Genomic DNA, 55,336 nt, shown 5'->3' with positions numbered 1-55,336 from the left:
CCGGGAGCGTCCAGCGCTGGTTGGCGCCGGCGAAGCAGTCCCAGATCTGCAGTCGGGTGCCGTCGGCGGAGCTGTTGTCGGTGGCGTCCAGGCACTTGTTCGACTGCGGGTTGCGCAGCGTGCCGTTGGACTGTGCCTGCCAGACCTGGGCGCCGCTGCCGTTGCAGTCCCAGAGTTGGACCTTCGCGCCGTTGGCGGTCGAGCCGCTGGTGATGTCGGCGCACTTGCCGAGGGCGCGCAGCGTGCCGTCGCCGGCCACGGTCCAGGTCTGCGCGTTGGTGCCGTTGCAGGTGTAGAGCTGGATGGCGGCGCCGTTGGCGGTGCTTGCCGCGGCCACGTCGACGCACTTGCCGCCGATGCCGGTGATCCGGCCGGTACGACCGCTCGGCGGGGGCGTGGTGCCGCCCATGATGGTGTCGTACATCGCGCTGAGCAGCGAGGTGGAGCCGCTGGTGTCCTGGCTCAGCTCCCAGTTCATCACGCCGCCCGCGTTGGCCAGGGCCCACTGCGTCTTGCGCTTGACGGTCGGGATGCCGTTCCAGCACTGCTGCGAGCCGTTGATGGTGGCGCAGTCGCGGTTGGCGTTCGCCGGGTCCAGGCCGACCAGGTACGAGTAGTTGTAGTAGACCGGGCGGCTGTAGAACGGGATGCCGAGCACGGCCTTGCCGGCCGGCAGGCCGCGGGCCTTCCACCCGTTGACGGCGTTGATGGACCAGTCGTAGTTGGCGTGCGGGCTGCCGCCGTCGTAGGCCATGATGTTGAGCCAGTCGACCAGGGGGAAGACGGCCGTCTGTACGCCCTGCACGGTGGTGCCCTCGCTGACCACGGCGGCGGTGAGCAGCTTGCCGCGACTGCGCATCGCGCTGCTGAGCTGCGTCATGAGTGCGGTGTAGTTGCTGGCCGACGCGCCCGGGTCGGGGTATTCCCAGTCCATGTCGACACCGTCGAGGTTGTACTGGTTGACGAAGTTGACCAGGTTGTTGACGAAGGCGGTGCGGCTGGTGGAGTTGGCGGCGAGAGCTTCGAAGGCGGAGTCGTTGCCGTCGTTCCAGCCGCCGACCGCGATCGAGACCTTCACGTTGTTGGCGTGCGCCTGGGAGACCAGTGAGGAGAGTCGCGCCCCGTCGACACCCTGCAGGCTGCCGTTACTGTTGGGCAGGATGAAGGCGTAGTTGATGTGGGTCAGCTTGTTGTACTGAATGGTGTTGATGTTGCCGGCCCAGGAGGGCAGGTAGCCGACGCTCTTGAAGTTGTTCGGCAGCACCACGGCCTGCGCGGCGGTGGAGGTGACGGTGAGGGTGGCGGCTGCGGTGGCCAACGCGAGCAGGCCGGCGGCGAGGGCGCGGCGCAGTGGTGAGGACATCGGGGGCCTTCCCGTGGGCGGGGGACGACGCCGCCCACGCAGGGTTGTCGTGGGCGGGAGGTGCGGGGACGCAGGAACGGGTGGGCCTCGAGGCAGCCAAATCTTAAAGAGTGTTAACTGTCCGAGTCAATCAATGCCGGTGGATTTCCTTCGTGCCGGTTGTCCGGATTCCGCACTGGCCCAAACGACCGTTAAGCTGACGGCGTGGGAACCGACGAGCTGTATCCGCCGGACCGGCTGACCGCCGCGCAGCGCGCCACCGCCGCCGCCGGCCTGGACGCCCTGCTGCTCGCGCCCGGCTCCGACCTGCGGTACCTGACCGGGTACGACGCCCACGCGGGGGAGCGGCTCACCTGCCTGGTGCTGCCCGCCGAGGGGGAGCCGACCCTGATCGTGCCGAGACTGGAACGTCCCGCGGCGGAGGCGTCCCCCGCACCGGCCACCGGGGTACGCATCGTCGACCACGTCGACGGCACCGACCCGTACCCCCTGGTCGTCGCCGCCCTCGACGGCCCGGTCGCGGCGGTCGGCCTGGCCGACCGGATGTGGGCCGAGCAGGTCCTCGCGTTGCGCGCGGCGCTCCCCGACGCCGCGCAACGGCTCGCCGGTGACGTGCTGCGGGAGTTGCGCATCCGCAAGTCGGCGGCGGAGGTGGCGGCGCTCGCCGAGGCCGGCGCGGCCATCGACGAGGTGCACCTGCGGATGGGTGAGTGGCTGCGCCCCGGCCGCACCGAGGTCGAGGTCGCCACCGACATCGCCGCGGCGATCCGGGCCACCGGGCACGTGACGGTCGAATTCGTCATCGTGGCGTCCGGACCGAACGGAGCCAGCCCGCACCACGGCACCTCGGACCGCCCGATCGGCGTCGGTGAGCCGGTGGTGGTCGACATCGGCGGCACGATGCCGTCGGGCTACCGCTCCGACTGCACCCGCACCTACCTGGCCGGCGGGTCCGCGCCGACCGACTTCCTGGACTACTACGCGGTGCTGCGCGACGCCCAGCGCGCCGCCGTCGCGGCGGTGCGACCCGGCGTCACCGGCGCGCAGGCCGACGCCGCGGCCCGGGCGCCGATCGCCGCCGCCGGCTACGCCGAGGCGTTCCTGCACCGCACCGGTCACGGCATCGGGCTCGACGGTCACGAGGAGCCCTACCTGGTGGCCGGCAACGACCGGCCCCTGGAGGCCGGGATGGCGTTCTCCATCGAACCGGGCATCTACCTCGCGGGCCGGCACGGCGCCCGCATCGAGGACATCGTCGTCTGCACCCCGGACGGCGTGCAACGGCTCAACACCACCCCCACGGAGCTCATCGCGCTATGACTGTCGACCGGATCCTGCCCACCGACGAGGCCCACGACCTGCTGGGTCTCGCCACCGAGCTCGCCGACCGCGAGCTCGCGCCGAAGGCCGCCGCCTTCGAGGAGCGCGCCGAGTTCCCCCGCGAGGTGCTGCGTACCCTCGGCCGGGCCGGCCTGCTGGGCCTGCCCTACCCCGAGGAGTACGGCGGCGCGGCCCAGCCCTACGAGGTGTACCTGCAGGTGCTGGAGATCCTGGCCAGCCGCTGGCTCGCGGTCGCCGAGGCGGTCAGCGTGCACACCCTGTCCTGCTACCCGGTGGCGGCGTTCGGCAGCGACGAGCAGCGCAAGCTGCTGCCGGACATGATCGGCGGCGAGCTGCTGGGCGCGTACTGCCTCTCCGAGCCGCAGGGCGGCTCCGACGCGGCGTCGCTGAGCACCCGGGCGGTGCGCGACGGCGACGCGTACCTGGTCTCCGGCACCAAGGCGTGGATCACCCACGCCCGGACCGCCGACTTCTACAACGTCTTCTGCCGCACCGGCGGGCCCGGCCCGAAGGGGATCTCCTGCCTGCTCGCCGACGCCGGCACTCCCGGCATCGCCCCGCAGGCCGCCGAGCGGACGATGGGTCTGCGCGCCTCCCCGGTGGCCCAGATCGCCTTCGACGACGCGCGGGTGCCGGCCGACCGGCTGATCGGCGGTGAGGGGGAGGGCTTCACCATCGCGATGTCCGCCCTGGACTCCGGCCGGTTGGGCATCGCGGCCTGCGCGGTCGGGTTGGCCCAGGCGGCGCTGGACTACGCGGTCGGCTATGCCCGGGAGCGGCAGCAGTTCGGCCGGTCCATCATCGACTTCCAGGGGTTGGGCTTCCTGCTCGCCGACGCGGCCACCCAGATCTCGGCGGCCCGCGCGTTGACCCTCGCGGCGGCCCGGCTGCGCGGCGCCGGCCGCCCGTACGCCATCGAGGCGGCCAAGGCGAAGCTCTTCGCCACCGACATGGCGATGCGGGTGACCACCGACGCGGTGCAGGTGCTCGGCGGCGCGGGTTACGTCGCCGACCACCCGGTGGAGCGGTACATGCGCGAGGCCAAGGTGCTGCAGATCGTGGAGGGCACCAACCAGATCCAGCGGATGGTGATCTCCCGGGCCCTGGCGCGCGGCTGAGGACGACGGGTGCCGGCGCGGCCCACGCTGGCCGCGCCGGGTACTGCGTCGCCGTCGGGCGGTTTTCCCGGTAGGTTGCACGCCGTGGAGGAGATCGACCGCGCTATCGTCGCCGCGCTGACCGCCGACGGCCGTCTGTCGTACACCGACCTGGCCGAGAAGGTGGGGCTGTCGGTGTCCGCCGTGCACCAGCGGGTGCGCCGGCTGGAGCAACGCGGGGTGATCAAGGGGTACGCCGCCCGGGTGTCGTTCGAGGCGCTGGACCTGCCGCTGACCGCGTTCGTGGCGATCCGCCCGTTCGACCCGTCGCAGCCCGACGACGCGCCGGAGCGGCTGGCGCACCTGCCCGAGATCGACTCCTGCTACTCGGTGGCGGGGGAGGATTTCTACCTGTTGCTGGTGCGGGTAGCCGGCCCGACCGACCTGGAGCGGGTGTTGCAGGAGATCCGCACCTCGGCGAACGTCACGACCCGCACGACGGTGGTGCTGTCCACCCCGTACGAGAACCGGCCGCCGAAGATCAGTGCCGCGGCGCCGGGTCGGTCGCGGTCCCGGGCGCCGGAGGAGCCGGCTGGTTCCACCGCAGGATGACCTGCCGGCCGTGCTCGTGACCGAGCGCGCTGACCGTGGCGGTCTCCAGGCGTAGCCGGCCACCCGCGGACGGGGGCAGGCCGATCCAGCGGGCGCCGAGCACGCGCAGACTGTGCGCGTGACCGACCAGCGCGACGGTGCCCCGGTCGAGCAGTGGGGTGACCCGCTGCAGCACCCGGTCGACGCGCTCGCCGACCTGCGCGGGGGACTCCCCGCCGGGGCAGCCGTCGGTCCAGATGTTCCAGTGCGGCTGGTCGGCGTGGATGTCGACGGTGGTGCGGCCCTCGTACTCGCCGTAGTTCCACTCGCTGAGGTCCTCGTCGACGGCGTCGACGGTGAGGCCGGCCAGTTGCGCGGTGCGTAGTGCCCGGGAACGGGGGCTGGCCAGCACGGTGACGAACCGCCGGCCGGCCAGGAACGCGGCCAGGGTGCGGGCCTGTCGCTCGCCGTCGGGGGTCAGCTCCAGGTCGGTGTACGAGGTGTGCCGCAGGCTGGCGCTCCAGGTGGTCTCGCCGTGCCGGATCAGCAGGAGCTCTCCCATGCGGCCAGTTAACCACCGACCGCACCGTTATCTCGCGGCCCTCGCCACAACCTATCTTCCTAGGATGCCCTAGCGGGTGTGCCGACCGGCACCGCCGGTTTCGGCACCCGGAAGCCGGGGATGCGAGCGGGGACAGTCGCCAGACCGAGGAGGCGCGATGAGCTTCACCGAGAAGGCAAAGAACAAGGTCGAGCAGATGGCCGGCGCGGCGCGAGAGCGCGTCGGCGACATGACTGACAACGAGCGGATGCGTGGCGAGGGCGCCAGCCAGCAGAGCGACGCGCGCGCCAAGCAGGCCGGTCAGAACGTCAAGGACGCCGGTCGCAACATGAAGGATTCCTTCACGAAGTGACCTGAGCGGTTCGCGGGTCCCCGGGCGCAGCGTCGCCCGGGGACCCGTCGTGTTCGGCGGTTAGGGTCGCCGGGTGACGGTGCTTCGTTCCCTGGTGTTGTTCGCGCTGGCCGCGCTTGCGGAGATCGGCGGCGCGTGGCTGGTGTGGCAGGGCTGGCGGGAGCAGCGTGGCCTGTGGTGGATCGCGGCGGGGGTGGTGGCGCTGGGCTGCTACGGGTTCGTGGCGACGTTCCAGCCGGACGCGAACTTCGGCCGGATCCTGGCCGCGTACGGCGGGGTGTTCGTGGCCGGGTCGTTGGGCTGGGCGATGGTGGTGGACGGCTTCCGCCCGGACCGGTGGGACGTGACCGGCGCGGCGCTCTGCCTGCTCGGCGTCGCTGTCATCATGTACGCCCCGCGTGGGATTTCCGCCTGACCCGCGTTACGACGCGGGGGCGTGTCGCTGTTGAGCGATATACCGCAGAGGCATAAATATGACTCTGAGGTATATCGCTCACGCGAGCGATACCTTCCCGCGCGGTCCGGAGAGGCACTCCCGCGCGATGCCCCGACCGCAGCACGCGGGGACAGTGAGACGCTTTCGCGTCTGCGATGATCTGCGGCGTGATCCGAGCTGGGCTTCGCCCGTTTCTTGGCGTGCTGGTCGTGGCGGCTCTCGGCGCTGCCGGGTGTGAGGCGTCCCGGGTGCCGCCTGCGGACCAGCCGGTCTTCGTCGGCTCGTCCGCCTCGTCGAGCCCGTCCACACCGTCCGTCGCGCCGTCGGTCGGTGCCTCGTCGGCGGCGCCGTCCACAGGTGCCGACCCGGCCGTGCCGTCGGCAGGTGCCCCGTCGCCGTCGGCTGTCACCTCGGTGCCGGGCGCGACGCCGACCGGGACCAGGGCGCCGGTGGTCAACCACGGTCCGCGGACCGGTGACAAGGTCGCGTTGACCTTCGACGCGGACATGACCGACGCGATGTTGGGCAACCTGCGTGCCGGTCGGGTGAAGTCGTACGCCAACCTGCGCATCCTCGACCTGCTGGAGCGGGAGCGGGTTCCGGCCACGTTCTTCCTGACCGGCAAGTGGGTGCAGCGGTATCCGGACGTGACCCGGCGCATCGCCGGCAATCCGCGCTTCGAGTTGGCCAACCACACGTACGGGCACGCGGCGTTCACCGGTGACTGTTACGACCTGCCCTCGAAGCCGGTGACCGAGTTGCGCGGCGACGTGGCGAAGACGTTCGAGGTGATCGCACCGTACGGGGGTCGGCAGACCCGGTACTTCCGTTTCCCGGGGCTCTGTCACGACGCGGCGGCGTTGGACGCGCTGGCCCCGCTCGGCGTGACGGTCGTGGACGGGGACGTGGTCAGCGGCGATCCGTTCGCGACAGCGTGGAAGCCGTTGGTGCGGGCGGTGGTGGACCACGCACGACCCGGGTCGGTGGTGATCATGCATGTGACCGAGGCGAACGCCGCGATGACCGATGAGGCGTTGCCGCACATCCTGGCCGGGTTGCGCGCGCGAGGGTTGACGCCGGCACCGTTGTCCGAGGTGCTGGGCGGAGCCTGAGACTGTCGGTTCGGCGGGCGCGTGTCGGGTGGGCTGTCACGGTTGAGGTCCCGCCGGACATGGAGTGGATGTGAGCTCCGGGACAGGGCAGGACGAGGACCGCTTCCGGCGGGCCTACGCCGAGGATTTCGAGTCGTTGCTGGCGTACGCGTTGCGGCGCGTCGCGCATCCGGAGGACGCGGCCGATGTCGTCGCGGAGACCTTCCTGGTGGCGTGGCGTCGTCGGCAGGACATTCCGGTCGTCGGTGAGGCCCGGCTGTGGTTGTACGGGGTGGCTCGGCGGGTCCTGGCGAATCATCACCGTGGTGGTGTCCGACGGCAGCGCCTGGGTGAGCGGTTGCGTCAGCAGATCGCCGCGTCGGTGCCGGATCCGGGCAGTGCGGTGCCGGAGCGGCTTGCCGTTCGGGCGGCGTTGGCGGGTCTGCCGGAGGTGGACCGGGAGGTGCTGATGCTGACCGTTTGGGAGGGGTTGCAGCCGCATGAGGTGGCGGCGGTGCTGGGGGTGTCTGCGGCGGCGGTGCGGACCCGGTTGTCGCGGGCGCGGGCACGGTTGCGGGGGTTGGTCGGTGACGACCCGGGGCCGCCCGGACATGTACTCGACGTGCTGACCACTTCCACCCGCAAGGAGGACTGATGACCACAGGGGAGCGGGTCGACCAGCTGGTTCGGGATGCCGACCCGGGTGGGTTCGGGGTGATGGGGGATTTCGGCGGGGTGAAGCAGGCCCTCCTGGAGGACATCATGTCCGAGTCGTTGGTCCGGCGTACCGTCGGGATGCCGCGGCGGCGGGTGTGGGTGCGTCGCTTCGCGGGTGTCCTGACCGCGGCGGCCGTGCTCCTGAGCATCGTGCCGGCGTCCATGCTGTTACGGGGGCAGGCTGAGGATGACGGGGTCTCGCCGATCGCCAGCGCGGGTGTGGGAGCCGGGGCCGTCTTTTCGCCGCTGGTGATGGAGGCGGCGGAGAGGAGCCCACGGTTGCTGATCGACCGGGCCGGTTGGACGGTGACGGCCCTGTCCGAGTTCTCCAAGGACTATGGCGTGGTCAGGTTCCGCCGGGGTGGGCGGGAACTGGAGATGAACTGGTATTCGGCGTCCGTGTACGCGGACCGGTATGCCAACCAGCGCGAGACGGGCCCGGGGAGGTCGGTGCGGGTGGACGGTTGGCCGGCTGATCTGTTCCAGAGCTTCAGCGGTGATTTCACGGTGCTGGTGCGTCCCCGCGACAACATGGTCGTGGAGATGAAGACCTCCGGGAACTGGTCGCGTAAGGACGTGGACCGGGTTCTCTCGGACGTCGTTCGGGTGGACGCGCGGACCTGGTTGGCGGTGCTTCCGGCGGAGATGACCATGCCGGTGCGGGAGCGGGCGGCGAAGGTGCTCGCCGACGTGCCGCTGCCGCCGGGGTTCGATGTCGCCGCGTTGGAGGAGATCGGGGTGAGCGACTCGTACCAGTTTGGTGTGGGGGTGACGTCCCGGGTGGGTTGTGGGTGGATCGCGGAGTGGCAGCGGGCGCGGGCGGTCGGGGATGAGGTCGGGGTGCGCCGGGCCGCCGAGGCGCTGCGGGGCAGTCACGGGTGGCGGGTGTTGCGGGAGATGGACAAGGCGGGTGACTGGCCGGAGGTGTTCTGGGAGTACGCCGACGAGGTGGCGGCCGGGACGCTGCGGGCGGGGTACGTCGAGGGTTTGAGCTGCCGGTGACGGAAAACGGCGACACCCCCCGGGGGTGTCGCCGTCGGTGCGGTCAGTCGTCGCGGTGGTCGGTCCACCACTGCCGGCCGTCGGCGGGCAGCGTGTCGATCGGGTCGTAGTAGGCGTAGCGCTTGTTGAGCGCCTCCAGGTCGGCGGACTCGATGGAGGTGCGGTAGTTCTTGGTCCAGTAGGAGATGCCGCGCTCGCGGTCGTAGTCGGTGAGCATGTGCACCCAGCGCTTACCGACGAAGGGGACGTCGCAGACGATGCGGGGGGTGGCGTAGCCGGGGAGGTATCCCATGATGTCGTGCTGGAGTTGCTGGGCGTGCCAGACCGGGACGCGCCAGTGTTCGGCGTTGGGGATCATGTCGCACATGTAGAAGTAGTACGGCAGGATCCCGGCCTCGCCTTGGAGGGCGAAGCAGAGGTCGAGCAGTTCCGGGGTGGTGGCGTTGACGCCGCGCATGAGGACGCCCTGGTTGCGGACGTCGCGGACGCCGACGTCGAGGGCGGTCTGGGCGGCCTTGGCGACCAGTGGGGTGAGGGACTGGGCGTGGTTGACGTGGGTGTGGATGGCGAGGTTGACGCCGCGGCGGGCGGCGGTGCGGGCGACGCGTTCCAGACCTTCGACCACGTCGGGTTGCAGCCAGTGCTGGGGGAGGCCCATGAGGGCCTTGGTGGCGAGGCGGATGTCGCGGACCGTCTCCAGTTCGAGTAGGCGCATGAGGTACGACTCGAGGTTGCGCCAGGGGACGTTGGCGACGTCTCCGCCGGAGACGACGACGTCGCGGACGCCGGGGTGGGCCTTGAGGTAGGCGATGTGGGCGTCGTAGCGGTCGACGGGCTTGAGGGTGAGTTTGAGTTTGTCGACGGCGGGGGTGGAGTTGCCGACGAGGTCCATCCGGGTGCAGTGCCCGCAGTACTGGGGGCAGGTGGAGAGCAGTTCGGCGAGGACCTTGGTGGGGTAGCGGTGGGTGAGACCTTCGGCGACCCACATGTCGTGCTCGTGGAGGCTGTCGCGGCTGGCGTAGGGGTGTGAGGGCCAGTCGGTGCGTCGGTCGGAGGCGACGGGAATCATGTAGCGGCGGATGGGGTCGGCGAGCAGCGCCTCGGTGGTGGGGGGCACGTCCGGCACCATCGTGTTGATCATCTGTGGTGGCACCAGCATGGACATGGTGGCCAGGGCCTTCTGGTCGGCCTCGAGGTCGGCGTAGAAGCTCTCGTCGACGAGGTCACCGAGGACGGCGCGGAGCTGCTTGATGTTCTTGACGCAGTTGACGCGTTGCCACTGGGCGGATTCCCACTGCTCGCGGGTGATGTGGCGCCAGCCGGGGAAGCGGGTCCAGTCGGGTTCGACCAGGGGGCGGCGGTGGTATTCGTAGGGCTGCCCGGCGGTCGGTGTGGCGACCGGGGCGTGACGGGGGTGCGGGATGGTCTGGGTCACGGCCCCTCCTCGGTGTTGCTGTTGATCGACGGGCCCGAAGGCTACTGGAAAATATTCGGTACAGAAACTAGTCTGCCGTAAGTTTTCCCGTTACGCGAGCCTTGACCGGGGCTTCGGGCGGCTGGGCAGGGGAGGGTTGGCGTGACGTCACCGGTGGGGCTGCACCGCGTCGTGCAACCGGCGGGGGTGCTGCCGCAGGCGGCCTGGCGCCTGGACGCGTCGGCGCAGATCGCGCCCAACGAGGTGCGGATCCGGGTGCAGCGGCTGAACCTGGACGCGGCGAGTTTCCGGCAGTTGTCGGAGAAGCACGGCGGTGACGGCGACGCGGTCCGCGCCGAGGTGCTGGAGATCATCACCACCCGGGGGAAGATGCAGAACCCGGTGACCGGGTCCGGCGGGATGTTGATCGGCACGGTCGAGGAGGCCGGTCGGCGGTCCCCGCTGGGGCTGAAGGTGGGCGAGCGGGTGGCGACCCTGGTGTCGTTGACGCTGACGCCGCTGGTGATCACCGATGGGCTGGCCCGCTGGGACGGGCGCAGTGAGCAGGTGCCCTGTGACGGGTGGGCGATCCTGTTCGCCCGTTCCATCGCCGCGGTGCTGCCCGACGACGAGGACCCGCAGTTGTCCCTGGCCGTGCTGGACGTGTGTGGGGCGCCCGCGTTGACCGCGCGGGTGGTGTCGCGCTACGTCGAGGACCGTCGTCGGGTCGGTGACCCGACGCCGGTGCGGGTCGCGGTGATCGGTGGGGCGGGCAAGAGCGGGTCGCTGTCGCTCGCGGCGGCGCGGCGGGCGGGTGCCGCGCGTACCGTCGGGGTGGTTCCGGTGGCGGCGGAGCGGGACGCGCTGACGGCGGCCGGGTTGGCGTCGGTGGTGGCGGTGGCCGACGCGCGGGACCCGGTGGGGTTGTCCACGGCGGTGACCACCGCCCTGGGCGCGCCGGCGGACGTGACAGTGGTGTGCGTGGACGTGCCGGGGTGTGAGCACGGTGCGGTGTTGGCCACCGCGGACGGCGGCACGGTGATCTTCTTCTCGATGGCGACGAGCTTCTCGGCGGCGGCGTTGGGCGCGGAGGGGTTGGCTGCGGACGTGACGATGCTGGTGGGCAACGGGTACGTGCCGGGGCACGCGGAGTTGGCGTTGGGGCTGCTGCGCGCCGAGCCGGGGGTGCGTCGGCTGTTCGCGGCGCGGATCGCGGCAGACTGAGGTCATGACGAACCCCTCGACGTTGTACCGCGGCGGCGTGCTGTACTGCCCCGCCGAGCCGAGTGCTACCGCGCTGCTGGTGTCCGGTGGGCGGATCACCTGGTTGGGGACCGACGGTGACGCGCCGCCGGCCGACCGGGTGGTGGACCTGGACGGGGCGTTGGTGACGCCGGCGTTCGTCGACGCGCATGTGCACGCCACCGACACGGGGTTGGCGTTGTCCGGGCTGGAGTTGTCCGGGGTGCGGTCGGCGGCGCAGTTGTTGGACGCGGTGGCCGGGTTCGCGGCGGGTCTGCCGGCGGACGCGGTGGTGTTGGGGCACGGCTGGGACGAGTCGGGTTGGTCGGATCCGTCGTTGCCGGACGCGGCGGCGTTGGATCGGGCGGCCGGTGGGCGGCGGGTGTACCTGTCGCAGGCGTCGATCCATTCGGCGTTGGTGTCGTCGGCGCTGCTGGCGGCGTGTCCGCAGGCGGCGCAGGCGGCCGGGTTCGACGCGTCGGGGTGGTTGCGGCGCGACGCGCACCACGTGGTGCGGGCGGCGGCGCAGGGGTCGGTGAGTCGGGCGCAGCGGGTCGCCGCGCAGCGGGTGGCCCTGTCGCACGCGGCGTCGCTGGGGATCGCCGCGGTGCACGAGTGTGGTGGCCCGGACATCTCCGACGAGGAGGACTTCACCGGGTTGCTGGGCGTCTCCGGTGCGGGGGTGCCGGAGGTGTACGGGTACTGGGGTGAGTTGGGTGGTGCGGCGCGGGCCCGGGAGTTGGGTGCGGTGGGCGCGGGTGGTGACCTGTTCGCCGATGGGGCGTTGGGGTCGCGTACGGCGCACGTGTCGCAGGCGTACGGTGACGGCGACGGGTGTGGGCACGGGTACCTGACGGCGGAGCAGGTGCGTGATCACCTGCTGGACTGTGCGGCGCACGGCATGCAGGGCGGGTTCCACGCGATCGGGGACGCGGCGATCGGCACGGTGCTCGACGGGTTCGCGGCGGCGGCCGAGACGGTGGGTTTGGAGCGGTTGCGCGCGGCCCGGCACCGGATCGAGCACGCGGAGATCATGAACAAGCGGTTGATCGCGCGGTTCGTGGAGTACGGGGTCGTGGCGAGCATGCAGCCGGCGTTCGACCGGTTGTGGGGTGGCGCGGGCCGGATGTACGAGGCGCGGTTGGGGTTGGACCGGTCGTTGGAGTCGAACCCGATGGGTGCGATGCACTCGGTGGGTGTGGCGTTGGCGTTCGGGTCGGATTCGCCGGTGACGCCGCTGGACCCGTGGGGGTCGGTGCGGGCGGCGGCGGCGCACCACAACCCGGCGCAGCGCATGGGTGTGCGTTCGGCGTTCGCCGCGCACACCCGGGGTGGGTGGCGGGCGGTGCACCTGGATGTCGAGGGGGTTCTCGCCTTGGGTGCGCCGGCGACGTTCGCGGTGTGGTCGACGCCGGCGGGAGTGGAGCGGGGTCTGCCGGTGTTGCTGGCCGAGGACGCGGAGCTGCGGGGTCCGGACGACCCGACGCCGTTGCCGGTGTGTCGGCGTCTGGTGCTGCGCGGTGAGGTCATCTACGAGGAAGGGTCGTCGTGAGCGAGCGCGGCGAGCGAACCATCAGGCACAGGAACGAGTGGATGGTCGATGAGCAAGCTTGATCTCGATCCGGTGCTGGTGGCGCGGGCGCGGGAGTTGGCGCGTCGGGCCGGGCAGCCGGTGGTGGACCTGGCGCGCAGCCACACGACGGTGTCGGTGGAGCGGGCGGTGCTGCGGCTGGCCGGGGTGACCGGCGCCGATCCGGACGGTATTCCGTGGGTGAACCGGCTCGTCGACGCGGTCGCCGCGGACGTCGGTCTGGGGCACGGGGTGGCGGTTCCGGTGTTCGACGCCCTGGCGCGTGAGGGCCTCACCGACGTGACGTTGCTGGCGCAGAAGGCCGCGGCCGGGTCGGTGCGCTTCGGCGTACCGGCCGGGCGGGCGGCGACGGCGGCCCGCAGCGCGGCGCGTAGGGCGGTCGGGTCGGGCATCCGGCGCATCGACCGTCGGCGCGCGGAGCGGGACCGTCTCGTCAAGCGGCACGGTGACCCGGCGCAGCGGCCGTGGATCTACCTGATCGTGGCGACGGGGGACATCTACGAGGACATCCCGCAGGCGCAGGCGGCGGCGCGGGCGGGCGCGGACGTGATCGCGGTGATCCGTTCCACCGGGCAGTCGTTGTTGGACTACGTCCCCGAGGGTGCGACCCGGGAGGGGTTCGCCGGCACGTACGCCACGCAGGAGAACTTCCGGTTGATGCGCGCGGCGTTGGACGAGTCGTCCAAGGAGGTGGGCCGTTACGTGCGGTTGACCAACTACGCGTCCGGGTTGTGCATGCCGGAGATGGCGACCCTGGCCGGGTTGGAACGCCTCGACATGATGCTCAACGACTCGATGTACGGGATCCTGTTCCGCGACATCAACCCGGTGCGCACGTTCGTCGACCAGCGGTTCTCCCGGCAGGTGCACGCCCGGGCCGGGATCATCATCAACACCGGTGAGGACAACTACCTGACCACCGCGGACGCGGTCGACGAGGCGCACACGGTGACGGTGTCGCAGCTGCTCAACGAGTTCTTCGCGCACGAGGCGGGGTTGGCGGACTGGCAGTTGGGGTTGGGGCACGCGTTCGAGATCAACCCGGAGGTGCCGGAGTCGTTCCGGTTGGAGTTGGCGCACGCCCTGCTGGCGCGGGAGTTGTTCCCGGACGCGCCGTTGAAGTGGATGCCGCCGACGAAGCACATGACCGGCGACGTGTTCCGGGGCAACCTGCTCGACGGGTTCTTCAACCTGGCCGGGGCGCTGACCGGTCAGGGCATCCTACTGGTGGGGATGATGACCGAGGCGGTGGTGACGCCGTGGTTGTCGGACCGGGACATCGCCCTGCAGAACGTGCGGTACGTGCTGGGTGCGGCCGGTGGGCTGCACGAGGACTTCGTGCCGGCGCCGGGCGGGTTCATCCGCCGGCGCGCCGACCAGGTGCTCGGTGAGGCGCTGGACCTGTTGGAGCGCATCGGGGAGCAGACGTTGCTGACGGCGATCGCCGAGGGCACGTTCGGGATCATGAAGCGGCCGGCGGACCGGGGCAAGGGCCTCGACGGGGTCGCCGCGCACGAGGCCGACTACTACAACCCGGCCACCGACATCCTGGAGGCGGCGGCGTGAGCGAGCGGAGCGAGCGAACCGGCCAGCACAGCGGTCCGGCGCGCAGCGGCGGCGTGAGCAAGCAGATCGTGCGGCCGTACGGGGACACCACCGGTGACGGGATGGTGCAGGTGTCGTTCACCCTGCCGGTGTCGCACGACAAGCGGGCCGAGGGCGCGGCGGTGCAGCTGGCCAGCAAGATGGGCATCGACCCGGCGATGGTGGTGCACGCCAAACCGATGGGCGACGGGTTCACGTTCTTCGTGGTGTACGGGCGGGTCAACCACCTGGTCGACCTGAACGCGGTGCAGGTGGTGGAACGCGACTTCGCCCTGTTGTCGGCGAAGGACGTCAACACGGTCATCAAGCAGCGGTTGCGGCGCAAGCTGTCGGTCGTCGGTGCGTGCATCGGCACCGACGCGCACACCGTGGGCATCGACGCGATCCTCAACGTCAAGGGCATCGCGGGGGAGAAGGGCCTGGAGTACTACCGGGAGTTGAAGGTCACCAACATGGGTGCGCAGGTCAGTGTGCCGGAGTTGGTGGAGATGGCCCGGGTGGAGAAGGCCGACGCGGTGCTGGTGTCGCAGGTCGTCACGCAACGCGACGCGCACCTGCACAACACCCGGGAGATGTCCGCGGCGTTCCGGGAGGCGATGCCGGCGGGCAAGCGGCCGCTGCTGATCGTCGGTGGTCCCCGGTTCGACGAGACGATGACCGACGAGTTGGGTGTGGACCGGATCTTCGGTCGGGGCACCACACCCGGCGAGGTGGCCAGTTACCTGGTGCACGCCCTGATCACGCAGCGGAAGGCGATGGCATGACCGACGCACGGCTCGGGTTGACGGTGACGCACCGGCGGTATGTGCCGTACTCGCACGCCCACTACGCGGGCAACCTGGTCGACGGGGCGTACGCCCTGGGGTTGTTCGGGGACGTGGCGACCGAGGTGTGCATCCGCACCGACGGGGACGAGGGGTTGTTCGCCGGGTACTCCGACGTGCGGTTCAGCGCGCCCATCCACGCCGGTGACGTGGTGGAGGTGACCGCGCGGGTGTCGCGGGTGGGCTCGCGCAGCCGCACCCTGGAGTTGGCCTGCGTGGTGGTGTGCCGGGGTCGCCCGGAGGTTTCCGAGTCGGCCGCGGAGGTCCTGGACCCGCCGATCGTGGCGGTCACCGCGACCGGCACCGTGGTCGTCCCCGCGTCGGCGTGAGTCGCGAGGAGTGAGCCGGGGTTGCGAGCCCCGCAGTCGCGAACAGGAGGACCTGTGACCCTGGCGGTCTGCGCGGACGTCGGGTCCACGTACACCAAGGCGGCGGTGGTGGACCTGGCCGCCGGTGCGCTGGTGGGTGCGGCGTCCGCGCCCACCACGGTCGGCACCGACGTGTTGCACGGCCTGGACGCCGCGGTCGCGGCGGCCACCGCCGGGCTCGGGGTCCGCGACGTGCCGTGGTACGTGTGCTCGTCGGCCGGTGGTGGGCTGCGGCTGGCCGTGATCGGCTACGAGCCGCTGGTCACCGCGCAGGCGGGCCGGCGGGTCGGGTTGTCCGCCGGTGCGCACGTGGTGCACGTGGCGGCGGGCAGGCTCGGCGCGGCGGACCTGACCGCGTTGCGCGCGGCCCGACCCGACGTGGTGCTGCTGGTCGGTGGCACCGACGGCGGGGACGCCGACACGGTCACCCACAACGCGACGCGGCTGGCCCGCGCCCGGTGGCGCAAACCCGTGGTGTACGCGGGCAACGCCGACGTCCGCGACGACCTCACCGCGCTGTTGGAGGCCGCCGGGGTGCCGGTGACCGGGGCGGAGAACGTCCTACCGCGCATCGGGGTCCTCGCCCCGGCGTCGGCGCGCGCGGCGATCCGCACGGTGTTCCTGCGGCACGTCATCGGGGGTAAACGGCTGTCGCGGGGCACCCGGTTCGCCCGGCTGGTCCGCGCGGCCACCCCGGACGCGGTCCTCACCGGTGTGGAGGTCCTCGCCGACACCATCGGCGGTGACCTCGCCGTGGTCGACGTGGGAGGGGCCACCACCGACGTGTACTCGGTGCTCACCCCCGACGAGCGGGCCATCGGGCCCGGCCGGGAGGTCGCCGGCACCCTCTGGCGGGCCCGGACCGTCGAGGGGGACCTGGGCATGCGGTGGAGCGCCCCCGGGGTGGTGCGCGCCGCCGTGGAGGAGCGGCTGCTCACCACGGGCGACGCCGCCGACCTGGCCGCCGACGCGGACCGTCGGGCCGCCGACCCGGCGTTCCTGGCCGTCGACGACGCGCAGCGGGCCGTGGACGCCCGGATCGCCACCCTCGCGGCGACGGTGGCGTTGCGGCGACACGCGCGGGGCGCCGCGACCGGTGAGCGTTGCGGGCGGGACCTGCGTGACGTGCGGTTGCTGGTGGGTTCCGGTGGGGTGCTGCGGCACGCGCCGACGCCCGTGTCCGGGCAGGTGTTGGCGGCGGTCCTCACCGATCACGCCGGTGGGTGGGCGTTGCCGCGTGCCGCCGACGCGGTGGTCGACGCCGACTACGTGTTGGCCGCCGGAGGGCTCCTCGCCCAGGAGCATCGGGCGGCGGCGGGGGCGCTGCTGCGTCACCATCTGCGGACACATTGAGACGCGCCGACCCGACACGCCGTGTCGCAACACACGACAGGCCGGGTGTGGGTTGACAACCGACGGGGGTCGGCACGTACCGTCTTTGAGTCCTACCACGGGAAGCGGCTGTTGTTCGCTTCGTCCCTTCGTCCGCTGGCCGAGCGACATGTTTCAGCATCATCGTCGCGGCGGCCAGGTCCAGCGGGCGGGGGTCGGCGGGGCGGCGCGAACCGGCCGCGGTTACCGGTGTATGGGCAGGGTGAGGTGCACGGCCAGTAGACAACGGCCCGGCGGGGGCAGCCAGTCCGCGTCCGGTCGGTCCGAAGGTCGTCGTGCCCCATCCTCGCCACACCGGCCGGGAAGGGCCTGGGAGCATCGGGGCGCGGCTTACGCCGCGCCCCGATTTCGTCCCCACCGCGTCCCGTGCCGCCTTCCGTGATCAGGTGACGAGAAGTGGGTCGGCCGGTCCCTCCTCGACCTCTTCCTCATCACCTGATCATCGCGCCCCACCGCTCACTGCCGCCTGCCCGATGCGGCCGTCAGGACCGGCAGCCGGGTAACCTTCGCCCCGTGATCGAGGTGAAGCTGCGGTGACGATGCTGGAGCGGGACGAAACCCACGCGCCCACGGTGACCGGCGCGCCGGTCGTCGCCGGTCGGCCGTTGCCGCTGCCCGTCGCCGCGCCCCTGGCGATCGCCGCCGGGCTGGCCCTGCTGGTGGCGTTCCCCCCGTACGGGGTGTGGCCGCTGGCCCCGGTCGGCGTGGCGTTGCTGGCCGCCGCCACCCACCGGCGGCGGTTGCGCGCCGGCGCCGGCCTGGGTTTCCTCACCGGGGTCGCGTTCTTCGCCCCGCTGCTGGCCTGGACGAACCTGCACACCGGCTACCTGCCGTGGGTGCTCCTGTCGCTGTTGCAGGCCGGCTACCTGGCGCTGCTCGGCGCGGCCACCGCCTGGGTGTCCCCGCTCGTCGACCGCCTCCGCTGGTCGTGGCCGGTGCTGACCGGGCTGCTGTGGGTCGGGCAGGAGGCGCTGCGTGACCGCACCCCGTTCGGTGGGTTCCCGTGGGGGCGGTTGGCGTTCAGCCAGGACACCTCCCTGCTGCTGCGCCTGGCCGCGCTGGGCGGCGCCCCGCTGGTGACGTTCTCGGTGGCGCTCCTCGGCGGGCTGCTCGTCACCGCCGTCTGGCGCGGATGGGCCGTCGCCCGTCGTCGTGCGCCGCAGGGCACCACCGCGCCCCCGCACAGCCCGCTGGACGCCGCGCCCGACCCCCAGACCGCCCCGCCGCGCCCAGATGGCGCTGCGGCGGCGCGGCGGTGGCGTCCGGTTGTCGTACCGGCCGCCGTGGCCGTCGCGCTGACCGCCGGGGCGCTGCTGGTGCCCGTCGCCGCCGCCGGGTCCGGCGCGGACGTCACCGTGGCGATCGTGCAGGGCAACGTGCCGCGCCTGGGCCTGGACTTCAACGCCCAACGGCAGGCGGTCCTCAACAACCACGTCGACGCCACCCTCGAACTGGCCGCCCAGGTCGCCGCCGGCCGGCAACGCCAACCCGACCTGGTGGTGTGGCCGGAGAACTCCAGCGACATCGACCCGCTGCGCAACCCCAGCGCCGGGGCGCGGATCTCCCAGGCCGCCGACACCGTCCGCGCGCCGATCCTGGTCGGCGCGGTGCTGCTCGGGCCGGGCGCCGGGCAGGTCCGCAACGCGGGCATCCTGTGGCGGCCCGGCACCGGCGCGGACCTGGACCAGCTGTACACCAAACGCCACCCGGTGCCGTTCGCCGAGTACGTGCCGCTGCGTGACGTGGCCCGCATGGTCAGCAAGCAGGTCGACCTGATCCGCAGCGACTTCGTGCCCGGAAGCACCCCGGGCGTGGTACGCGTCGGCCCGGCCGTGCTGGGTGACGTGATCTGCTTCGAGGTCGCCTACGACGCTGTGGTCCGCGACACCGTCACCGGCGGCGCGCAACTGCTCGTCGTGCAGACCAACAACGCCACCTTCGACGTGGCGGAGGCCCGCCAGCAGCTGGCCATGGTCCGGTTGCGGGCCGTCGAGCACGGTCGGCCCGCGTTGATGGCCTCCACGGTCGGCGTGTCCGGGTTCGTGGCACCCGACGGGCGGGTAAGCGATGCCACCGGGTTCAACACCCGGGAGGTCGTGGTGCGGCAGCTGCGCCTCGACGACGGACGTACCCTCGCCACCCGGCTCGGTTGGTGGCCGGAGGTGGCGCTCGCCGCGTTGGCCGCGGCGGCCCTGGTCGGCGCCGCGACGGTGCGCCGGCGGCAGCGGATCATGCCCGGATAGCAACAGCCGGTACGCCGGCGGGAGCGGAGGAACCGTGATCCAGGCGACCGATACGATCCGACGCCCGGACGAGGTGCCCGGTGTGGGTCGGGTGCTGGTGGTGATCCCCACCTACAACGAGGCGGACAACATCGCGGCGATCGTGGGCCGGGTCCGGCGTGCCGCCCCGGCGGTGCGGATCCTCATCGCCGACGACAACAGCCCCGACGGCACCGGTGCGATCGCCGACGCCCTCGCCGACGGCGACGCCCACGTGCAGGTGATGCACCGGCACGGCAAGGAGGGCCTCGGTGCGGCGTACCTGGCCGGGTTCGGGTGGGCCCGGGAGCACGGCTACCAGGCGGTCGTGGAGATGGACGCCGACGGCTCCCACGCCCCGGAGGACCTGCCCGCCCTGCTGGACGCCGCCCGCGACGCCGATGTGGTGATCGGGTCGCGGTGGACCAGCGGCGCCCGCGTGCTCAACTGGCCGTTGCGGCGGCTGCTGCTGTCGCGCGGCGGGAACCTGTACGCCCGGATGGCGTTGGGCATGCCGGTCTCGGACGCCACCGGTGGTTACCGGGTGTACCGGATCAGCGCGTTGGACGCCATCGATCTGGAGTCGGTGACCTCCCAGGGGTACTCGTTCCAGGTGGAGCTGTCCCGGCTGGCGCACCAGGCCGGGGTGCGGATCGTGGAGGTGCCGATCACGTTCGCCGAGCGGGAACGCGGGGACAGCAAGATGAGCCCGAAGATCGTGGCCGAGGCGCTGTGGCGGATCACCGCCTGGGGTGTGCAGGACCGCCGCCAGGCGGTACGCCGTGGCCTGCACGGCACGGCCACCGGTCAGGCGCGGTGGCCGTGAGCGAGGTCGTGTCATGCTGGATGGGCGGGACACGCCCCTGGGTTTCGCGGGAATGGCGATGAGGTGAGATGCGCCGAGGACTGAGGTTCGTACCGTTGGCCCTGTTGCTGGCGGTGGTGCTGGAACTGGTGGTGTTCGTCGGTGTGGGGCGGGCACTGGGGTTCGGGGTGGCCGTGCTGCTGGTCTTCGCGGCGTCCCTGCTGGGGTTGGTGCTGCTGCGCCGCGAGGGCATGCGCGCCTGGCGTGGTTTCCGGTCCGCTGCGGCGGCCGGGCAGCCACCGGGCGGGCAGGTGACCGACGGGCTCGTCGGGTTGGCCGGAGCGTTGCTGCTCGCGGTGCCCGGTCTGGTCAGCGGCCTGGCCGGGTTGCTGCTGCTGGTGCCGCCGGTGCGGCGACTGGCCCGCGCCGGGGTGCGACGCGCCACCGAGCGGCGGGTGTCGTCGATGGTCGCCGGTGACCTGTTCGGGCCCCGCACGGTGCGGGTGCGCCAGGGTGCGCCGCAACCGACCCCGCGACCGGAGCAACCGGTGGTGGTCGACGGCGGCCGGGCCATCGAGGGCGAGATCGTGGAGCCGGGCCGCCACTGAGCACGGAGAACGACGACGCCCCCGGGGTAACCCCGGGGGCGTCGTCGTCGTACGTCGTGCGGCTCAGGCGCGGCCGCGACGGGTCCGGACCTCCTGCAGGCGCTCCTCGAGGATGTCCTCCAGTTCGGCGATCGAACGCCGCTCCAGCAGCATGTCCCAGTGGGTACGCGGCGGCTTGGCCTTCTTCTGCTCCGGTTCGCTGCCGTCGACGAGTCGGGCGACGCTGCCGTCGAACTTGCACTCCCAGGTCGTCGGGACCTCGGCGTCGACGGCGAACGGCACCTCGAACTGGTGGCCCTTGGCGCAGAGGTACTCGCGGGTCTGACGCGGCGCGAGCTCCGTGTTGCGGTCGGATTCGTAGCTCACCGCGCCAAGGCGGCTTCCGCGCAGCATACGCTCGCCCATGATCGACTTCCCCTCGTTCGTGGTGCTGGTCTTCTGGGTGTAACGGTGTGTTCCCGTCGAGCCATTCCCGCCCGAGGGCGTGAGGCGTCCACGGGCGGACCGGGACCAAGGGTAACCGGCCCGGGCGGTCAGCCGGCCAGGTGATCCCGGGCAGGTCGCGACTGCGGCGTGTCCGCCGCCACCGGGGATGTTAACCGCCCGGACCCCGCGAAGGTTGCGCCGGCCCGCTCAGGCACTCGGCTCGCCCGTCGGCGTCGGACCCAGCCGGGCCAACGCCAACGCCAGATCACTGACCTGGTCACCGAGCTGCGCCACCCGCCGCTGGGCCAGGTCCCGATCGGTTTCGGCGGCGTCGAGTCGTACCGTCAGGGCGGTGACCTGGCCCTCGGCGGTGGCCGTTGCCTGCCGGGCCGCGGCCAGGTCGGCGGTGAGCGTGTCCCGGTGCGCGACGGTCGCGGCCAGCTCGGCGCGCAGCCGAGCCGCGAGTTCGGCGGCCTCCTGCCGGGCGTCGTCGGCCTGCTGGGCGGCGACCACCGCGCGGTCGCGGGCCCGTTCGGCCTGCTCCCGCGCGCGGGCGGTGTCGGCCGCCTCGGCGCGGGTCCGCGCGGCGTCGGCGCGGGCCTGCTCGATCTGACGCCGCACGTCCTGCACCTCGGCCTGCCACCGCCCGGCCCGGTCGGTCGCCTCGGCGGCGGCCCGGGTGGCCCGCTCGGCGTCGGCGCGGGCCGCGTCGCGTTGCACGGTCAGGTCGGTCACCCGTTGCCGCTCGGTGTCCCGCTCGGTCCGCAGGTCGCGCACCTCGGCGCGGGCCTGGTCCCGGTCGCGTTCCGCCTGGGCGCGCAACGCCTCGGCGGCGCTGACGTCGTGGCGCGCCTGGTCGCGGGCCGCCTCGGCGTGCTGGGCCCGTTCGTCGGAGGCGGTGGCCCGCCGCGCCGCCTGCTCGGCGCGCTGCCGGGCGTCGTCGGCCTCGGCGCGGGCCGCACGGGCCTGCTCGCGGGCGCGCGCCGCGTCGGCCGCCGCGGCTTCGGCGTCGTCGCGGGCCTCGTCGCGTTCGGTCTGCGCCGCCGCGACCTCGGCGGCGGCCTCCGCGCGGGCCTGCGCGAGTTGCCGCTGTACGCCCACCGGGGACAACTCGGCGTGCAGCGACTCGGTCAACGTCTCGACGATCTGGTCGAGGCGGTCCACCGCCTCCCAGGTGCGGGCCACCTGACCGGGCAGGCCGGGGGCGTTGCGGTGCCGCATCCGACTGTTGCGGGACGCGCGCTGGCAGGCGCCGTCGTTGTCCCGGCAGTAGCGAAACGGTCGGCCCGCGCCGACTCGCTGCGGCACCGGCGCTCCACAGTGGGCGCACGGGCGGGTTTCGGTGGTGCTGGGCTGGGCGTCCATCGAGGGCGAAGTCTAGTGCCGGCCGTTCAGCTCGTCGTGCGGGCGGTGCCGTCCAGGGTGTAGCGGCGTTGCAGCAGCAGGGCCGCCAGCATCGCCACCGCCGGCAGCAACCCGAACCCGTAGCGGACCGCGGCGAGCGCCGCGTCCGGCTGGACCGGCGACTCACCGGCCGTCGAGGCCACGAAACCACCGACGGCCAGGCACAGGGCGTACGCGTACGGGCCCAGGGCCGCGCCGGTGGCCTCGGTGGCCGTCCACACCCCGGTGTACGTGCCGGCGCCGGAGCCGGGGGCCGCGCGGATCACGTCGGGCAGCATCGAGAACGGCAGCAGTTGCATGCCGGCGAACGCCACCCCGAGCACCGCCACCGCGCCGATCAGCACCGGCAGGCCGGCCGGTCGACCCACCGCCAGCACCAGCGACCCGAGGGCGAACGCGCCCTGCGCGCCGAGCAGCGCCCGTTGCTTGCCGACGCGGCGGGCCACCACCAGCCAGGCCGGGGTGACCAGCAGCGCGGGTGCGACGAACGCGGCCACCAGCACCGTGGTCAGGCCGGTGGCCCGCAGTTCGTACTCGGCGTAGTAGGGCACCCCGGCGAGCACCAGGTGGGTGGTGGTGGACATCGCCAGGTAGGCGGCGACGAGCCAGCGGAACTGCCGGTCGCGCAGCGCGGTGCGCAGTGCCCGCCATCCGCCGTGCCCCGCCGGGGTGCGGTCCGCCGCCGATCCGCGTAGCCGGGTGATGCCGGCGACGCCGACCAGCATGGCCAGCAGCATCCCGACGGCGAGGACCACGCCCATCCGCTGGTACCCGGCGCGGGTCGCCGCGTCGCCGCCGGTGAGCAGCGGGGCGAGCAGGCCGGACACCAGGATGCCCAGGGTCAGCACGACCATCCGGAACGCCATCAGCCGGGTGCGTTCGTCGTAGCCGATGCGCAGGTCGGCCGGGGTGGCCAGGTAGGGGACCTGGTAGGCGGCGAAGAGCAGGTTGCCGACGACGAAGAACACCGCCACCCACGCGGCCGCCGACGCGCCGGTCAGGCCATCGGGCACCGCGAACAGCGCGGCGAACGCCAGCGGCAGGGCGCAGCCGAGCAGCAGCAGGCGACGCCGGTCGCCGCGTCGGGTCTGCTCGACGTCGGCGCGGTGGCCCACCCAGGGGTGCAGCAGCACGTCGGCGACCTTCGGCAGCAGCAGCGCGATGCCGGCCAGCCACGGGTCGACGGCCAGCACGTCGGTGAGGAAGTAGAGCAGCAGCAGGCCGGGCACCGTCACCCAGACACCCATGCCGAGTGAGCCGGCCGCGAAGCCCGCCAGGGGGCCACGGGGAAGCGTCGCGTCGGTGGCGGCCGTGGACCGCCGGTCGAGCCCGGTCATCGCCGCATCCTCTCCGCAATCCAACGGTTGCTGGATTCTAGGGGCAGAATGGCGGCCATGACCATGCCCCGACGTCGTCCGGGTCGCCCGCGACGCGACGAGACCCGACCGACCCGCGAGGTGGTGCTCACCGCCGCGACCGCGCTGTTCGCCGAGCGGGGTTTCGACGCCGTCGGGCTGCGGGAGGTCGCCGCCGCCGCCGGGGTCGACGTCGCCACCGTCGCGCACCACACGGGTACGAAGGCAGCGCTCTACGACGCCTGCTTCGCCCGTGTCTTCGCCGCCGAGCGGGAGGTCCTGACCGACGCCGCCGAGCAGGCCCGCGCCGCCATCGACGGCGGGCCGGACGCGGCGCGGCGGGCCCTGCACGGGTTGGTAGACGTCTTCGTGGACTTCTTGGAGGACCGCCCGGAGACCACCGCGCTGTGGCTGCGTCGCTGGTTGGAGCCACAGCGGCACGCCGAGTTGGACCAGCGCTACGCCGACCCGTTGTACCGGTTGGTGGCCGAGTTGCTCAGCGCCGCGGCGGCGGCCGGCGCGCTGGTGGAACCGACCCCGCACATCACCGTACGCAGCCTGGTGTGGGCCACCCACGCTCACGTGGTGGCGTTGGCCGCGGGCGCGCCGGGCGCCCGGGAACGGCGCGAGTTCCGGGCGTTCGTGCATCGGCTGCTCGACGGGCTGTACGGGTCGCCCACCCCTTGACGGGTCGCCGCCCGGCGACGATTATCCATCGGACGTTGGATTAGATGGGGGCGGCGATGGGCGTACCACCTCAGGTGGCGGTGATCGGCGCCGGCGCGGCCGGGCTCGCCGCGGTGAAGGCGTTGCGCGACGTCGACGCGTCGGTGGTCTGCTTCGAGGCCGCCGACCAGGTCGGCGGCCTCTGGGTGTACGGGGCACCGGACTCACCGGCGTACCGGACGTTGCACCTGAACACCAGCCGAGGCCGCACCCAGTTCGCCGACCATCCGATGCCCACCGACTGGCCCGACTACCCCGACCACACCCGGGTCGCCGGATACCTGGCCGACTACGCCGACCGTTTCGGGTTGGGCGAGCACATCCGGCTGCGCCACACCGTCGAGCGGGTCACCCGCGATCCGGACGGCACCTGGACGGTGGCCGCGAGCGGGCCGGACGGGCCGGTCGAGGTCGGCGTCGACGCGGTGGTCGTCGCCAACGGACACAACCGGGTGCCCAAGCTGCCCGACCCGCCGTACCCGGGCACCTGCACCGCCGAACAGATGCACAGCCACGACTACCGGGGTCCGGAGCAGTTGGCCGGCAGACGGGTCCTCGTCGTCGGGGGCGGCAACTCCGCGATGGACATCGCGGTGGACGCCTCGTACGCCGCCACCCGCACGTTGTTGTCGCTGCGCCGGGGCGTCTGGGTGGTGCCGAAGTACCTGCTGGGCCGCCCCTCGGACACCCTCAACGGTGCGCTGGCCCGCCGGCTGCCGTGGCGGCTGCGGCAACGCATCAGCCAGACGATGCTGAGCACCACCGTCGGCAACCCCGCCCGCTACGGGCTGCCCGCGCCGAGCCACGGCTTCCTGCAGGACCACCCGACCCTCTCCGACGGGCTGCTGTCCCGGCTCACCCACGGCGACGTCGAGGCCCGACCCGGGGTCGCCTTCATCGAGGGTGACCGGGTCGAGTTCACCGACGGCCGCAGCGACACCGTCGACCTGATCATCTGGTGCACCGGCTACCGGGTGGCCGTCCCGTTCCTCGACCCGGCGCTGCTCGGCGACGGCGCGGACAGCCTGCCGCTGTACCGGCACGTGTTCCACCCCGACGCCCCCGGCCTGACCTTCGTCGGGCTGGTGCAGTCCACGGGGTCCGCGTTCCCCCTGGTCGAGGCGCAGGCCAAACTGGTCGCCGCGAACCTCGCCGGCCGGTACGCGTTGCCCGACCCGGATCGGCAGCGCGCCGCCTGCCGGGCCGAGCTGCGGGCCGCGACCGCCCGCTGGGGTCAACGCCGCCCGGCGATGCGCGTGGACTTCGACGTCTACCTGGCCGAGTTGACCCGGGAGTCGGCGGCCGGCGCGCGCCGAGCCGGGGCGGGGCGGTGACGACCCGGTCCCTGGTCGGCAGACGGGTGCTGGTGACCGGGGCGAGCGGCACCTTCGGTCGCCATCTCGGGACGGCGCTGACCGCCGCCGGCGCCCGCGTGGTGGGGCTCGACCTGCACGCCCGCCCGGACGGCGACGTGCCGGTGCTCGGCTGCGACCTGACCGACCCGGACGCCGTGGCACCGGCGGTACGGGCCGCCGTCGACCGGCTCGGCGGGCTCGACCTGCTGATCAACAACGCCGGGGTGGGTGGCCCCGCCCCGGCCGAACTGCCACCCGACGAGGTGGTCCGCCGGCAACTGGAGGTCAACCTGCTCGCCGCGTGGCGGACCACCGCCGCCGCCCTGCCACCGCTGTTCACCGCCCATGGACGGGTCATCTTCGTGGCCAGTCGGATGGCGGTGCTGCCCCTGCCGCTGGCCGCCGCGTACGGGGTCAGCAAGCGGGCCCTGGTGGCGTACGCCGACGCGCTGCGGCACGAGGTGGGCAGCCACGTCGGGGTCAGCGTCGTCTACCCGAGCATGGTCGCCTCACCCATCCACGACAGCACCGCCGAGGCGGGACTGTCGTTGCAGGGGGTGTCCCGCCCCGAGCCGGTGCAGGGGGTGGTCGCGGCGATCCTGCGTACCGCCACCTCCCGTCGGGCCCCCCGGGACGTGGCCACCACCGCCCGTGGGCGGCTGGAGATGGCCGTCGGCCGGCACGCGCCCGCGCTGGCCGACCGGCTGGTACGCCGTACCCTCGCCGCCCGGCTCGCCGCCGGTGACCTGGACTCCGCGCCGCTGGCCGCCGGGATGGTCCGTCGCCACCGGGAGCGGTGACCCTCGGGTCAGGGCGTGGCGATCGCCGCGCGGGACCGGTCGGTGGCGATCCGCACGGCCAGCGCGGCCAGAGCCGTCCCGGTCACCCACCGCTGCACCCGCAGCCACACCGGTCGGCGGGCGAAGAATCCCGCGAGGGAACCGGCGGTGAGCACGATCAACGCGTTCACGCTCAACGCGACAGCGATCTGGGTCAGACCGAGCAGCAGGCTCTGCGTGGCCAGGTGCCCGCGCGCCGGGTCGACGAACTGGGGCAGCAGCGACACGTAGAGGATGGCGATCTTCGGGTTCAGCAGGTTGGTGACCAGGCCCATGGTGAACAGCCGCCGGGGCGGGTCCGGTGGCAGCGGCGCCGGCCGGAACGGTGAGTGCCCGCCCGGGCGCAGCGTCCGCCAGGCCAACCAGAGCAGGTAGCCGGCACCGGCCAGCTTCACCACCGCGTACAGCGTCGGCACCAGGACGAACACGGCGGCCAGACCGGCGACCGCCGCGGCCAGGTAGACCCCGAAACCGGCGGCCACCCCGAGCAGCGAGACCAGCCCCGCCCGTCGGCCCTGCGCCACCGAGCGGGACACCAGGTAGACCATGTTCGGACCGGGGGTCAGCACCAGCCCCAACGCGACCAGCGCGATACCCAGCAGCGCACCCGAACCCACCATCGATGTCCCCCCGTCCGGTAGTCCCCACACCGACCGTAATCGGGACGAACATCCCGGCCGAGGGCCACCTCGCGGCCGGTGGCCTGCGGTAGCGCCCTCGGCGGGAATGGTCACCGGGCCGGGTGCGCTGACCTCCTGCGGAGGCTCGTCGTCACCCTCAGGCGGCGCGTTACCGTGACCAGGGGAGGTGCCGCAGGGTGACCGAAGCGTGGGAAGCGGCCGTGGAGGCGCAGATCCGGGGAGCCGTGCAACGCGGCGAGTTCGACGACCTGCCCGGCATGGGCAAGCCGATCCCCGGCCGGGGTACGCCGTACGACGAGTCCTGGTGGATCAAGAGCTTCCTGGAGCGCGAGGCGCTGCCCAGCGACCTGCTCCTGCCCACCCCGCTGCACCTGCGCCGACGCATCGAGCAGATCCCCGACGAGGTCCGCGACCTGCCCACCGAACAGTCCGTCCGCGACGTCGTCGGGCAGTTGAACGCGCAGATCGTGGCGTGGCTGCGCAACCCCGACGGCCCCCGGGTGGTGGTGCGCCCGGTGAACGTCGACGAGGTGCTCCGCCGCTGGCGCGCCGAACACACCCCGCCGAGCGTGTCGACGCCAGCGACCGAGCGGGCCGTCGTCGCCCCGCCGCGCCGGTCCCGCCGTACCTGGTGGCGGCTGCCGTGGCGGCGCCGGTCCCGCTGACCGCCTGGTCGGCCTCCGGCACACTGTGCGGATGGCGATCGAGTTGCGGGCGGCGGAGCTCGCGCTGCGGCCCTGGGTGGACGAGGACCTGGACGCGCTGCTGGCGGCGTACCGGGACCCGGTGCTACGCCGGTGGACGCGGCTGCCGGTGACCAGCCCGGACGAGGGGCGGCAGTGGCTTTCGCGGACGCGACGGGACTGGGCCGACGGTCGCCGGTACAGCTTCGCCGTCCTGGAGGACCACGCGGACGGTCCACGGCTGGTGGCGAACGTGGTGCTCAAGGGCGTCACGCCGCAGCGCCCGGCTCCCGAAATGGGCTACTGGACCGCGTCGTGGGCGCGCGGGCGCGGCGTCGCCCCGCGCGCGGTCACCGCGCTCAGCGGCTGGGCGTTCGACAGGTTCCCCGGGCTGACGCATCTGGACCTGCTGCACCAGGTGGACAACGTCGCGTCCTGCCGGGTGGCACAGAAGTGCGGCTTCGCCTACGAGGAGACGCTGCCCGCCCGGCCGCCGACCTTTCCTCTGGACGGGCACCGGCACGTGTTGCCGGTGCCCGTCCGTCAGCTCGATCCGGGGCGGATGCGGTAGCGCGCGGTCCGGCCCGTCAGTCCACGGCGGCACGCCAAACCCACGAGGTACGCCGGGCCCGGCCGGGCAGCTCACCACGGCCGGTCATCCACAGCAGCACGTCCGGCACGGGCCCGTCCGGCGCGTCCGGGAAGAGTCGCCCCAGCACCAGCGCGCTCAGCCGCCGCGGTAGTCGCCACGGCACGCCCAGGCCGACCGTGATGTCGTGGGTGTGCAGCAGGGTCTCGGCCACCCCCATCGCCGCGAAGCCGGCCGGGTCGCACGGGCCCCAGTGCCAGGCCCGCGCGTCGGCAGGGGCAGCGTCGACGGCGGCGGCGAGCAACCCGGCGCAGGCGGTGACCACGGTGAGGGTCTGCGCGGGGCCGGCGTCGGGGGAGACCCGCAGGTCGTACGGAAGGTAGCCGTCGTCCGGGCGGCCGGTGACCTGGCCGGCGTACGCGAGCAGGTCGTGCGCCACGTGCGCCGCGGTGGTCCAGCAGCTCCACGTCAACGTGCCGGCGGGCACCGACCAGTCGCGCTCGCGGTGCGGGTGCAGCACACGCGTCATCTCGTCGGCCGCCTGGAGCAGGTCGGCGCCGGTCACCGGTGACATCCGTCGACCCTCGCAGGTGCGCTCCGCGATGGCAATCGAGATCACCCACCGACCGCCCCTGGAAACACCTACTGTCGACGCTGGGGTGCTGTCGGTGCCGCCCGTGCTGCGCTGCTCCGCTATCCGCCGAGTCGGCCTACCTGCTCCGTCACCGCCCTGAGGAGGGCGATGAGCGCGGGGGCGGCGGGCGTGTCCCGGGTGACGGCGACCAGCCGGCGGCCGACGGTGACCTCGGCGACGTCCCGGATGGCGAGCGCCGGGTCGTCACGGGGCAGGGTCAGGGCCGGCATGAGCGCGACGGCGGTCGCGGCGCGGACCAGTTCGAGTTGGACGTCGGCGTCGTTGGACCGGTGCCGCAGGTCGGGTTCGTACCCGCCGAGGGCACGGCAGGTGCCGACCACCATGGCGTGGTGGCCGGTGCCTTCGGCCGAGGCGGCCCAGATGTCGGCACGCAGGTCGGCCACCGCGACGGGCCCACCGGACCGGGCGAGCGGATGCGCGGCGGGGAGCACGATCCGCAGGGGCTCCTCGAGCAGGAGCGTGAACCGCAGACCGGCCGGTCGGGGGCGGGGATGGCTGTCGTACTCGTCGCCGATGACCAGGTCGACGGTGCCGAGGCGGAGACCCGGCAGGGACTGCTCGAGTTCGAGTTCGAAGATCTCCACGCGGACCTGTGGGTGTTCGGTCCGCAGCCGGGCCACGGCGGGGATGAGCAGGCGGCGAGCCGCCGACTGCAGGCCCCCGGCGCGGACCGTGCCGCGGACGTCGCCGCCGAGGGCGGCGAGGTCGGCCTGCGCCGCCTCGGCGGCGGACAGCAGCACCCGGGCGTGCTGGGCGAGGAGCTGCCCGGCATCGGTGAGCCGCACGCCGCGCCCGGCCTTGTCGAGCAGCCGGACGCCGACCTCCCTCTCCAGCAGGGCGAGTTGCTGGGAGACGGTGGACGGGCTGTAACCCAGAGCCGCCGCCACCGCCGCCAGGGTGCCGCGCTCCTCAAGCTCGCGCAGGAAGCGCAACCGCCGCAGGTCCAGCTCGATCATGCGGAAATCGTAATGATTGACCTGCGGGAATCATCGCTGGACCTGACGGGTCGGGTCTCCGATCCTGGCTGCATGGGTGCAGCACTGTGTCTCCTGTCCGCGGCGTGCTTCGGCGCCATGGCGATCTTCGGCAAGCTCGCCTACGACGCAGGTGTCCCGACCGGGGAGTTGCTGCTGGTGCGCTTCACCCTGGCCGCCGTCCTGCTCGGGGTCGCCCTGCTGGTGCGGCCGGGTCTCCGCCGCGCTTCGCCCACTCCCGGGCGGCCGGCGATGACGGGTCGCCAGGTGCTGGCCGTCGCCGTCGGGCTGGGTGCCGTCGGCTACGCCGCCCAGGCGGGTCTGTTCTTCTCCGCCCTGCAACTGATGGACGCCTCGCTGCTGGCCCTGATCCTCTACACGTACCCGGTCCTGGTGACAGTGGGAGCGGTGCTGCTCGGCCGCGACCGGCTCTCCCCGAGGCGCGGCGCCGCGCTGGTGGCGGCGTCGGCCGGAACGCTGCTGGTTCTGCTCGGCGCCGGTGGCGTGGGTTTTCATCCGCTCGGGGCGCTGCTGGCCTTCGGCGCCGCGATGACCTACACGATCTACATCCTGGTCGCCGACACCGTCGTGCACCGGATGGCACCCGTGGTGCTGTCCGCGCTGGTGTTGGCCGGCGCGGCCGGGACCCTCGCCGTCCGCGCCCTGCTCACCGGCGGCGTGCACCTGGACTTCGGGTGGCGAGGCTGGTTCTGGGTGGCCTGCATCGCCGTGGTGTCCACAGTCGCGGCGATGCTGACCTTCTTCGCGGGGCTGCGGCGCACCGGCCCGTCGACCGCCGCCATCCTGTCCACCGTCGAACCCGTGGTCACCGCCGTCCTCGCCACGGTGGTCCTCGGCGAGAACCTGACAGTGGTGCAGCTCGTCGGCGGCGCCCTGGTGCTGTCCGCCGTCGTCGTGCTCCAGCGCCGGTCGGTCCGCGCACAGCGCCCCCCACGGGATCCGGCAGCTGAACCAGCGGCGGTAGCGCCGTAGACACCGCGCCCGCCGGGCGTCGTCAGTCGGCTGCGGCGGGGTGCGAGTCGAGGCGTCGGGTGGAGCCCGCCGCGAGGGCCTGCTCGACGTGCTGGACGCCGACCCGGACCAGTTCGCCGTACTGGTCGGTCGGCAGGTGCTCGGCGAGGCTACGAGCGGTGTGCAGGTGTGCCCGGGCCCGGGCGGTGTCGCGCAGTCGTCGGTGCACGTCGGCGAGGTTCAGGTGCAGCGACGGCAGGAAGTTCCGTACCTGAAGTGCGTGGTGGTGCTGTCGGGCGCGTTCGTCGGTGAGGTCGGCGACGGCGGCGAGGGCGCGTTCGTCCCACACCAACTCGTCCTCGGGGGTGTCCTGCAGGTCGGCGAGGTGGTGGGCCAGGGTGCAGCGGTGCAGCGCGTCGCCGGTGGCGCCGATCTCGTCCCACAACGCGGTGAGGCGGTGCCGGGCTCGGGTCGGGTCACCGGCCTGGCCGAGCTGCACCGCCTCGATGATGCGCGTCATGGTCGGGTCGGGTGTGGGCTGGTCGTCCATGCCGCCGATGCTCGGGCCTCGACCCGGTCGAGGGTCAAGTCACGCGCGCACCGGCTACCGCCGCGGGCGCTCCCCGAGGGTGGACACGACGGCCCGTTGCAGCACCGCCGTCGTTCCCAGCACCGTGCCGGCCGGTCCGTCGGGGGTGTCCGCCACGAGATAGCTGCGCTCACCGAGGTACTCGTACGTCCGCTCGTCGAAGATCCACTCGTCGCGTCTGTCGAGTTCGGTGTGCCCGACGGCGATGCCCCGCCGACCGGCCGCGTCGGTGACCCCACGGACCACCTCGACCCCGGGGATCTTCGCCGCCGCCCGGTAGAGCGCCGCGCTCGTCGCAGGCGGCATCAGCGACTCGCGCAGGACGTCACCGATCGCGGTGAACGCCGCGCCGTCGCGGCTGTTGCCCCGGCCCCGTTGCTCTCGCTCCTGGTAGAGCTGTGCCAGCAACGCGTCCGGGTCGGTGGGCAGATCGACGAGCACCGCGTTCGGCGTCACGTCGTCGAGTCGCGACCGCCGGGGGATCACCTCCGCGAGGGGTCCGTCGAAGCGTGGCTCCCGCAGCAGGCCCTCGCCCGGCTCGTACCGCGGGATCCAGAGCTCCCGTTCGCGTACCGGTTGCAGGCGGGCCGGACCGTCGCCGAACTCAGCGAAGGCACCCCGGCTGCGGATGTAGACGTACTCGCCCTCGCCGGACGACGGCCCCGGCCTGTCGACGGCGGCGTCGGCCATCCGGTTCAGCAGCAGTGTCGCGCCGCCGGGTTCGCCCGGCGCGACCGCCACGACCACCGGCGCACTGTCCGACGCCCACGGCTGGGCGACCACGCCGGCCGCGACCACGGCGGTCAGCACGCCCGCCGCTGGCGCGAGCACCAGCATCCTCCGCGGCCGTCGGACCGGCCGTCCGATCTCGCTCATCAGGTGGTGTCGCAGCGCCTGGCGGCGCGTCGCCGAGAGCGCCGGCACGTGGGGGGCGGTGGGCTCGCTCATCGGTACTCTCCCTGCTCGACGGGGATCTTTCGGGTACGTGCCATCTCCTGCTCGGCCAGCGCCCGTAACCGGGTCCGGGCCCGGGACAGCCGGGACCGCACCGTCCCGACGGGTACGCCCAGCGCCTCGGCGGCCGCCGCGTAGTCCAGTTGCGACCACACGCACAGCAGGAACACCTCCCGGTCCGCCCGGCGCAGTGCCCGCAGCGCCGCCAACGCGGCGGCGACCTGGTCGGCGTCGTGCAGCCGGCCGACCACCTCGTCGGCGAAGTCGGGGACCGTGTCGCGTGCCGGCAACCGCCGCAGCGCCTCCCGGTGCCGCCGCGCCGCCCGCCGCCGGTTGCGCAGCACGTTGGTGGCGATGCCGAGCAGCCACGGCCGGAGAGCGCCACCGTCCGGGCGCAGCGACTCACGGATCCGCCACGCCTCCAGGAAGGTCAGCGACACCACGTCGTCGGCGAGCGCCGGATCGCCCCCACTCCACACCGCGTGCCGACGAACCGCGTCGGCGTGCTCGTCGAAGAGTTCCCCGAACGCCTCGGTGTCTCCCGCGCGGATTCGGCTCCGCATCTCAGCTGTCACACCGGTACCTGTCCGCAGCCGCCCCTGAGTTCCCGTTTTCGTGAGCCGACTGACGCCGTGTTCCGGCCCGGTCGCGTCCCGCCCTGCTGATGTTGGCAGACTGACCGGCATGACAGGTCTGACCGCCGACATGGTGGTCGACGGTCGAGAGCCGCGCGCCCCCGTCCTCGCCCGGAACGGGCGTCTGCTCGGCTACGTCCTCGCTCCCGTCAGCCGGGCCGGTGACCATCTCGACACCCAGGTCTGGCTTGCCGACGTCGACGACGTGGGCGTGGCGCGCCGGGTGACCACCGACACCGCGACGGAGTCTCGGCCACGCTGGTCGGAGGATTCGGGGGCGTTGTTCTTCCTGTCCGACCGCACCGACCGAGGCACTCCTCAGCTGCACAGGTTCGCCGTCGCCGAGGGCACGGTGACCGCGTTGACCACCTGGCGTGCCGGCATCATCGACCATCTGCCCCTCGCCGCCCCCGACCATCTGCCCCTCGCCGCGTCCGGCGATCTGCCCCTCGCCGCCTCCGGCCTCGTCGCTCTGCTCGCCGAGGACGAGCCCACCGAGGAGGACGAACGCCGCGCCCGGGACCGCGACGACGCCATCGTCGCCGGCGAGCGGGAGTCGCGTGCCCGGTTGCGGCTGCTCGACCTCGACACGGGCACCATCACCACACCGGACGTGTTCGGTGACCGACACGTCGTGGAACTGCGACAACGGCCCGACGGCGGCCCGCTCGCCGTGCTCACCCAGGCCAGCGCCGACAACGACCACGGCCCCCGCAGCGGCCGGCTACACCTGTTCGACCACGTCACCGGGAGCGTGCAGGACCTTGGACCGGTCGCGGCCGACGCGCGCTCGCTGGCCTGGTGGCCGGCTGAGGACGGTTGGCACCTCGGTTACCTGGCCCTCACCCCACCGGCACTGCACGCCGGTACCGCCGTGTTCGACCTCGCCCTGGGCAGCCGGGTCCTGCGCAACCGCACCGCTGATCTGTCGATGTGCCCCACCGAGTTGTGCCAGACCGATGCCGCCGCACTGGTGGTGTTCGCCGACGGTCTGAACACGACAGTGGCTCGGCTCGGCTCGGCTCGACCGACCTCACGATCCTGTCGACGCATCCGGGACGCCTGAGCGACCTCACCACCACCGGCACCGGCGAGACGATCGCCGCGTTGACCAGTGGGCGGTATCGACCCGTCGACGTCCATGTCGGGCCCCCGACCGGGCCACTACGAATGATCACCGACACTCGCCCAGAGCTGAGCGGGGTCACTCTCGGTACGCAGGAACCGCTGGCCTATCAGGCTGCCGACGGCCTCGCCCTCGACGGCCTCCTCGTACTCCCGGTCGGACGAACCGCCTCCGACGGCCCGTTCCCGCTGATCACGATCGTGCACGGCGGCCCCTACGACCGCCACGCCGACCGTTGCCAGTTGTTCTGGTTCCCCAGCGCGCAATGGCTGGCCGCCGCCGGCTACGCGGTGTTCCTGCCCAACCCGCGCGGCGGCCAGGGCCACGGCCACCGGTTCGCCGCCACCGTCGCCGGCCAGGTCGGTCAGGAGGAGTGGACCGACATCCAGACCGGCATCGACCTCCTCATCTCCCGGGGCATCGCCGACCCCCTCCGGTTGGGAATCGCCGGGTGGAGCCACGGCGGCTTCATGTCCGCGTGGGCCGTCGGCCAGACCGACCGTTTCCGCGCCGCGCTGGTCGGCGCCGGTGTCGTCGACTGGGGCATGCTCGCCGCGACCGGGGAGAACGGCCAGTTCGAAGCGGCGCTCGGTGGAAGCACCGGCTGGTCCGGCGTCGGCCCACACCGACACGACGCGGTCAGCCCGGTCTCCTTCGCCAGCCACATCCGCACTCCGGTGCTCATCCTGCACGGCGCCGAGGACACCAACGTCCCCCTCGGGCAGGCCGTGTACCTGCACCGGGCGCTGCGCCACTTCGACGTCGAACACGAGTTCGTGATCTACCCGCGAGAGGGCCACTCGATCCGGGAACGCCACCACCAACTCGACGTCCTGAGCCGGACCCGGGCCTGGTTCGACCGCTGGCTCCGGCCCTGACCGGGCGTTACAGAACGGCCGCCACCCAAGCAGTGCCATGCGGTGGAGTACGGCATCAACCGCCGCAGGCGCAACCGCGTGTTCTAGACCCGAGGGGCGTCGTTGACGGCGAACCGGTCGAGGGCATGCAGAACGTGCTCCCGCGTCTCGGTGGTGCCGAGGTGTCCTGCGCTCTCGATCACGGTCAGGGTGGAGTCGGGCCAGGCCCGGTGCAGGTCCCACGCTGTTTGCAGCGGTCCACCCAGGTCGAGTCGGCCATGGATGAGGGCGCCCGGAATGCCGGCCAACTGGTCGGCGTCGCGCAGTAGTGCGCCTTCCTCCAGCCACGCACCGTGGGAAAAGTAGTGCGCGCAGATTCGTACGAAGGCCAGCCGTGCCGCGGGAGGGCGGTCGCCGTACGGGTTGGATACGCCGCCGGTCTCTCCGGACAGGACTGCGTCTTCCCAGGCGCACCAATCGATCGTGGCCCGTTCCCGCACGGCGAGGTCAGGATGTTCCATGAGGCGGGCGTAGGCGGCAACGACGTCCCCGCCGCGGGGTGTGCCCGGGGCGCCTTCGAGAAATCGTTCCCACTGTTCGGGGAAGAACCGGCCGACGCCCCGGTAGAGCCAGTCGATGTCGGCGCGCCGGGTCATGGTGACGGCGGCGATGACGATCTCGGACACCCGTCGGGGGTGTTGCTGCGCGTAGGCAAGGATGAGCGTGGAGCCCCAGGAGCCGCCGTGCAGCAGCCACCGGTCGATGCCGAGGCGTTCGCGGAGCCGCTCCATGTCGGCGATCACATCCCAGGTGGTGTTGTGCCGCATGTCGGTCGCCGGGTCGCTCGCGTGCGGTGTGCTGCGGCCGCAACCACGCTGGTCGAACAGGACGATCCGGTACCGGTCGGGGTCGAAGTACCGGCGCCAGCCGGCCCCACATCCGGAACCGGGGCCGCCGTGGACGACCAGCGCCGGCTTACCGGCCGGGTTGCCGCACACCTCCCAGTAGACGCGGTTGCCGTCGCCGACGTCGAGCATGCCCGTGTCGTACGGCTCGATCGGCGGGTACAGCTCGGTCAAGGCCCGGACCTCCGATAATGAGAAGGGAAGCGATCGTATGGTGACGATCGCGCCGATCCTCGGCCGCAGATGAACCCCTAGCCGACGAGTGTCTGGATGCCGAGGGTGGTGATCAGGGCGAGACGCTCGGCGTCCTCGGTCCCGGGTTCGGCGGTGTAGACCATGATGCGCAGGTCGCTGCCGGCGACGGTGAGGATGTCGCAGTCGAGGGTGACAGCGCCGACGTGCGGATGGACGATCGTCTTGCGGGCGGCTTCGTGCTGACCGGCGATGCCGGTGTCCCACAGCTCGGCGAACAGGTCACTGTGCAGGCGCAGTTCGGCGACCAGCCGGTTGAGATGCTGGTCGGCCGGGTAGCGGGCGGTGGCGGTGCGCAGGTCGGCGATCAAGGCGCTCTGCAGGGCGTGCCGTGACTGCGGGGTGTGCCGTACCCGGTCGCTGGGGTCGAGGAAGTTGCGCCACACCGCGTTGCGCTGGTGGCCGTGCCGTCCGGACGGGTCGCCCATGAGGGCGGCGTAGGGCGGGTTGGCCAGCAGGAGCGTCCAGGCGGCGTCGAAGACGGCGACAGGGGTGTGGGTCAGCCGATCCAGCACGCGCTGCACGCTGGGCGTGAGGTGGGCGGGCACGCTGTCCGGTCCCGGCGGCCGCAGCCCGCCCAGTTGGTAGAGGTGCGCGCGTTCGGGGGCGGCCAGCCGTAGGGCTCTGGCGAGGGCTTCGACGACCTGTGGCGACGGGCTGGTGGCGCGACCCTGTTCGAGTCGGGTGAGGTAGTCGACGGAGATCCCGGCGAGCTGGGACAGCTCCTCGCGTCGAAGCCCGGGGGTACGCCGCTGACCGCCGACAGGAAGTCCGGCGCTCTCCGGCGGGACCCGCTCGCGCCAGCGGCGCACCGCCTGCCCGAATTCCGTCGTTGCCACGACTGCCAGTGTGCCCGCCCCGACTCCGGCCTTCCTGGTACCGGCGTTCCCAGGAAGACCAGACGTCTGGCTGCTCGCCCGGCCGTTTCGCAGGCTTGGGGCATGAGAAAGCACGACAATCACCTCGTGCCGGCGCATCGAGCGCACGGGCGCCGAGCGATGACCGCGGCGGCCGACCACAGGAAGAAGGAAGAACAGTGAGCAAGCTCGCGCTCGTCACCGGCGCCACCTCCGGGATCGGCAGGGCCTTCGCCGAACGCCTGGCCGCCGACGGCTACGACCTGGTGATCGTGGGCCGACGCAAGGACCGCCTGGAGGAGTTGGCCGCCGCCCACCCCGAGGTCACGGTCACGACGGTCGCCGTCGACCTGTCCACCACGGCGGGGATCGAGGCGGTCGCCGAGGTCTGCGCCACCGAGCCGCTGACCATGCTCGTCAACAACGCGGGGGTCGCCCACTACATGCCGCTCGCCGACCTCCCCGCCGAGAAGGCCGCCGAGCTGGTCAACGTCAAGGTCCTCGCCCCCACCATGCTCACTCGCGCCGTGGTCGCGGGTATGCAGGAGCGGGGTGAAGGCACCATCATCAACGTGGCCGGCATGATCGCCTTCAGCGGCCCCGCCCCGCACTCCCAGATGCCCCGCCGCGCCGTCTACGGCGGCAGCCTGGCCTACCTCGTCGCCATCTCGCAGACCCTGAGCGCGGAGCTGGAGGGCACCGGGGTCACCGTGCAGGTCGTGTGCCCGGGGGTGGTGGCCACCGAGTTCCACGAGCGTCAGGGCCTGGACATGAGCAGGGTGCCTCGCATGACGGCCGACGACGTCGTCACCGCCAGCCTGCGTGGCCTGGAACTGGGGGAGACCGTCTGCGCCCCGGGTGTCGAGGACGCCGGTCTCCTTGACGCGGTCTTCCGAGCCGACCTCGCCGCGTTCGCCGCGCAGAGCCCCGAGCTGGCCACGCGCTACCGGACAGCCTGACCGCCACTCGCTGTCTCTCCTCGTTTTAGTTGGCGAGTCTGAGCCGGGTTGAACTGCGGTTCGCCAGTTAGGTTCGGTGTGGTCACTGGTCATCGTTCCTCATTTGAAGTGGCGAGTTTCCGGAAAAGGGGTCCGTCCGAAGCCGTTGAGCCGTTCGTAGAACTCGGTGCGGGTCTTCTTGTGGGTGTTGCGGTGCTGGGATATCCAGTGCTGGAGCGGGTTGGGCACCCAGTCGTAGCCGCCTCGCTTGCGGAGGCGCATCACGGAGCGTCCGAGCCAGTCGGCGAGGTCGCGGGGCTGGTTGAGGCGTGCAGCGATGCGTTTGTAGAAGTTCGTCATCTCCAGGTCTCGGACCATCGCGACGTGGCGGCGCCATTCGAGATCGCAGAAGATCTCGGCCAGCCCGACGGCTTCGGGATAGACGAGCAGGTCGGAGGGCCTGAACGGGCTGTGATGCCCGGGGAGGACGTTGCCTCTGGTCTGCCAGATGTCGTGGAGCCGGGGGAGGGTGCGGAAGCTGAGGCGTGCCCACTCGCCGACGATCCAGGTGGCGCGGTGAAGCTGCTGGTAGGTCCACTGGCGATCGCCCGTGGCGGCGAGCAGTCGGCCATGGCGGCGGTGGGCGGTGAGGATCTCTGGGGTGTTCGTGAGGTCGGTCTTGGTGTCTAGCCAGCGACGGTGCTTTCGGCAGAGCACGGGGAAATACAAGGGGTGAACTTTGACTGCTCGGCGGCCGGGGAGCCGGGCAGTGCAGTGGTCGCAGTGGTCGCGCAGGTTCCATGCTTTGACGATGCGCGTGGCGGGGATTTCCTCGGGCAGCGCGTCGCCCGGGTGGTGCAGTGCGGGCAGCACCGTTTCAGATAGCCCGGGGACGTGCCGGTGAAGGTCTCCAGCCGTTGCAGGGCCAGGGCGTTGAGCCGGACTTCGTAGTCGTCGATTAGGAACTGGGTCAGGCCCCGGTTGGGCAGGCCGAGGGCGCCCAGTAGGAGCGTGGGCCGGGCGAGTTCGTTGGCCTCGGCGAGCCGGAAGACGAAAGAGATCGTCGTCTCGCCCCGGACCGGTCTGACCTGGACGGGGAGTTGCTGGGCGCTCTGCTGCCACGTTTTCATCGCTGACCTGCCCGGCGCTGGCGGGGCGGGGTGAACTGGGCCTGAGCGGCGATGTCCAGGATGACTGCGTCGAGATGCGCCTTGGTGATCTTCTCGGTGCCGTCGGTGATGGCGTCGTTGGCGGCTTCGTGGATGAGCTGGTCGAGGCTGCCGATCATGCCGCCGGTCCGGTCATGAAGGTAGGCGGCCTGCTCAACGAGGGTCCCGCTCTGGTGGCGGTGCAGCCGCAGGGCGTGTTCCATCGCCGCGACGAGCTTGGCCCAGTCCTGCTTGTCCTGGGCGGTGCGGTGAGTGAACGGCATGGTGTTGACCGGGATGAACCGGCCGGCGATCTGCCGGCCCCGCATGCCGGAGAACATGCCGTGCTCGTCGAGGTCCAGGCCGGCGTAAACGAACGTGGCGCTGATCGTGTCGAAGAAGTATTTCAGCTGGTCGGAGGCGTTCTTGCCTTGCCGGGTGGTCAGGTCGATGCGGTGGATCTCGTCGACCAGGACCATGCCGGTGCCGACCCGGCGCATCACCGAGGCGACGGTATGGGTGATCGACTGGGGGCTGTCGCGCGGCGAGGTCGGCAACCCGAGGAAGACCGCCATCTCGGTGGCCAGCATCTTCGGGGTCGCGTCGGGTGGGACCACGATATAGACGACCGGGATGCGATCGCGGACGCCGGGATTGCGCCGCTCCAGGTCGATCTGGAACTTCTTGCCCAGCTGGGTGATCGAGGTCGACTTGCCGGTGCCGCTGGCCCCGGAGACGATCAGACCGCGCCGACCGAGCTGCTTGCCGCGGTTGTTCACGACCAGCTTCGTGCCGGTGTGGATGATCCTCTTGATGTCCGGGGTCGCGACCAGCAGCAACGCCGAGTGGTAGTCCTGGCGGGCCTCGTTGTAGAGGTCCCGCTCGAAGGCGGTCAGCCGCTTCCAATCCTCGGAGGGCAGCAGCCGCGGCGGTTCGGGGTTGATCTGGGCGACGAACGTGGCCCAGCCCTGCTTGGTGGCCAGCGGGTGACGAACCTCGGACGGGAGATCGCCCAAGGCGTCGATCGGCAGCGTGCTCACCGGCCCGCCTCCAGGTCGTCGGCGAACGGGTCGAACAACGCGAACGGCACGACCTCGCCGACCAGAACCTGCGGCCGTTCCTCCAGTTCCGGCTCGGGCTCCGGGCCGGGTGTAACTGGAAGGTCGGCCGGTGGCACGGGTTCGGCGAGCGCGGGGCCGGCCAGCGCCGCGGTGGTCAGCTCCGGCGGCAGGTGGTTGTCCATCGCATGAGCGGTGCGGGTGCGCGCCAGCGCCCGGAGGCTGCCGGGGCCTTCCTCGGCGCGGCGCAGCAAGGCGGCAAGGACGATCGAGACGGCCATCTCGTTGGTGTCGTCCAGACCACGCTGGGCGGCGACCTTGCGCGACGCGCGCCAGGTGAAGTCGGCGAACGGCTGCCCGACCACGCTGTGGTGAGTCCAGGGGACGGTGATCCAGCCGCCCCGGTGGTGGTTGCGGACCCAGATCCGCGAGACGTCGTAGGGGTCGTAGTGGACCTCCCACCGCCCGGCCCGGCTGGCGACGCCCGAGTTCTTGCGGGCGTAAGGGCGCAGCTCGGCGCAGTTGTAGGTGCGGTAGTCGATCTGGATGCCGCCGTCACCGATGGCTCGCCAGTCCGCCGGCAGCAGCTCGATGTAGTCCTCACCGGTCAACGCGACTGGGACGTAGCCGGCCGCGGCGACCAGGGCCGCGTAGGCGTCGTTCGGCGAGGCCGCCTGCGCGGGATTGAACGGGTGCCGCAATCCGTCATGCGGGCGCGACTGCCACCCGGCGATCACCCACTCGTCAAACAGTTCTTGCAGGTCAGGTAGTGTCCAGACGGCCCGCTCAGCGACGTCGGCGCCGCGGCGGGTCACGTCGCGTCCGGTGTAACCGGCGACGTGCTGGCAGAACAGCGTGTTGATCGACTCGAAGGTCCGCTCGACGATCGCCTTGTCCGTCGGCGTCTGCTGATGCGCCGGCTGCACCGAGATGCCCAGGGTGTCGGCGGCGCGCAGGAACACCTCGGACAGAAACACCTTGCCGTGGTCGATCACGACAGTGTCCGGGACGATCACCGGCTTGGCCGCGGCCAGGGCCATCCGCGCGTCCAGCGAGACCAGCCGCTGGTGCGGGATCCGTGACGCCGACATCGCCAGCGCGGCATCCCAGCCCGGCCGCATCGGCTCCGGGACCGTCACCCGGGCCAGCAGCAACGCCGCGTCGACCGCCTTCGCTCCGACCGGACGCAGCACCCCGGCGCAGATCGTGCGGGTCGCGATGTCGATCGCCAGCACCAGTTCCGCGCGGCCGAGGATCCCGTCGTCCATCACCGCCATGACGTCCAGCGGGGTGCTGTCCATCTGAACCTGCTCACCCGGGCGGCTCGCCGTGGTCGCGGCGTAGGCCCCGACCGGCTTGTTCGCTGTCTGCCGGCGCGTCACCGCCGACCCGAACGAATACCGGCCCGCCGACAACGCCTCCAACAGCCGGTAGCAGGTCGCCTGCGACGGCAAAGCGACCACACCCTCGCCGTGCTCGTCGTCGAGAAGCTGCCGGATCTGCCGGATCGCCCGCGACTTCGTGCCCGTCGACGTGCCTGTCTGCGCCTCGACCACCGCAGCCGCTGCGGCGACCACCCGCGCGTCGACGTTTCCCGTCGGCTTCGCCGCGCGTGCGTGCCGGGCGTCGACCAGACCCCATAACCCCTGCTCGCGGTAACGGCGGCGCATCCGCTGGACCGTGCGCAGACTCGTCTTCGACCCGGCCGCCGTCAACTCCGCGGCCTTCGCCGCCTCCCGAACAGCCAGCGGATGAACTTCCGGGTCATACTCAGGCCGCGCAACCGCATCCGCCTCAGCGTTCGGAGGCAGCCCGGTCTCGACCTCGATCAGGTGCCGCTCCCAGTCCCGCGCCGCCTGCAACGCCTGCGCGGGCAGCGCGTCCAACAGCCCGTGCGGGTCCACCCGCGACGCCGGCGCCGCGCCGACGAGCTCGAAATCGACAGCGGACAGCAGGAACGGCAACGCCACCACGGTCGTCGTCCCGGCCGCCGACAGCAACCGGATCGCGTTACCCGAGATCGCCACCACCGTGTGCGTGGCGCCCGCGAAGATCACCCGGTCGTTGACCCGCAACACACCCGGCCGCTCAGCCATCCCGCTCACCCACCATTGCCAGCCGGTCTGTCACCGGAGCGACCTGCACGACCGTGCGATGCGAGAGCACCAGCGACGGGTCCGCCACCAACTCCCGCCGCCAGAGCAGGTGATAGAGCACCGGCAACGTGCCCAACGGATCCCCCGCGGCCTCGGCACCGTCCATCAACGGACGCGGCTTGGCGAACGCCGCCAGCAAACGCCCGGCGACCTGCGCGTCGAAGCACCTCGGATGCCGGTAGCCAGCCAGCCACCGCTGGTTGGACACCAACACCGGCTCCAACCGGTCCCAGACCGCATACCGCCAGCCCAGCAACCCGCACGCCTGATCGGTGACCGCGAACGCTTGCCGATCCGCGTCCTCGACCAGCTCCAGCGGCCGCGAATCCAGCACCAGCACCGCCCCGCCGTCCATGCGCACCAGGAAGTCCGGTGCGTGCCGGCGCGGCTTGCCCTCACAAGGCCAGAGCAGCCAGAACGGCTGCGACACGATCCCCGTCACCGACGGGTCGAAATCCAGCGCGACCAGGTGGTCGCGTTCCACCCACGACTCGAAACCGACCCGGCGGCCCATCGTCGCCGACCAGTACCAGCCCGGGAAGTTGCGCTGACCCCGATACGACGGAAACGACCGCACCGGCCGCTCCAGCTCATCGACCACCTCCGGCAGCCAGCCCCAGGGGACGCGTTGCTCGACGCCCCGGCCGTCCAGGTAGATCACCTCAAGGTTCTCGTCCGGGCCCGGAAGCCCTTCACGCCGCTGTCGCTGCATCGGGACATCACTCCTCGCCACCTCGGATGAGAACTCGCCACCCGTTCACTCAGCGGAAACGGTCGACGGTGACGGGGATCAGCCCCTGCTGCCGCATCTGCGTTGTCAGACCGCGCAGCAGCACGCCGACCGCCTCATCACGGTCCCCGAGGAGATCGCAGGTCACATCCAGCCCCCAGGCGGCACCCCCAGCGACTCGGCGTAGATCCCAACGGAAGGCATCGCCGGAGACCTGACGGCGCACCGCGCCCAGGATGCGCACCTCGGGATCCGCAAGGTCGCCGGTGACCGGCATCTGCCACGCCTCACTGAGTGCCGCGAGGCCGTCCGGGCTCAACTCGTCGGCAAACAGGATCCGGTAGACGCGCGTCTCGTGAAACCCCGGCCTGGGCTCGGACCCGCTCAGCCGCAAGGGGGACGGCGGCAGAGCCGGCGGTGCGCCGAAACAAGCCCGCAGAGCGGCCTCTTCCGGCAGATCGGTCCCGCAAAGGTCCCAATAGAGTGCCGCCGCCGCTGCCCGCCCAACGGGCGTCACTCGCTTTCGTAGCGCGGCGTCAACGCGTAGGCGCCGGCTCGTGGCCGACGCGTCGCACCAGCGGCCCTCCGATTGGCTCCACCCGCCACTCACCAGACCGGCGGACGAGTGGTCCGCCGCGAGCAGGAACTCCTCTGCCAACAGCCCTTCCGGTTCGCCCGCATCGTCATAGACCACGTAGTAGTGCAGCGCAGGAGAGGAGTCAGCCGTCTGCCGCGCAAGAGAAGTCGTCGTCATACGTCGATTTTCGAGCAGGGCGGAGTGCTGCCCGGTCCGGCACGCCGAGGGCAGCTCGCCAACTTGGATGAGAACTCGCCACAAGTCCGCCACCGACAAGGCGTGACTCGCCAATCTCGCTGAGACCCGACACTCGCAATCGCTGGCGCGGCGTCCTCCGAAACACCACCGGGAGTCGCCGCGCCAGCATTTCTGGTTTATCGGTAACAACAATCCAATAATTCATCACCACAAAAGGGGCGCATCGGACGTGCATCATAATGACAGTTCTTGGGCGTAATGAATCAGACTGGTGTGGTGTGAGTAGACGGGGCGCTGTCCTGCCCCGACGGACGTGGTGCAGACCGCTGTAGCCGGTGAACCCGATGCCGGTCCCACGGATCTGACGCAGGCGTCTGGCAGAGTGACGTCCTCGATCCGTGGAGCGTGTTGCGCTTCTGGTCATGGATGGAGGAACGGCGTGCACGGCGTGCGGGGGCAATTGCTTGACGATGTCGCCGACATGGTTCCGACCTACCCAGCGCCACAGTGCGTACGGGTGGCCGTTGACGGGGTCGACGGGGTGGGCAAGTCGACGTTCGCCGGCGAGTTGGCCACGTTGCTGACTGGCCGGGGACGTGATGTCGTGCACGTGTCGGCGGACGACTTTCATCACCGTCGTGATGTGCGGCATCGCCGTGGCCGGGATTCGCCGGAAGGCTTCTGGCTCGACAGTTACGACTACGAAGCCCTCGTCCACAACGTGCTGGAGCCGTTCGGTCACGAGGGCTCACGCCGATACCGTCCCGCCGCCCATGATCTTCGGACAGACGAGGTCCTGGATCTTGCGTGGCGGACCGCGGCGCCCGGCACCGTACTCATCGTCGACGGGCTGTTCCTGCACCGTGACGAGCTGGTGGCGTTCTGGGACTTCTCCATCTTCCTTGACGCGCCGTTTCCCGTCACCGTGGCACGGATGGCCCGACGCGACGGCTCGCATCCGGATCCCGAACATCCGAGCCTCGGCCGCTACGTCGGCGGCCAGCGGCTGTACTTCGCCGCTTGCGCGCCTCACGAACGCGCGGACGTCGTCATCGACAACCGGGATGTGGCCCTACCGGTCCTCGCCAAGGTCGACATCGGCCGACGAAGATCGAGATGAGTGGGAACGCGTCGACCCGAACGTCGTCACGTCAGTTGGCCCACCCCCGAAGGGCCAGCTCAATCGGGGCTCCGCAGAGCACGCCTGGGCACGCCGATTCGCCGGAGGGGTTCGAGGTCGGGTTCGTCGACAGGGTAGAGAGGGAGGGTCAAGCAACTGGTCGAGACCGTGGTGCCGAACCTCAGCCCGCCTGCCGGCCGTAAGCGGCACGGGCGGCGGCGACCTCTGCGGCCTGACGCGAGCGCCACCTCTTCTGCGCCTCGTTGTTGCACACTCGGCAGACCTTGCGGTACCGACCGCTCGCGGGGTCGATCTCCCGCTCGTGCCCGTTGCGGCAGTGCGGCTGCTGCGTGCGGTTGCGGCAGGTGTCGGCGTGGCTCACCTGCCGCAGGTGGGTGGGCTCGATGCAGTCTGCGACCCCGCAGAGGTGGTGCACATCAAGGTCCGGATCGAAGGTGCCGACGAAGGCGACGTACGCCGCGATGTGCGCCCAAGCCCGACCGGCGAGCTTCTGGTAAACGCCCCGCTGGCTGCCGTAACCGCGCACGATCAGGCAGCCGTCGTCTCGACGGACCGAACGATCGAGGAGGTACGCGCGAAGGGTCTCCTCAGTGAAATGCCGGGCCAAGCCCTTCACCTGCGACAGCATCTCGTCAGGCTAGGCCAGCGCCCTGACAAGCCGATCGGCTGGCGACCGGCCAACGCCCCACCTGTGCTGCCTCCTGCGCGTTGCAGGCGGCACCAACGCGGACCTTGCGGAGTCGGCGCGGTCTGGGACGGCGGCGCGCGCCGGAAATGCGGTGGACGCGACGACGCCGACACTCGTAGCCTGCTGCGGAACGTGACCCTGCCCGAGGAGGTGAGACCCATGAACGTTGCAGCGATGTGGGTGCTCCCCCTTTCCGTCACGGTCGGGCGATTGACGTAGGTGTCGCCGGGAGCGCCTCGCCACTCCCGAAAGGCAACACCCATGCACTCTCGGCACCACACCACTGCGGCGTCGCCGCACCAGCCCCTCTTCGACGTGATCATCGCCGGCTGCGGACCGACCGGCGCGATGCTGGCCGCCGAGCTACGCCTGCACGACGTCCGGGTTCTCGTCCTGGAGAAGGACACCGAGCCCACGTCGTTCGCCTGCATCGTCGGCCTGCACGTACGCACCCTTGAGGTGATGGCGATGCGCGGTCTCCTGGAGCGCGTCCGCGCGCGGGGCCGGCAGCGCCCGGCCGGCGGCTTCTTCGCCGCCATCGACAAACCGGCGCCCGAGGACCTGGACACCGCGCACGCCTACCTGCTGGGCATCCCGCAACCGGTCATCGTCCACCTGCTCGAAGAGCACGCGATCGCCCTGGGGGCACAGGTCTGGCGCGGTACCGCGGTGGCCGGTCTTACCCAGGACGAGGACGGCGTGACGGTCGAGCTGGCCGACGGGGAGCAGCTGAGAACGCGGTACCTCGTCGGCTGCGACGGTGGGCGCAGCACGGTGCGCAAGCTGCTCGGCGTCGGCTTTCCGGGCGAACCCTCGCGGACCGAGACGCTGATGGGCGAGATCATGCTGACCGCGTCCCCGGAGGAGGTCGCGGCCCGGGTGGCCGCCGTCGGCCAGACCCACCGCCCGTTCTGGCTGCGACCCTTCGGCGGGCAGGTGTTCAGCGTCGTGGTCCCCGCCGGGGACGTCAGCGATCGTGCGCAGCCGCCCACCCTGGAGGATTTCCGCAGACGGTTGCGGATCGTTGCGGGGACGGACTTCGGCGTGCACTCCCCGCGCTGGTTGTCGCGGTTCGGCGATGCCACCCGCCTGGCCGAGCGGTACCGGGTGGGGCGGGTGCTGCTGGCCGGGGACGCGGCGCACATCCATCCACCCATCGGTGGGCAGGGCCTCAACCTGGGCGTTCAGGACGCGTTCAACCTCGGCTGGAAGGTGGCTGCGCAGGTCCGGGGCTGGGCGCCGGAGACCCTGCTCGACACCTACCAGGAGGAACGTCGGCCGGTCGCCGAGGACGTGCTGGACAACACCCGCGCCCAGACGGAGTTGCTGTCGGCCGAACCCGGCCCGCAGGCGGTGCGCCGCCTGCTCACCGAGCTGATGGACCTCGACGTGGTGAACCGCCGCCTGATCGAGAAGATCACCGGCCTCGACATCCGGTACGACTTCGGCCCGGGCCCGGATCTGCTCGGTCGCCGCCTGCGCGACATCGCCGTAACATCGGGAACCCTCTACGGGGTGACGCACCGCGGCCGTGGGTTGCTGCTGGACCGGACCGGGCGGTTGACCGTCGGCGGTTGGTCGGACCGGGTCGATCTCCTCGTCGACCCCAGCGCCGCCGTGGACGCTCCGGGTGTCCTGCTGCGTCCGGACGGCCACATCGCCTGGATCGGCGACGGGCAGCGGGACCTGGACGAACAGCTCGCCCGTTGGTTCGGCGGCCCCACCGGCTGATCGGCGGCGTCCGCTGGCCCGGACACCTGCGGCTCGGGCCGGCGGACGGGTCCGGGTCGGGCCGGCGGACGGGTCCGGCTCGGGTCAGGCCGACCCGTGGGTGGGCAGGTCGAGGAGTTCACGGGCGCCCTGGCGCAACAGCGCTGCGGCGACGGACGTCCCGAGGGTGATCGGGTCCGCGGCCCACTCGTGCACGTCGAGCACGGTCTTGCCGTCGAGGCTGATGACTCTCGCGCGCAGGCCGAGACGACCGTCGGGTTCGGTGCGCGCGAGCGCGGCGATCGGCGAGTGACAGTTGCCCTGCAGGATGTGCAGCATGGTCCGCTCGGCCATGGTCTCCCGCCAGGTGCGCGGGTCGTTGAGGCTCGTGGCCAGCTCGCGGGTGCGCGCGTCGTCGTCGCGGCACTGCAGGACCAGGGTGCCGGAGCCGACCGCCGGGATCATCGAGTCGACGTCGATCGGGTGGGTGATCCGGTCGGCCTGGCCGATCCGTTGCAGACCGGAGACGGCGAGCAGGAGCGCATCGTACGCCTCACCGGCGTCGAGTTTGGCCAGCCGGCTGTTCGCGTTGCCACGAATGGCCACCGGGACGAGGTTCGGCCAGTGCAGGGCCAGTTGCGCGACCCGCCGGACGGCGGAGGTGCCGACCCGGGTGCCGACGGGCAGTTGCTCGATGCGCAGGCCGCCCGGGTGGACGAGGCAGTCCCGGACGTCGTCGCGGGCGAGGTAGGCGGCCAGCACGGTGCCCGCGGGCGCCGGTCGGTCCCCGGGTACGTCCTTGACGCTGTGCACGGCCAGATCGACGTCCTCGTTGAGCAGGGCGGCGTCCACCTCCTTGGTGAACGCCCCCTTGCCGCCCAGCGCGGCCAGGTCGCCGAGCCACCGGTCCCCGCTGGTCGACATCGACCGCACCTCCACGGTGACGTCGGGGTGCCGGTCGGTGAGCATCGCGCGGACCCGTTCGGCCTGGGCCAGCGCCATCGGGGAGTTGCGGGTGCCGATGCGCAGCAGGCGGGAGTCGGACATACCGGCGAGAGTAGACCGTTGCACACATGGGTCGACGCCAAGCCCCACGTCGGACTCAGGCGGCCGTGAACCCTTCCGCCGCCTGCGGGTCTCCGAAGAGGGTGATCGCCGCGATCCCTCCCTCGGTGACCGTCAGCACCGCCACGCCGAAGAGGTCACCCCGGAACCATGCCACCACCGCGGGTTGGGCGTTCGCCTCGGTCGCCACCATTCTCCAGTCTCCTGCGGCTCCCATCGCCGGCGTCGCGAAGGCCAGGCACGCCTCACGGCCGGCGTAGGGGGTCGGCGAGCCGACCGGTTCGATGGCCGCGTCCGCGCGCAACACCTCGCGGAAGGCGGCGGCGTCGGATGCCTCCCAGGCGGCCATGTACCGGGCGAGCAGGTCCTGGGCCCGGGGAGAGGTCGCGTCCAGCACGTCGTCGCGGGTGGGCGCGGCCTCGGCGAGGCGTGTCCGTGCCCGCTGCAGTGCGCTCTTCACCGCCGGCACCGACATGTCGAGTGCCGCACCGGTTTCGGCGGCGGAGAAGGCCAGCACCTCCCGCAGCAGCAGGACCGCGCGTTGCCGGGGCGCGAGGTGCTGCAACCCGGCCACGAACGCGAGCCGTACACTCTCGCGCGCGGTGACCAGGTCCAGCGGATCCGTCGGGAACGGCTCCACCCACAGATGCCCGAGGTCGTCGGGGCTGACGTCGGAGGTGAGGGCGCGCCGCCCGCGGCCTTCGATCGCGGTCAGGCAGACGTTCGTCGCGATCCGGTAGAGCCAGGTGCGCACCGACGAACGCCGCTCGAACGTCTCCCAGCCGCGCAGCGCCCGCACGTAGGTGTCCTGCACGACGTCCTCGGCCTCGTGATAGGCGCCCAGCATCCGGTACGCGTGGGCGAACAAGCCCCGGCGCTCCGCCTCGAACGTCTCGGTCAGAACCCCAGCTTCGGGCGTACCCACACGGCCAACCTCCTGATCGCCTCGTCGGCGACCGGTGCGCGCCCGGCGGCCATCTGGAACGTGTGCGGCTGCCCGTCGAAGACGTCCAGCCGGGCGCCGGTGAGCTTCGCGAGTCGCTCACTGTCACCCCGACCACTCTCGTCGCCACCGCACTGCACGTAGATGTCGGGCAGCGTGGACAGGTCGGCGTGGAACGCGTTGACGTCGGGGGCCAGGCCGTCCGCGCCCTCGGGCAGGTACTGCCGGATGAGACCCTGCACCATCGGTCGGGTGAAGAACACATCGGTGGCCGCATTCTCCTCGTAGGAGGTCGCGGTCTGCGCCGGGTCCATGCCGATCCACGGAGACAGCAACAGCAGCGCGGCCGCGCCGGGCACCCGAAGCGCGACCTGTACGGCGAGACCGCCGCCGCAGGAGTCACCGGCCAGCGCGACCGTCCGGCCGCCCGTCAGCGCCCACCGGTACGCGGTGACGGCGTCCTCGGTCTGTGCCGGATGCCGGAACTGCGGCGCCCGCCGGTAGGTGGCGAGCAGCACCCGTACGCCGGCCGCCTTCGCGAGGTGCCCGTACATCTTGCGATGGGTGTAGAGGGAACCGCTGACGAAACCGCCGCCGTGCAGCGCGACGATCACCCGGTCCGGGCCGACGCCGTGCGGGACGAGCCACATCGCCGGCACCCCGTCCGCTGACACCTCCAGGTAGTCCAGGCCGCGTGGCTCGGCCGTCACGTCACCCCACTGGTCGTCCTCGCCCATGTCTCCGGCTGCCCAGCGGGCGTACATCTTCCGTATCGCGTCCATGCCGGTACCGACCGCGAGCGTGGTCGAAAGGAATCGGTCGACCCTAGGATCGGCTGGTGTCCGCACCGACCTACCCGATCCGTACCGCGCGGCTCACGCTGCGTCCGGTCAGGTCGGACGACCTCGACGAGGTGTACGCGTACCAGCGCAGGCCCGACGTCACGCGGTGGATGCGTGGTGTCGGGCCGCGTACCCGGGAGCAGTCGCGGGCGTCGGTGCTCGCCATGACCGGTGAGGACGCGCTGCGCGTGGAGGGCGACTGCCTCACGGTGGCCGTGGTGGGGCAGACCGGTGTGATCGGGCACGTGGAGTTGGTGTGGCGCAGCGAGGCCGACCGGACGGCTGAACTCGGGTTCGTCGTCCACCCGGACCACGGTGGTCGTGGGTTGGCCACCGAGGCCGCCGCGGCGCTGGTGGACTGGGGTTTCACCGAGTTCGGGCTGCATCGTGTCTACGGTCGGTGCCACGCGCGCAACGACGCTTCCGCTCGTCTGATGAGGCGGCTCGGCATGCGTCAGGAGGCGCGCCATGTGGCCAGTTACCTGTTCGAGGGGGAGTGGGCCGACCAGCTGGTCTTCGCGGTCCTGGACGACGAGTGGCGGTCCCGAGAGCCGGAGTGATCCTGGTCGATCGGCAGCAGCGCCGCCATCGCCGTCCTCAGCGCGCTCGGCGGTCTGCTCGCCGCCGCCACCAGCCCTCGCACGGCCATCGCCGTCGCGGGAGTGCTGATCCTCGCCGGTCCGCTGCTGCTTCCCCGCCGCCCGGCCGTCGACCCGGTGCTCGATCGTGAACTGGCGGTGTCCTCCTGACCTGAGCGGCCGTACCGCACGTCGCCGTGGTGCTCGACGGCCACGGCGGCGTGCGTGCCGGTCGGCGGGTCAGCCCTGGCGTCCCAGCCACTCCCGGTAGGTCGTGGGGGCGATGACCGCGCCGTCGGCGGCGATGAGGACGTCACCGGGGACGGCGGCGAACATGCCGGCGCTGTCGTCGGTGGTGACGGTGCGCTGGTCGCCACGGGCGGCGAGGGTGATCCGGCCCAGCTCGTCGAGGGCGAACACGTCGGGGCCGGCGACGTCACGGATGCCCTGCAACGGCGCGCCCATGCTGACGTCGGCGACGGCCTGCGCCACGTCGGCGGCGGCCATGGGCTGCACCGGGGTGCGGGGCAGACGCACCGTGGTGTCGTCGGCGGTCCAGGACAGGATCGCCTCGACGAACTCGAAGAACTGGGTGGCGCGCACGATCGAGTACGGCACGGGACCGGCCTTGAGGATGTCCTCCTGGAGGACCTTGGCCCGGTAGTAGGCCAGGTCCGGCACCTGGTCGACGCCGACGATGGAGAGCACCACCGCGTGCCCGACGCCCGCGCTGCCGGCTGCGGCCAGGAGGTTGTCCATGGTCGTCTGGAAGAAGGCGGGGGAGGCGTCGTCGAAGGTCGGCGAGTTGGTCAGGTTGACGACGACCTCGGCACCGGTGAGCGCCTCGGTCAGCCCCTGCCCGGTGAGCAGGTCCACCCCGGTGGACAGCGAGTGCGGCACGGCCTCGTGCCCGGCGTCCTGCAGGATCTTGACGACCTGCGACCCGATGAGGCCGGTCCCACCCAGTACGGCGATCTTCACGGTATGCACCTTCCTGCGAGTGTGTGGTCCGCTGTCCGGCTCACCAAGTCCGCCGAACTCGGACCTCTTCTGTCCGAGAACTATACTCGGATACGATGAGTCCGAGTAACGGGGTGACTAGGGTGACGTCATGAAGATGTCCGGCGGGGTCGAGTGGGCGCTGCACTGCTGCGTGGTCCTCACGGCCAGCGACACGCCGGTCCCGGCGGCCAAGCTGGCAGAGCTGCACGACGTCTCCAGCAGCTACCTCGCCAAGCAGCTCCAGTCCCTCGCCCGCGCCGGTCTGATCCACTCCGTGCAGGGCAAGTCCGGTGGTTACGTCCTCACCCGCGCCCCTGAGAGCATCACCCTGCTCGACGTGGTGCGGGCCGTCGACGGGCCGGGGCCCACCTTCGTCTGCACCGAGATCCGCCAGCGCGGCCCGTTCGCGACCCCGGCCGACGCCTGCACCACACCGTGCCCGGTCGCCCGCGCCATGTGGGCAGCCGAGGACGCCTGGCGGCAGGCGCTCGCCGCCGTCACGATCGCCGATCTCGCCCGCGACGTCGACACCGACTCCGGCCCCGAGGCACTGGCCGGCATCCAGACCTGGCTCACCAGCGGAACCGGCTGACCGCTGTCACCCGGTGTGGCGTACCTCGGTGTCCCAGATCTGCGCCCACGGACGCCGCAGCCCCCGGCACACGTGGATCGGGCCGCCGTTCTCGTCGTTCTCCACCTCGACCCGCTGGTCCACCCACCCGGCCTGCGTGCACGACTCGAACCAGGAGTTCAACCGACCGGGACCGTCCCAGCCGACGGCGATCACCACGTCCGCGTCGGCGGGTGGCCGACCGAAGTCGACCATGCTGTTGTGCCCGGAGTAGGCGCGGGGCAGGTCACGGGCCGGACCGAAACGGGCCAACGCGCCCGCCTCACCGTAGTTGGCCGTCAGGACGACCGCACGGGAGCGCTCCTCGGGTGACAGACCACCGTGGACGGCGGCGACCGAGTCGGCGAACGCCGGCCAACCGATCGTCTCACCCGCGTCGTAGTTGACGTCGACCACGAAACCGGGCAACCGGTCGGCCGGCAGCACCGGCAGCAACAGCACGATGTTGGGCAGCAGGAACGGCACCACACCCAGCACGAGCAGCCCCCGCCGCAGCCGGACCGACCCACGCGACGCCCACCCGGCGGTGACCACCGCGCCGCACGCGGTGAGGACCAGCAGCAGCGGCGCGTCGTAGTAACCCTTGCCGCCGGCGATCAGCACGATGCCGACCACGACCAACCAGGCCCAGCCCACCGCCCGGTACGCCCGCCACGCCGGTCGCCGCAGCAGGGCCACGAGCCCGGCGATCCAGATCGGCACGGCGTACGGGCTGATGATGACGAACTGAAGGGTGAACGCGTCGAGGCGACCACTGTAGGAGCTGTCCCCGTCGGCGATGGACGCAGCCACCCCGAGCTGCGGAAAGCCGTGCGCCGCCTGCCAGATCAGGTTCGGTGCGGCCAGCACGACGGCGACCCCGGCGGCGGCGAACACCCACCGGTCCCGCAGCAGCCGACGCGGCCCGGCGATGAGCACCCCGGCGAGCAGCCCCACGGCCAGCAATGCGGGCAGCACCTTGCTGAGCATGCCGACACCGAGCGCCAACCCGATGCCGAGCGCCCACCGGCTGTCACCGGTGCGCAGCAACCGCACCGCACACCACGCCGCCACCAGCCACACCAGCAGGTCGACGGTGGTGGTGCTGAGCAGGTGCCCGCCGGCCAGCACGATGCCGGACAGCGCGGCGAGCACCGCGGCGAAGACCTGCGCGCCCCGACCGCCGCCCACCTCGCGGGCGATCGCGGCGACCAGCAGCACCGCAGCACCGGCCATCACCGCCGACGGGGTACGCAGCACGACCAGGTTGCCCGGCGCGATCGTGTCGAGCAGCCGGGCCAACGCCGGGACCAGCGGGCCCTGGTCGACGTACCCCCAGTCGAGGTGTCGACCGGCGAGCAGGAAGTACAGCTCGTCGCGGTGGTAGCCGTAACGGTCGGCGAGCAGCAGCAGGGTCACGGTGGTGGCGGCGGCCACCAGCCACGGACCGCGCGTGGGCGCGCCCGGCTCGGGTGGCGTCGCCGACGGCGGCGGCTGGGTGGGGCGGTGCGGTCGGTCGATGTCGATCGCGGGCTCGCTCACCCGCTCATGATGACCGGCGGCGTCGATGCGTGGGTGCCCGTGCCGGGGTTCGGCACTGTGCCGTGTGCGGGTGGCCGGGGCGAGTGCGAAGATCAGCTTTGTCACTCGGACCGAAAGGACGATATGCGCTATCGCAATCTGGGCGCCACCGGCACTGTGGTGTCCACCCTGTGTCTGGGCACGATGACCTTCGGCGCGGAGACCGACGAGGCGGGCAGCTTCGCCCAACTGGACCGGTTCGTCGACGCCGGCGGCACGTTCATCGACACCGCCGACGTCTACTCCCGCGGTGTCTCCGAGGAGATCGTCGGCCGTTGGCTGCGGGCCCGGCCCGACGTGCGGGACCGCCTCGTCATCGCCACCAAGGGGCGCTTCCCGATGGGGCCGGGCGCCAACGACGCGGGCCTGTCCCGGGTGCACCTGACCCGCGCCCTGGACGCCAGCCTGCGCCGACTCGGTGTCGAGGCCGTCGACCTCTACCAGGCGCACGCCTGGGACCCGCTCACCCCACTGCCGGAGACGCTGCGGTTCTTCGACGACGCGGTCAGCGCCGGCAAGATCCGCTACGCGGGCGTCAGCAACTTCACCGGTTGGCAGTTGCAGAAGGCGGCCCTGCTCACCCAGCACCTCAACCTCACCCCGATCGTGACGGTGCAACCGCAGTACAACCTGCTGGCCCGGGAGATCGAGTTCGAGGTGGTGCCGGTCTGCGAGAACGAGGGCATCGGCATCCTGCCGTGGTCACCGCTGGGCGGCGGCTGGCTGACCGGCAAGTACCAACGCGACAACGCCCCCACCGGCGCGACCCGCCTCGGCGAGAACCCGGAGCGGGGCGTCGAGGCGTACGCGGGACGCAACGCCGAGGAGCGCACCTGGCGGGTGCTCGACGCGGTACGCGAGATCGCCGGGCAACGTGGCGTGTCCATGTCGGCGGTGGCGCTGGCCTGGCTGGCG

The 55,336-nt window shown here is 71.9% G+C and carries 56 protein-coding genes (2 of these 56 only partly in view); 31 read left to right on the top strand and 25 right to left on the bottom strand.

The annotated features are described in order from the left end of the window. A protein-coding gene (locus tag O7617_RS29450) for a glycosyl hydrolase family 18 protein (RefSeq protein ID WP_282259572.1) crosses the window boundary here: on the bottom strand, nt 1-1,363 show its 5' portion. 5 nt of this gene lie to the left of the window's left edge; 1,363 of the gene's 1,368 nt are visible here — the first part of the coding sequence; its start codon is at nt 1,361-1,363; its stop codon lies off the left edge, out of view. Nucleotides 1,364-1,567: 204 nt separating this feature from the next. On the opposite strand from O7617_RS29450, the gene O7617_RS29445 reads away from it, so the two are divergent. The 3 genes from O7617_RS29445 (at nt 1,568) to O7617_RS29435 (ending at nt 4,413) form a co-directional block, all read left to right on the top strand. Next, on the top strand, nt 1,568-2,683 hold the full coding sequence (locus tag O7617_RS29445; protein ID WP_282259570.1) for a Xaa-Pro peptidase family protein: 1,116 nt from the start codon (nt 1,568-1,570) through the stop codon (nt 2,681-2,683). Then, nucleotides 2,680-3,822, top strand: coding sequence for an acyl-CoA dehydrogenase family protein (locus O7617_RS29440; RefSeq protein ID WP_282259568.1), 1,143 nt, complete (start codon nt 2,680-2,682; stop codon nt 3,820-3,822). Before O7617_RS29445 ends, O7617_RS29440 begins: the two co-directional genes overlap by 4 nt. Nucleotides 3,823-3,906: 84 nt before the next feature. After that, a complete protein-coding gene (locus O7617_RS29435; RefSeq protein ID WP_282259567.1) occupies nt 3,907-4,413 on the top strand; it encodes an Lrp/AsnC family transcriptional regulator in 507 nt (168 codons plus the stop codon). Here O7617_RS29435 and O7617_RS29430 read toward each other — a convergent pair. Further along, a complete protein-coding gene (locus O7617_RS29430; RefSeq protein ID WP_282259566.1) occupies nt 4,343-4,954 on the bottom strand; it encodes a histidine phosphatase family protein in 612 nt (203 codons plus the stop codon). The genes O7617_RS29435 and O7617_RS29430 overlap by 71 nt on opposite strands. 157 nt (nt 4,955-5,111) lie before the next feature. Between O7617_RS29430 and O7617_RS29425 the strand changes: the two genes are divergently transcribed. From O7617_RS29425 to O7617_RS29405, 5 genes are all read left to right on the top strand, one after another. Next, a complete protein-coding gene (locus O7617_RS29425) occupies nt 5,112-5,306 on the top strand; it encodes a CsbD family protein (protein ID WP_282259565.1) in 195 nt (64 codons plus the stop codon). A 73-nt stretch (nt 5,307-5,379) separates the two neighbouring features. Then, on the top strand, nt 5,380-5,721 hold the full coding sequence (locus O7617_RS29420; protein ID WP_282259564.1) for a YnfA family protein: 342 nt from the start codon (nt 5,380-5,382) through the stop codon (nt 5,719-5,721). A gap of 188 nt (nt 5,722-5,909) precedes the next feature. Next, nucleotides 5,910-6,854: a polysaccharide deacetylase family protein gene (locus tag O7617_RS29415; RefSeq protein WP_282259563.1), complete on the top strand. Its 945-nt coding sequence runs from the start codon at nt 5,910-5,912 to the stop codon at nt 6,852-6,854. Nucleotides 6,855-6,924: 70 nt separating this feature from the next. Continuing rightward, on the top strand, nt 6,925-7,488 hold the full coding sequence (locus O7617_RS29410) for an RNA polymerase sigma factor (RefSeq protein ID WP_282259562.1): 564 nt from the start codon (nt 6,925-6,927) through the stop codon (nt 7,486-7,488). Next, nucleotides 7,488-8,552 carry a hypothetical protein gene (locus O7617_RS29405; RefSeq protein WP_282259560.1) on the top strand — a complete coding sequence of 355 codons (1,065 nt, stop codon included), beginning with the start codon at nt 7,488-7,490 and terminating at the stop codon, nt 8,550-8,552. The genes O7617_RS29410 and O7617_RS29405 overlap by 1 nt, the downstream gene beginning before the upstream one ends. Nucleotides 8,553-8,595: 43 nt before the next feature. Here the strand turns inward: O7617_RS29405 and O7617_RS29400 are convergent, their stop codons facing one another. Beyond that, the gene (locus O7617_RS29400) at nt 8,596-9,987 is read right to left on the bottom strand and encodes a lysine 2,3-aminomutase (protein ID WP_282259559.1); all 1,392 of its coding nucleotides are present in this window, start codon (nt 9,985-9,987) and stop codon (nt 8,596-8,598) included. Between the two features lie 153 nt (nt 9,988-10,140). On the opposite strand from O7617_RS29400, the gene O7617_RS29395 reads away from it, so the two are divergent. The 9 genes from O7617_RS29395 to O7617_RS29355 all read left to right on the top strand — a co-directional run bounded on the left by O7617_RS29395 (nt 10,141) and on the right by O7617_RS29355 (nt 20,662). Further along, nucleotides 10,141-11,190, top strand: coding sequence for a zinc-binding alcohol dehydrogenase (locus O7617_RS29395; protein ID WP_282264901.1), 1,050 nt, complete (start codon nt 10,141-10,143; stop codon nt 11,188-11,190). A 4-nt stretch (nt 11,191-11,194) separates the two neighbouring features. Beyond that, nucleotides 11,195-12,760: an amidohydrolase family protein gene (locus tag O7617_RS29390; RefSeq protein ID WP_282259558.1), complete on the top strand. Its 1,566-nt coding sequence runs from the start codon at nt 11,195-11,197 to the stop codon at nt 12,758-12,760. 48 nt (nt 12,761-12,808) lie between these two features. Continuing rightward, nucleotides 12,809-14,365, top strand: coding sequence for a lysine 5,6-aminomutase subunit alpha (locus tag O7617_RS29385; RefSeq protein ID WP_282259557.1), 1,557 nt, complete (start codon nt 12,809-12,811; stop codon nt 14,363-14,365). A gap of 53 nt (nt 14,366-14,418) precedes the next feature. Continuing rightward, nucleotides 14,419-15,168 carry an OAM dimerization domain-containing protein gene (locus O7617_RS29380; RefSeq protein WP_282264900.1) on the top strand — a complete coding sequence of 250 codons (750 nt, stop codon included), beginning with the start codon at nt 14,419-14,421 and terminating at the stop codon, nt 15,166-15,168. Next, nucleotides 15,165-15,557 (top strand): hotdog domain-containing protein, encoded by a 393-nt coding sequence (locus tag O7617_RS29375; RefSeq protein WP_282259556.1) that lies wholly within the window; start codon nt 15,165-15,167, stop codon nt 15,555-15,557. Before O7617_RS29380 ends, O7617_RS29375 begins: the two co-directional genes overlap by 4 nt. 54 nt (nt 15,558-15,611) lie before the next feature. Then, complete coding sequence (locus tag O7617_RS29370; protein ID WP_282259554.1) at nt 15,612-16,949, top strand: glutamate mutase L; 1,338 nt, start codon at nt 15,612-15,614, stop codon at nt 16,947-16,949. Nucleotides 16,950-17,527: 578 nt separating this feature from the next. Further along, nucleotides 17,528-19,231 (top strand): apolipoprotein N-acyltransferase, encoded by a 1,704-nt coding sequence (gene lnt, locus O7617_RS29365; RefSeq protein ID WP_282264899.1) that lies wholly within the window; start codon nt 17,528-17,530, stop codon nt 19,229-19,231. A 34-nt stretch (nt 19,232-19,265) separates the two neighbouring features. After that, nucleotides 19,266-20,075 (top strand): polyprenol monophosphomannose synthase, encoded by an 810-nt coding sequence (locus O7617_RS29360; protein WP_282259552.1) that lies wholly within the window; start codon nt 19,266-19,268, stop codon nt 20,073-20,075. Nucleotides 20,076-20,143: 68 nt separating this feature from the next. Then, nucleotides 20,144-20,662 (top strand): FxsA family protein, encoded by a 519-nt coding sequence (locus O7617_RS29355; RefSeq protein ID WP_282259550.1) that lies wholly within the window; start codon nt 20,144-20,146, stop codon nt 20,660-20,662. Nucleotides 20,663-20,725: 63 nt separating this feature from the next. On the opposite strand, the gene O7617_RS29350 is transcribed toward O7617_RS29355, so the two are convergent. The 3 genes from O7617_RS29350 to O7617_RS29340 all read right to left on the bottom strand — a co-directional run bounded on the left by O7617_RS29350 (nt 20,726) and on the right by O7617_RS29340 (nt 23,829). Then, the gene (locus O7617_RS29350; RefSeq protein WP_030327608.1) at nt 20,726-21,067 is read right to left on the bottom strand and encodes an RNA polymerase-binding protein RbpA; all 342 of its coding nucleotides are present in this window, start codon (nt 21,065-21,067) and stop codon (nt 20,726-20,728) included. Between the two features lie 228 nt (nt 21,068-21,295). Further along, the gene (locus O7617_RS29345) at nt 21,296-22,453 is read right to left on the bottom strand and encodes a hypothetical protein (RefSeq protein ID WP_282259549.1); all 1,158 of its coding nucleotides are present in this window, start codon (nt 22,451-22,453) and stop codon (nt 21,296-21,298) included. Between the two features lie 26 nt (nt 22,454-22,479). Then, a complete protein-coding gene (locus O7617_RS29340; protein ID WP_282259548.1) occupies nt 22,480-23,829 on the bottom strand; it encodes an MFS transporter in 1,350 nt (449 codons plus the stop codon). A gap of 57 nt (nt 23,830-23,886) precedes the next feature. Here O7617_RS29340 and O7617_RS29335 point away from each other — a divergent pair, with 57 nt between their 5' ends. From O7617_RS29335 to O7617_RS29325, 3 genes are read left to right on the top strand one after another with little or no spacing between them, the layout of a single operon-like run. Beyond that, nucleotides 23,887-24,534: a TetR/AcrR family transcriptional regulator gene (locus O7617_RS29335; RefSeq protein ID WP_282259546.1), complete on the top strand. Its 648-nt coding sequence runs from the start codon at nt 23,887-23,889 to the stop codon at nt 24,532-24,534. A 56-nt stretch (nt 24,535-24,590) separates the two neighbouring features. Then, nucleotides 24,591-25,907 (top strand): NAD(P)-binding domain-containing protein, encoded by a 1,317-nt coding sequence (locus O7617_RS29330; RefSeq protein ID WP_282259545.1) that lies wholly within the window; start codon nt 24,591-24,593, stop codon nt 25,905-25,907. Next, nucleotides 25,904-26,728: an SDR family NAD(P)-dependent oxidoreductase gene (locus O7617_RS29325; protein WP_282259543.1), complete on the top strand. Its 825-nt coding sequence runs from the start codon at nt 25,904-25,906 to the stop codon at nt 26,726-26,728. The genes O7617_RS29330 and O7617_RS29325 overlap by 4 nt, the downstream gene beginning before the upstream one ends. An 8-nt stretch (nt 26,729-26,736) precedes the next feature. On the opposite strand, the gene O7617_RS29320 is transcribed toward O7617_RS29325, so the two are convergent. Next, on the bottom strand, nt 26,737-27,387 hold the full coding sequence (locus O7617_RS29320; protein WP_282259541.1) for a LysE family translocator: 651 nt from the start codon (nt 27,385-27,387) through the stop codon (nt 26,737-26,739). 197 nt (nt 27,388-27,584) lie between these two features. Here O7617_RS29320 and O7617_RS29315 point away from each other — a divergent pair, with 197 nt between their 5' ends. Then, the gene (locus O7617_RS29315; RefSeq protein WP_282259540.1) at nt 27,585-28,073 is read left to right on the top strand and encodes a DUF1992 domain-containing protein; all 489 of its coding nucleotides are present in this window, start codon (nt 27,585-27,587) and stop codon (nt 28,071-28,073) included. 31 nt (nt 28,074-28,104) lie between these two features. After that, nucleotides 28,105-28,662, top strand: coding sequence for a GNAT family N-acetyltransferase (locus O7617_RS29310; RefSeq protein ID WP_282259538.1), 558 nt, complete (start codon nt 28,105-28,107; stop codon nt 28,660-28,662). Between the two features lie 16 nt (nt 28,663-28,678). On the opposite strand, the gene O7617_RS29305 is transcribed toward O7617_RS29310, so the two are convergent. Together O7617_RS29305 and O7617_RS29300 are read right to left on the bottom strand one after the other, a co-directional pair. Further along, nucleotides 28,679-29,254 carry a maleylpyruvate isomerase N-terminal domain-containing protein gene (locus tag O7617_RS29305; RefSeq protein WP_282259536.1) on the bottom strand — a complete coding sequence of 192 codons (576 nt, stop codon included), beginning with the start codon at nt 29,252-29,254 and terminating at the stop codon, nt 28,679-28,681. Nucleotides 29,255-29,373: 119 nt separating this feature from the next. Next, nucleotides 29,374-30,291: a LysR substrate-binding domain-containing protein gene (locus tag O7617_RS29300; protein ID WP_282259535.1), complete on the bottom strand. Its 918-nt coding sequence runs from the start codon at nt 30,289-30,291 to the stop codon at nt 29,374-29,376. A gap of 72 nt (nt 30,292-30,363) precedes the next feature. Between O7617_RS29300 and O7617_RS29295 the strand changes: the two genes are divergently transcribed. Further along, complete coding sequence (locus tag O7617_RS29295) at nt 30,364-31,302, top strand: DMT family transporter (protein WP_282259534.1); 939 nt, start codon at nt 30,364-30,366, stop codon at nt 31,300-31,302. Nucleotides 31,303-31,324: 22 nt separating this feature from the next. Here O7617_RS29295 and O7617_RS29290 read toward each other — a convergent pair whose 3' ends face one another. The 3 genes from O7617_RS29290 to O7617_RS29280 are packed head-to-tail and all read right to left on the bottom strand — an operon-like array spanning nt 31,325 to nt 33,387. Continuing rightward, the gene (locus O7617_RS29290) at nt 31,325-31,831 is read right to left on the bottom strand and encodes a hypothetical protein (protein ID WP_282259533.1); all 507 of its coding nucleotides are present in this window, start codon (nt 31,829-31,831) and stop codon (nt 31,325-31,327) included. A gap of 54 nt (nt 31,832-31,885) precedes the next feature. Continuing rightward, a complete protein-coding gene (locus O7617_RS29285) occupies nt 31,886-32,818 on the bottom strand; it encodes a CU044_5270 family protein (RefSeq protein ID WP_282259532.1) in 933 nt (310 codons plus the stop codon). Further along, nucleotides 32,815-33,387, bottom strand: coding sequence for an RNA polymerase sigma factor (locus tag O7617_RS29280; RefSeq protein ID WP_282259531.1), 573 nt, complete (start codon nt 33,385-33,387; stop codon nt 32,815-32,817). The genes O7617_RS29285 and O7617_RS29280 overlap by 4 nt, the downstream gene beginning before the upstream one ends. 121 nt (nt 33,388-33,508) lie before the next feature. Here O7617_RS29280 and O7617_RS29275 point away from each other — a divergent pair, with 121 nt between their 5' ends. Beyond that, nucleotides 33,509-34,525, top strand: coding sequence for a hypothetical protein (locus O7617_RS29275; RefSeq protein WP_282259530.1), 1,017 nt, complete (start codon nt 33,509-33,511; stop codon nt 34,523-34,525). Nucleotides 34,526-34,629: 104 nt separating this feature from the next. Continuing rightward, nucleotides 34,630-35,463: a prolyl oligopeptidase family serine peptidase gene (locus O7617_RS29270; protein ID WP_282259529.1), complete on the top strand. Its 834-nt coding sequence runs from the start codon at nt 34,630-34,632 to the stop codon at nt 35,461-35,463. Nucleotides 35,464-35,546: 83 nt separating this feature from the next. Here O7617_RS29270 and pip read toward each other — a convergent pair whose 3' ends face one another. Both pip and O7617_RS29260 read right to left on the bottom strand, forming a co-directional pair. Continuing rightward, the gene (pip, locus tag O7617_RS29265) at nt 35,547-36,521 is read right to left on the bottom strand and encodes a prolyl aminopeptidase (protein WP_282259528.1); all 975 of its coding nucleotides are present in this window, start codon (nt 36,519-36,521) and stop codon (nt 35,547-35,549) included. A 77-nt stretch (nt 36,522-36,598) separates the two neighbouring features. Then, complete coding sequence (locus O7617_RS29260; protein ID WP_282259527.1) at nt 36,599-37,438, bottom strand: helix-turn-helix transcriptional regulator; 840 nt, start codon at nt 37,436-37,438, stop codon at nt 36,599-36,601. A 197-nt stretch (nt 37,439-37,635) separates the two neighbouring features. On the opposite strand from O7617_RS29260, the gene O7617_RS29255 reads away from it, so the two are divergent. Next, a complete protein-coding gene (locus O7617_RS29255) occupies nt 37,636-38,415 on the top strand; it encodes an SDR family NAD(P)-dependent oxidoreductase (RefSeq protein ID WP_282259525.1) in 780 nt (259 codons plus the stop codon). A gap of 99 nt (nt 38,416-38,514) precedes the next feature. On the opposite strand, the gene O7617_RS29250 is transcribed toward O7617_RS29255, so the two are convergent. The 5 genes from O7617_RS29250 to O7617_RS29230 all read right to left on the bottom strand — a co-directional run bounded on the left by O7617_RS29250 (nt 38,515) and on the right by O7617_RS29230 (nt 44,240). Continuing rightward, nucleotides 38,515-39,267: a hypothetical protein gene (locus O7617_RS29250; protein WP_282259524.1), complete on the bottom strand. Its 753-nt coding sequence runs from the start codon at nt 39,265-39,267 to the stop codon at nt 38,515-38,517. 253 nt (nt 39,268-39,520) lie between these two features. Then, nucleotides 39,521-40,582, bottom strand: a complete 1,062-nt coding sequence (locus O7617_RS29245) for a TniB family NTP-binding protein (protein ID WP_282259523.1) — start codon at nt 40,580-40,582, stop codon at nt 39,521-39,523. Next, nucleotides 40,579-42,696: a Mu transposase C-terminal domain-containing protein gene (locus tag O7617_RS29240; RefSeq protein ID WP_282259522.1), complete on the bottom strand. Its 2,118-nt coding sequence runs from the start codon at nt 42,694-42,696 to the stop codon at nt 40,579-40,581. Before O7617_RS29240 ends, O7617_RS29245 begins: the two co-directional genes overlap by 4 nt. Next, entirely contained in the window at nt 42,689-43,468 is a 780-nt protein-coding gene (locus tag O7617_RS29235) for a TnsA-like heteromeric transposase endonuclease subunit (protein WP_282259521.1), read from the bottom strand. The genes O7617_RS29240 and O7617_RS29235 overlap by 8 nt, the downstream gene beginning before the upstream one ends. A gap of 49 nt (nt 43,469-43,517) precedes the next feature. Beyond that, nucleotides 43,518-44,240, bottom strand: a complete 723-nt coding sequence (locus tag O7617_RS29230) for a hypothetical protein (RefSeq protein WP_282259520.1) — start codon at nt 44,238-44,240, stop codon at nt 43,518-43,520. Nucleotides 44,241-44,700: 460 nt separating this feature from the next. On the opposite strand from O7617_RS29230, the gene O7617_RS29225 reads away from it, so the two are divergent. Further along, complete coding sequence (locus O7617_RS29225; RefSeq protein WP_282259519.1) at nt 44,701-45,381, top strand: uridine kinase; 681 nt, start codon at nt 44,701-44,703, stop codon at nt 45,379-45,381. A 181-nt stretch (nt 45,382-45,562) separates the two neighbouring features. Here the strand turns inward: O7617_RS29225 and O7617_RS29220 are convergent, their stop codons facing one another. Beyond that, entirely contained in the window at nt 45,563-46,030 is a 468-nt protein-coding gene (locus O7617_RS29220) for an HNH endonuclease (protein WP_282259517.1), read from the bottom strand. 321 nt (nt 46,031-46,351) lie between these two features. On the opposite strand from O7617_RS29220, the gene O7617_RS29215 reads away from it, so the two are divergent. After that, nucleotides 46,352-47,821: an FAD-dependent monooxygenase gene (locus O7617_RS29215; RefSeq protein WP_282259515.1), complete on the top strand. Its 1,470-nt coding sequence runs from the start codon at nt 46,352-46,354 to the stop codon at nt 47,819-47,821. Between the two features lie 84 nt (nt 47,822-47,905). On the opposite strand, the gene hemC is transcribed toward O7617_RS29215, so the two are convergent. The 3 genes from hemC to O7617_RS29200 are packed head-to-tail and all read right to left on the bottom strand — an operon-like array spanning nt 47,906 to nt 50,590. Continuing rightward, a complete protein-coding gene (hemC, locus tag O7617_RS29210; protein WP_282259513.1) occupies nt 47,906-48,847 on the bottom strand; it encodes a hydroxymethylbilane synthase in 942 nt (313 codons plus the stop codon). Nucleotides 48,848-48,902: 55 nt separating this feature from the next. Beyond that, nucleotides 48,903-49,790 carry an RNA polymerase subunit sigma-70 gene (locus tag O7617_RS29205; protein ID WP_282259511.1) on the bottom strand — a complete coding sequence of 296 codons (888 nt, stop codon included), beginning with the start codon at nt 49,788-49,790 and terminating at the stop codon, nt 48,903-48,905. Further along, a complete protein-coding gene (locus O7617_RS29200) occupies nt 49,763-50,590 on the bottom strand; it encodes an alpha/beta hydrolase (protein ID WP_282259509.1) in 828 nt (275 codons plus the stop codon). Before O7617_RS29200 ends, O7617_RS29205 begins: the two co-directional genes overlap by 28 nt. A 56-nt stretch (nt 50,591-50,646) precedes the next feature. Between O7617_RS29200 and O7617_RS29195 the strand changes: the two genes are divergently transcribed. After that, complete coding sequence (locus O7617_RS29195) at nt 50,647-51,210, top strand: GNAT family N-acetyltransferase (protein ID WP_282259507.1); 564 nt, start codon at nt 50,647-50,649, stop codon at nt 51,208-51,210. A gap of 258 nt (nt 51,211-51,468) precedes the next feature. Here O7617_RS29195 and O7617_RS29190 read toward each other — a convergent pair whose 3' ends face one another. Continuing rightward, nucleotides 51,469-52,209, bottom strand: coding sequence for an NAD(P)H-binding protein (locus O7617_RS29190; protein WP_282259505.1), 741 nt, complete (start codon nt 52,207-52,209; stop codon nt 51,469-51,471). Between the two features lie 130 nt (nt 52,210-52,339). Here O7617_RS29190 and O7617_RS29185 point away from each other — a divergent pair, with 130 nt between their 5' ends. After that, nucleotides 52,340-52,822 (top strand): Rrf2 family transcriptional regulator, encoded by a 483-nt coding sequence (locus O7617_RS29185; RefSeq protein WP_282259504.1) that lies wholly within the window; start codon nt 52,340-52,342, stop codon nt 52,820-52,822. Nucleotides 52,823-52,828: 6 nt separating this feature from the next. Here the strand turns inward: O7617_RS29185 and O7617_RS29180 are convergent, their stop codons facing one another. After that, entirely contained in the window at nt 52,829-54,382 is a 1,554-nt protein-coding gene (locus tag O7617_RS29180) for a glycosyltransferase family 39 protein (protein ID WP_282259503.1), read from the bottom strand. A 123-nt stretch (nt 54,383-54,505) separates the two neighbouring features. Between O7617_RS29180 and O7617_RS29175 the strand changes: the two genes are divergently transcribed. Further along, nucleotides 54,506-55,336, top strand: the 5' portion of a protein-coding gene (locus O7617_RS29175) for an aldo/keto reductase (protein ID WP_282259502.1). 201 nt of this gene lie beyond the right edge of the window; the window shows 831 of its 1,032 coding nt (coding positions 1-831); it begins with the start codon at nt 54,506-54,508; the stop codon falls past the right edge of the window.

This window comes from Micromonospora sp. WMMD1155 (genome assembly GCF_029581275.1).
Taxonomy (GTDB): domain Bacteria; phylum Actinomycetota; class Actinomycetes; order Mycobacteriales; family Micromonosporaceae; genus Micromonospora.
Note: the sequence above shows the minus strand (reverse complement) of the source record. Positions and strands in the feature narration are given on the sequence as shown.

What these genes read in the sequence shown, in the direction of transcription:
- O7617_RS29440 (WP_282259568.1), top strand. Translation starts at nt 2,680, where the DNA reads ATGACTGTCGACCGGATCCTGCCCACCGACGAGGCCCACGACCTGCTG.
- O7617_RS29430 (WP_282259566.1), bottom strand. Translation starts at nt 4,954, where the DNA reads ATGGGAGAGCTCCTGCTGATCCGGCACGGCGAGACCACCTGGAGCGCC.
- O7617_RS29425 (WP_282259565.1), top strand. Translation starts at nt 5,112, where the DNA reads ATGAGCTTCACCGAGAAGGCAAAGAACAAGGTCGAGCAGATGGCCGGC.
- O7617_RS29405 (WP_282259560.1), top strand. Translation starts at nt 7,488, where the DNA reads ATGACCACAGGGGAGCGGGTCGACCAGCTGGTTCGGGATGCCGACCCG.
- O7617_RS29390 (WP_282259558.1), top strand. Translation starts at nt 11,195, where the DNA reads ATGACGAACCCCTCGACGTTGTACCGCGGCGGCGTGCTGTACTGCCCC.
- O7617_RS29385 (WP_282259557.1), top strand. Translation starts at nt 12,809, where the DNA reads ATGAGCAAGCTTGATCTCGATCCGGTGCTGGTGGCGCGGGCGCGGGAG.
- O7617_RS29375 (WP_282259556.1), top strand. Translation starts at nt 15,165, where the DNA reads ATGACCGACGCACGGCTCGGGTTGACGGTGACGCACCGGCGGTATGTG.
- lnt (WP_282264899.1), top strand. Translation starts at nt 17,528, where the DNA reads ATGCTGGAGCGGGACGAAACCCACGCGCCCACGGTGACCGGCGCGCCG.
- O7617_RS29355 (WP_282259550.1), top strand. Translation starts at nt 20,144, where the DNA reads ATGCGCCGAGGACTGAGGTTCGTACCGTTGGCCCTGTTGCTGGCGGTG.
- O7617_RS29350 (WP_030327608.1), bottom strand. Translation starts at nt 21,067, where the DNA reads ATGGGCGAGCGTATGCTGCGCGGAAGCCGCCTTGGCGCGGTGAGCTAC.
- O7617_RS29345 (WP_282259549.1), bottom strand. Translation starts at nt 22,453, where the DNA reads ATGGACGCCCAGCCCAGCACCACCGAAACCCGCCCGTGCGCCCACTGT.
- O7617_RS29340 (WP_282259548.1), bottom strand. Translation starts at nt 23,829, where the DNA reads ATGACCGGGCTCGACCGGCGGTCCACGGCCGCCACCGACGCGACGCTT.
- O7617_RS29335 (WP_282259546.1), top strand. Translation starts at nt 23,887, where the DNA reads ATGACCATGCCCCGACGTCGTCCGGGTCGCCCGCGACGCGACGAGACC.
- O7617_RS29330 (WP_282259545.1), top strand. Translation starts at nt 24,591, where the DNA reads ATGGGCGTACCACCTCAGGTGGCGGTGATCGGCGCCGGCGCGGCCGGG.
- O7617_RS29320 (WP_282259541.1), bottom strand. Translation starts at nt 27,387, where the DNA reads ATGGTGGGTTCGGGTGCGCTGCTGGGTATCGCGCTGGTCGCGTTGGGG.
- O7617_RS29310 (WP_282259538.1), top strand. Translation starts at nt 28,105, where the DNA reads ATGGCGATCGAGTTGCGGGCGGCGGAGCTCGCGCTGCGGCCCTGGGTG.
- O7617_RS29305 (WP_282259536.1), bottom strand. Translation starts at nt 29,254, where the DNA reads ATGTCACCGGTGACCGGCGCCGACCTGCTCCAGGCGGCCGACGAGATG.
- O7617_RS29300 (WP_282259535.1), bottom strand. Translation starts at nt 30,291, where the DNA reads ATGATCGAGCTGGACCTGCGGCGGTTGCGCTTCCTGCGCGAGCTTGAG.
- O7617_RS29295 (WP_282259534.1), top strand. Translation starts at nt 30,364, where the DNA reads ATGGGTGCAGCACTGTGTCTCCTGTCCGCGGCGTGCTTCGGCGCCATG.
- O7617_RS29290 (WP_282259533.1), bottom strand. Translation starts at nt 31,831, where the DNA reads ATGGACGACCAGCCCACACCCGACCCGACCATGACGCGCATCATCGAG.
- O7617_RS29285 (WP_282259532.1), bottom strand. Translation starts at nt 32,818, where the DNA reads ATGAGCGAGCCCACCGCCCCCCACGTGCCGGCGCTCTCGGCGACGCGC.
- O7617_RS29280 (WP_282259531.1), bottom strand. Translation starts at nt 33,387, where the DNA reads ATGCGGAGCCGAATCCGCGCGGGAGACACCGAGGCGTTCGGGGAACTC.
- O7617_RS29275 (WP_282259530.1), top strand. Translation starts at nt 33,509, where the DNA reads ATGACAGGTCTGACCGCCGACATGGTGGTCGACGGTCGAGAGCCGCGC.
- O7617_RS29270 (WP_282259529.1), top strand. Translation starts at nt 34,630, where the DNA reads ATGATCACCGACACTCGCCCAGAGCTGAGCGGGGTCACTCTCGGTACG.
- O7617_RS29240 (WP_282259522.1), bottom strand. Translation starts at nt 42,696, where the DNA reads ATGGCTGAGCGGCCGGGTGTGTTGCGGGTCAACGACCGGGTGATCTTC.
- O7617_RS29235 (WP_282259521.1), bottom strand. Translation starts at nt 43,468, where the DNA reads ATGCAGCGACAGCGGCGTGAAGGGCTTCCGGGCCCGGACGAGAACCTT.
- O7617_RS29230 (WP_282259520.1), bottom strand. Translation starts at nt 44,240, where the DNA reads ATGACGACGACTTCTCTTGCGCGGCAGACGGCTGACTCCTCTCCTGCG.
- O7617_RS29220 (WP_282259517.1), bottom strand. Translation starts at nt 46,030, where the DNA reads ATGCTGTCGCAGGTGAAGGGCTTGGCCCGGCATTTCACTGAGGAGACC.
- O7617_RS29215 (WP_282259515.1), top strand. Translation starts at nt 46,352, where the DNA reads ATGCACTCTCGGCACCACACCACTGCGGCGTCGCCGCACCAGCCCCTC.
- hemC (WP_282259513.1), bottom strand. Translation starts at nt 48,847, where the DNA reads ATGTCCGACTCCCGCCTGCTGCGCATCGGCACCCGCAACTCCCCGATG.
- O7617_RS29200 (WP_282259509.1), bottom strand. Translation starts at nt 50,590, where the DNA reads ATGGACGCGATACGGAAGATGTACGCCCGCTGGGCAGCCGGAGACATG.
- O7617_RS29185 (WP_282259504.1), top strand. Translation starts at nt 52,340, where the DNA reads ATGAAGATGTCCGGCGGGGTCGAGTGGGCGCTGCACTGCTGCGTGGTC.